At 64.8% G+C, this 55,849-nt stretch carries 53 protein-coding genes (1 of these 53 cut by a window edge); 31 read left to right on the forward strand and 22 right to left on the reverse strand.

All coding sequences use genetic code 11. The features are described 5' to 3' along the window. Positions 1–134: 134 nt before the first annotated feature. From OIK40_RS07355 to OIK40_RS07365, 3 genes are read left to right on the forward strand one after another with little or no spacing between them, the layout of a single operon-like run. Positions 135–482, forward strand: coding sequence for a DUF6249 domain-containing protein (locus OIK40_RS07355; protein ID WP_273677870.1), 348 nt, complete (start codon positions 135–137; stop codon positions 480–482). A 44-nt stretch (positions 483–526) separates the two neighbouring features. Further along, positions 527–1,072: an RNA polymerase sigma factor gene (locus tag OIK40_RS07360; RefSeq protein WP_273677439.1), complete on the forward strand. Its 546-nt coding sequence runs from the start codon at positions 527–529 to the stop codon at positions 1,070–1,072. Then, positions 1,069–1,452 (forward strand): hypothetical protein, encoded by a 384-nt coding sequence (locus OIK40_RS07365; RefSeq protein WP_273677440.1) that lies wholly within the window; start codon positions 1,069–1,071, stop codon positions 1,450–1,452. Before OIK40_RS07360 ends, OIK40_RS07365 begins: the two co-directional genes overlap by 4 nt. A 237-nt stretch (positions 1,453–1,689) precedes the next feature. Here OIK40_RS07365 and OIK40_RS07370 read toward each other — a convergent pair whose 3' ends face one another. Beyond that, positions 1,690–2,058 (reverse strand): cytosine permease, encoded by a 369-nt coding sequence (locus OIK40_RS07370; protein WP_273677442.1) that lies wholly within the window; start codon positions 2,056–2,058, stop codon positions 1,690–1,692. A 151-nt stretch (positions 2,059–2,209) separates the two neighbouring features. On the opposite strand from OIK40_RS07370, the gene OIK40_RS07375 reads away from it, so the two are divergent. Next, the gene (locus OIK40_RS07375) at positions 2,210–2,971 is read left to right on the forward strand and encodes an SDR family NAD(P)-dependent oxidoreductase (RefSeq protein ID WP_273677443.1); all 762 of its coding nucleotides are present in this window, start codon (positions 2,210–2,212) and stop codon (positions 2,969–2,971) included. 76 nt (positions 2,972–3,047) lie between these two features. Here OIK40_RS07375 and OIK40_RS07380 read toward each other — a convergent pair whose 3' ends face one another. Further along, positions 3,048–3,626: a hypothetical protein gene (locus OIK40_RS07380; protein ID WP_273677445.1), complete on the reverse strand. Its 579-nt coding sequence runs from the start codon at positions 3,624–3,626 to the stop codon at positions 3,048–3,050. Positions 3,627–3,856: 230 nt separating this feature from the next. Between OIK40_RS07380 and OIK40_RS07385 the strand changes: the two genes are divergently transcribed. After that, complete coding sequence (locus OIK40_RS07385) at positions 3,857–4,987, forward strand: DUF3500 domain-containing protein (protein WP_273677447.1); 1,131 nt, start codon at positions 3,857–3,859, stop codon at positions 4,985–4,987. A 143-nt stretch (positions 4,988–5,130) separates the two neighbouring features. Here OIK40_RS07385 and OIK40_RS07390 read toward each other — a convergent pair whose 3' ends face one another. Next, positions 5,131–6,909, reverse strand: a complete 1,779-nt coding sequence (locus OIK40_RS07390; protein WP_273677449.1) for a DEAD/DEAH box helicase — start codon at positions 6,907–6,909, stop codon at positions 5,131–5,133. A gap of 247 nt (positions 6,910–7,156) precedes the next feature. Between OIK40_RS07390 and OIK40_RS07395 the strand changes: the two genes are divergently transcribed. Beyond that, positions 7,157–9,145 carry a S9 family peptidase gene (locus OIK40_RS07395; protein ID WP_273677451.1) on the forward strand — a complete coding sequence of 663 codons (1,989 nt, stop codon included), beginning with the start codon at positions 7,157–7,159 and terminating at the stop codon, positions 9,143–9,145. An 81-nt stretch (positions 9,146–9,226) separates the two neighbouring features. On the opposite strand, the gene OIK40_RS07400 is transcribed toward OIK40_RS07395, so the two are convergent. The 3 genes from OIK40_RS07400 to OIK40_RS07410 form a co-directional block, all read right to left on the reverse strand. Next, entirely contained in the window at positions 9,227–13,120 is a 3,894-nt protein-coding gene (locus tag OIK40_RS07400) for an autotransporter outer membrane beta-barrel domain-containing protein (protein ID WP_273677452.1), read from the reverse strand. A gap of 258 nt (positions 13,121–13,378) precedes the next feature. Further along, a complete protein-coding gene (locus tag OIK40_RS07405) occupies positions 13,379–13,726 on the reverse strand; it encodes an ArsR/SmtB family transcription factor (protein WP_273677454.1) in 348 nt (115 codons plus the stop codon). Continuing rightward, on the reverse strand, positions 13,723–14,388 hold the full coding sequence (locus OIK40_RS07410) for a peroxiredoxin (protein WP_273677456.1): 666 nt from the start codon (positions 14,386–14,388) through the stop codon (positions 13,723–13,725). The genes OIK40_RS07405 and OIK40_RS07410 overlap by 4 nt, the downstream gene beginning before the upstream one ends. A 73-nt stretch (positions 14,389–14,461) precedes the next feature. On the opposite strand from OIK40_RS07410, the gene OIK40_RS07415 reads away from it, so the two are divergent. The 13 genes from OIK40_RS07415 to OIK40_RS07470 all read left to right on the forward strand — a co-directional run bounded on the left by OIK40_RS07415 (position 14,462) and on the right by OIK40_RS07470 (position 25,392). Further along, entirely contained in the window at positions 14,462–15,394 is a 933-nt protein-coding gene (locus OIK40_RS07415; protein ID WP_273677458.1) for an MBL fold metallo-hydrolase, read from the forward strand. After that, entirely contained in the window at positions 15,391–15,840 is a 450-nt protein-coding gene (locus OIK40_RS07420; RefSeq protein ID WP_273677460.1) for a YeeE/YedE family protein, read from the forward strand. Before OIK40_RS07415 ends, OIK40_RS07420 begins: the two co-directional genes overlap by 4 nt. Next, complete coding sequence (locus tag OIK40_RS07425) at positions 15,837–16,253, forward strand: DUF6691 family protein (RefSeq protein ID WP_273677462.1); 417 nt, start codon at positions 15,837–15,839, stop codon at positions 16,251–16,253. Before OIK40_RS07420 ends, OIK40_RS07425 begins: the two co-directional genes overlap by 4 nt. Further along, positions 16,250–16,675, forward strand: a complete 426-nt coding sequence (locus OIK40_RS15040) for a protein tyrosine phosphatase family protein (RefSeq protein ID WP_309557510.1) — start codon at positions 16,250–16,252, stop codon at positions 16,673–16,675. The genes OIK40_RS07425 and OIK40_RS15040 overlap by 4 nt, the downstream gene beginning before the upstream one ends. A 24-nt stretch (positions 16,676–16,699) precedes the next feature. Beyond that, positions 16,700–17,926 (forward strand): NAD(P)/FAD-dependent oxidoreductase, encoded by a 1,227-nt coding sequence (locus tag OIK40_RS07430; RefSeq protein ID WP_309557511.1) that lies wholly within the window; start codon positions 16,700–16,702, stop codon positions 17,924–17,926. 13 nt (positions 17,927–17,939) lie between these two features. Beyond that, positions 17,940–19,697 (forward strand): SulP family inorganic anion transporter, encoded by a 1,758-nt coding sequence (locus tag OIK40_RS07435; RefSeq protein ID WP_273677464.1) that lies wholly within the window; start codon positions 17,940–17,942, stop codon positions 19,695–19,697. Positions 19,698–19,889: 192 nt separating this feature from the next. After that, a complete protein-coding gene (locus tag OIK40_RS07440; RefSeq protein ID WP_273677466.1) occupies positions 19,890–20,426 on the forward strand; it encodes a ferritin-like domain-containing protein in 537 nt (178 codons plus the stop codon). A 44-nt stretch (positions 20,427–20,470) separates the two neighbouring features. Beyond that, positions 20,471–21,100, forward strand: a complete 630-nt coding sequence (locus OIK40_RS07445; protein ID WP_273677468.1) for a peroxiredoxin — start codon at positions 20,471–20,473, stop codon at positions 21,098–21,100. A gap of 127 nt (positions 21,101–21,227) precedes the next feature. Continuing rightward, positions 21,228–22,682: a cytochrome ubiquinol oxidase subunit I gene (locus OIK40_RS07450; protein WP_273677469.1), complete on the forward strand. Its 1,455-nt coding sequence runs from the start codon at positions 21,228–21,230 to the stop codon at positions 22,680–22,682. Then, positions 22,682–23,677: a cytochrome d ubiquinol oxidase subunit II gene (cydB, locus tag OIK40_RS07455; protein WP_273677470.1), complete on the forward strand. Its 996-nt coding sequence runs from the start codon at positions 22,682–22,684 to the stop codon at positions 23,675–23,677. Before OIK40_RS07450 ends, cydB begins: the two co-directional genes overlap by 1 nt. Continuing rightward, the gene (locus OIK40_RS07460) at positions 23,677–23,811 is read left to right on the forward strand and encodes a DUF2474 domain-containing protein (protein ID WP_273677472.1); all 135 of its coding nucleotides are present in this window, start codon (positions 23,677–23,679) and stop codon (positions 23,809–23,811) included. The genes cydB and OIK40_RS07460 overlap by 1 nt, the downstream gene beginning before the upstream one ends. After that, complete coding sequence (locus tag OIK40_RS07465; RefSeq protein ID WP_273677473.1) at positions 23,808–24,155, forward strand: thiol-disulfide oxidoreductase DCC family protein; 348 nt, start codon at positions 23,808–23,810, stop codon at positions 24,153–24,155. The genes OIK40_RS07460 and OIK40_RS07465 overlap by 4 nt, the downstream gene beginning before the upstream one ends. 70 nt (positions 24,156–24,225) lie before the next feature. Then, positions 24,226–25,392: an alpha-hydroxy-acid oxidizing protein gene (locus tag OIK40_RS07470; RefSeq protein ID WP_273677474.1), complete on the forward strand. Its 1,167-nt coding sequence runs from the start codon at positions 24,226–24,228 to the stop codon at positions 25,390–25,392. A gap of 275 nt (positions 25,393–25,667) precedes the next feature. On the opposite strand, the gene OIK40_RS07475 is transcribed toward OIK40_RS07470, so the two are convergent. Continuing rightward, positions 25,668–27,119: an NAD-dependent succinate-semialdehyde dehydrogenase gene (locus OIK40_RS07475; protein WP_273677475.1), complete on the reverse strand. Its 1,452-nt coding sequence runs from the start codon at positions 27,117–27,119 to the stop codon at positions 25,668–25,670. Positions 27,120–27,213: 94 nt separating this feature from the next. On the opposite strand from OIK40_RS07475, the gene ald reads away from it, so the two are divergent. Beyond that, the gene (gene ald / locus OIK40_RS07480; RefSeq protein ID WP_273677477.1) at positions 27,214–28,302 is read left to right on the forward strand and encodes an alanine dehydrogenase; all 1,089 of its coding nucleotides are present in this window, start codon (positions 27,214–27,216) and stop codon (positions 28,300–28,302) included. A 95-nt stretch (positions 28,303–28,397) separates the two neighbouring features. On the opposite strand, the gene OIK40_RS07485 is transcribed toward ald, so the two are convergent. The 9 genes from OIK40_RS07485 to tsaD form a co-directional block, all read right to left on the reverse strand. Then, positions 28,398–29,408 (reverse strand): fumarylacetoacetate hydrolase family protein, encoded by a 1,011-nt coding sequence (locus OIK40_RS07485; protein WP_273677479.1) that lies wholly within the window; start codon positions 29,406–29,408, stop codon positions 28,398–28,400. A gap of 25 nt (positions 29,409–29,433) precedes the next feature. Beyond that, positions 29,434–30,069 carry a maleylacetoacetate isomerase gene (gene maiA, locus OIK40_RS07490; protein WP_273677481.1) on the reverse strand — a complete coding sequence of 212 codons (636 nt, stop codon included), beginning with the start codon at positions 30,067–30,069 and terminating at the stop codon, positions 29,434–29,436. Beyond that, positions 30,069–31,274: an acyl-CoA dehydrogenase gene (locus OIK40_RS07495; RefSeq protein ID WP_273677483.1), complete on the reverse strand. Its 1,206-nt coding sequence runs from the start codon at positions 31,272–31,274 to the stop codon at positions 30,069–30,071. The genes maiA and OIK40_RS07495 overlap by 1 nt, the downstream gene beginning before the upstream one ends. 97 nt (positions 31,275–31,371) lie before the next feature. Further along, positions 31,372–31,728 (reverse strand): response regulator, encoded by a 357-nt coding sequence (locus OIK40_RS07500; protein WP_273677485.1) that lies wholly within the window; start codon positions 31,726–31,728, stop codon positions 31,372–31,374. A 76-nt stretch (positions 31,729–31,804) separates the two neighbouring features. After that, positions 31,805–32,386 carry a helix-hairpin-helix domain-containing protein gene (locus OIK40_RS07505; RefSeq protein ID WP_273677486.1) on the reverse strand — a complete coding sequence of 194 codons (582 nt, stop codon included), beginning with the start codon at positions 32,384–32,386 and terminating at the stop codon, positions 31,805–31,807. Positions 32,387–32,468: 82 nt separating this feature from the next. Continuing rightward, positions 32,469–34,085: a vWA domain-containing protein gene (locus OIK40_RS07510; protein WP_273677488.1), complete on the reverse strand. Its 1,617-nt coding sequence runs from the start codon at positions 34,083–34,085 to the stop codon at positions 32,469–32,471. Positions 34,086–34,154: 69 nt separating this feature from the next. After that, positions 34,155–35,699, reverse strand: a complete 1,545-nt coding sequence (locus OIK40_RS07515; protein ID WP_374211799.1) for a lipopolysaccharide biosynthesis protein — start codon at positions 35,697–35,699, stop codon at positions 34,155–34,157. Further along, positions 35,696–36,712, reverse strand: coding sequence for an NAD(P)H-dependent glycerol-3-phosphate dehydrogenase (locus tag OIK40_RS07520; protein ID WP_273677490.1), 1,017 nt, complete (start codon positions 36,710–36,712; stop codon positions 35,696–35,698). The genes OIK40_RS07515 and OIK40_RS07520 overlap by 4 nt, the downstream gene beginning before the upstream one ends. Next, entirely contained in the window at positions 36,709–37,782 is a 1,074-nt protein-coding gene (gene tsaD / locus OIK40_RS07525; RefSeq protein WP_273677492.1) for a tRNA (adenosine(37)-N6)-threonylcarbamoyltransferase complex transferase subunit TsaD, read from the reverse strand. The genes OIK40_RS07520 and tsaD overlap by 4 nt, the downstream gene beginning before the upstream one ends. A gap of 44 nt (positions 37,783–37,826) precedes the next feature. Here tsaD and hemC point away from each other — a divergent pair, with 44 nt between their 5' ends. From hemC to OIK40_RS07540, 3 genes are read left to right on the forward strand one after another with little or no spacing between them, the layout of a single operon-like run. After that, positions 37,827–38,768 carry a hydroxymethylbilane synthase gene (gene hemC, locus OIK40_RS07530; protein ID WP_273677493.1) on the forward strand — a complete coding sequence of 314 codons (942 nt, stop codon included), beginning with the start codon at positions 37,827–37,829 and terminating at the stop codon, positions 38,766–38,768. Further along, positions 38,765–39,475, forward strand: coding sequence for a uroporphyrinogen-III synthase (locus OIK40_RS07535; RefSeq protein ID WP_273677494.1), 711 nt, complete (start codon positions 38,765–38,767; stop codon positions 39,473–39,475). Before hemC ends, OIK40_RS07535 begins: the two co-directional genes overlap by 4 nt. Positions 39,476–39,500: 25 nt before the next feature. After that, the gene (locus OIK40_RS07540) at positions 39,501–40,430 is read left to right on the forward strand and encodes an MICOS complex subunit MIC60 (protein ID WP_273677495.1); all 930 of its coding nucleotides are present in this window, start codon (positions 39,501–39,503) and stop codon (positions 40,428–40,430) included. Positions 40,431–40,464: 34 nt separating this feature from the next. Here the strand turns inward: OIK40_RS07540 and OIK40_RS07545 are convergent, their stop codons facing one another. After that, positions 40,465–41,691, reverse strand: coding sequence for a UbiH/UbiF/VisC/COQ6 family ubiquinone biosynthesis hydroxylase (locus OIK40_RS07545; RefSeq protein ID WP_273677496.1), 1,227 nt, complete (start codon positions 41,689–41,691; stop codon positions 40,465–40,467). A gap of 50 nt (positions 41,692–41,741) precedes the next feature. Here OIK40_RS07545 and OIK40_RS07550 point away from each other — a divergent pair, with 50 nt between their 5' ends. Further along, complete coding sequence (locus OIK40_RS07550; RefSeq protein ID WP_273677497.1) at positions 41,742–43,862, forward strand: protein-disulfide reductase DsbD family protein; 2,121 nt, start codon at positions 41,742–41,744, stop codon at positions 43,860–43,862. On the opposite strand, the gene OIK40_RS07555 is transcribed toward OIK40_RS07550, so the two are convergent. The 3 genes from OIK40_RS07555 to uvrB are packed head-to-tail and all read right to left on the reverse strand — an operon-like array spanning position 43,780 to position 48,088. Continuing rightward, on the reverse strand, positions 43,780–44,346 hold the full coding sequence (locus OIK40_RS07555; RefSeq protein WP_273677498.1) for a hypothetical protein: 567 nt from the start codon (positions 44,344–44,346) through the stop codon (positions 43,780–43,782). The genes OIK40_RS07550 and OIK40_RS07555 overlap by 83 nt on opposite strands. Further along, entirely contained in the window at positions 44,346–45,845 is a 1,500-nt protein-coding gene (locus OIK40_RS07560) for a S10 family peptidase (RefSeq protein ID WP_273677499.1), read from the reverse strand. The genes OIK40_RS07555 and OIK40_RS07560 overlap by 1 nt, the downstream gene beginning before the upstream one ends. Positions 45,846–45,892: 47 nt before the next feature. Next, positions 45,893–48,088, reverse strand: a complete 2,196-nt coding sequence (gene uvrB, locus OIK40_RS07565; RefSeq protein ID WP_273677500.1) for an excinuclease ABC subunit UvrB — start codon at positions 48,086–48,088, stop codon at positions 45,893–45,895. Between the two features lie 134 nt (positions 48,089–48,222). On the opposite strand from uvrB, the gene OIK40_RS07570 reads away from it, so the two are divergent. From OIK40_RS07570 to OIK40_RS07600, 7 genes are all read left to right on the forward strand, one after another. Further along, the gene (locus tag OIK40_RS07570; RefSeq protein ID WP_273677501.1) at positions 48,223–48,753 is read left to right on the forward strand and encodes a DUF3617 domain-containing protein; all 531 of its coding nucleotides are present in this window, start codon (positions 48,223–48,225) and stop codon (positions 48,751–48,753) included. A 76-nt stretch (positions 48,754–48,829) separates the two neighbouring features. Further along, a complete protein-coding gene (locus tag OIK40_RS07575; RefSeq protein ID WP_273677502.1) occupies positions 48,830–49,666 on the forward strand; it encodes an esterase/lipase family protein in 837 nt (278 codons plus the stop codon). 105 nt (positions 49,667–49,771) lie between these two features. Beyond that, on the forward strand, positions 49,772–51,202 hold the full coding sequence (locus OIK40_RS07580; protein WP_273677503.1) for a circularly permuted type 2 ATP-grasp protein: 1,431 nt from the start codon (positions 49,772–49,774) through the stop codon (positions 51,200–51,202). 18 nt (positions 51,203–51,220) lie between these two features. Continuing rightward, positions 51,221–52,165: an alpha-E domain-containing protein gene (locus OIK40_RS07585; protein WP_273677504.1), complete on the forward strand. Its 945-nt coding sequence runs from the start codon at positions 51,221–51,223 to the stop codon at positions 52,163–52,165. Positions 52,166–52,184: 19 nt separating this feature from the next. Next, entirely contained in the window at positions 52,185–53,042 is an 858-nt protein-coding gene (locus OIK40_RS07590) for a transglutaminase family protein (protein WP_273677874.1), read from the forward strand. 93 nt (positions 53,043–53,135) lie between these two features. Continuing rightward, the gene (locus OIK40_RS07595; protein WP_273677506.1) at positions 53,136–53,882 is read left to right on the forward strand and encodes a proteasome-type protease; all 747 of its coding nucleotides are present in this window, start codon (positions 53,136–53,138) and stop codon (positions 53,880–53,882) included. Positions 53,883–54,024: 142 nt separating this feature from the next. Next, positions 54,025–54,645, forward strand: coding sequence for a response regulator transcription factor (locus tag OIK40_RS07600; RefSeq protein ID WP_273677507.1), 621 nt, complete (start codon positions 54,025–54,027; stop codon positions 54,643–54,645). Between the two features lie 90 nt (positions 54,646–54,735). Here OIK40_RS07600 and OIK40_RS07605 read toward each other — a convergent pair whose 3' ends face one another. After that, positions 54,736–55,464, reverse strand: coding sequence for an extensin family protein (locus tag OIK40_RS07605; protein WP_273677509.1), 729 nt, complete (start codon positions 55,462–55,464; stop codon positions 54,736–54,738). Positions 55,465–55,558: 94 nt separating this feature from the next. After that, positions 55,559–55,849, reverse strand: the 3' portion of a protein-coding gene (locus OIK40_RS07610) for a VOC family protein (protein WP_273677511.1). It continues 120 nt past the right edge of the window; the window shows 291 of its 411 coding nt (coding positions 121–411); its start codon lies off the right edge, out of view; the stop codon is at positions 55,559–55,561.

Genomic DNA, 55,849 nt, shown 5'->3' on the forward strand with positions numbered 1-55,849 from the left:
AACGGCGACGCCGCCATGGCTGCCCTCCGGTTCCGCTACGCTCCACCTCCGGACAGCCATGGCGCCGGAGACAATCTTGAACTAACAATCAATACGGACCACTCAGTGGGGGCCGGTCATTTGTATGCATCACGATCTGTTTCTGCACATATTTCATCCTGTTGTTCCGCGAGCGGCAGCAACAGCAGGAGACCATAAGGCAGGCTCTCAATCTCGAACAACCGCTCGACAAGGACAGTCTTTCCCTGCTGACGAGCGGCCTTCCAAGCCGGGAAAGCGACTTGCGCCGGGCATACTCCAACGTCGGTTTGGGCGTCGGGGTTCTGGGTGCAAGTCTGGTCCTCTATTCCGGCGGTTTCGGGAGAGATTCCGTGATTCCCATCGCCGCGGTCAGCATGGTGGTGATCGGTCAGGGCCTTGGACGGCTGCTTGCCGTGCGCTTGTCGGCTGCCAAGCGCGGCTTGCCTGATCACGAGGAATGAATGGCAAGCGGTCGTCGTCTGAAGAGCGGAGCGGAATCCGGAATTTGCCCGAAGGACCGCTGCTCCGGGCAGCCCGGGACGGCAGTCTCCCGGCATATGGCGAACTGGTCCGGCGCCATCAGACGGCCTTGCGACAACTGTTGCGCAGGCTTTGCGGCAATGCCGCGGATGCCGACGACATCGCGCAGGACGCGTTCCTGCGCGGATGGTCGCGAATTGACCAAATCCGTCAATTCGAGGCCTTCAAGCCGTGGCTGTTCAAGATCGCCCTGCGCACGATGGCGGACGTGCAGAAAAGCGGCCGCCGGTCTCGGATGCGCGACACGTCGTGGTTCGCGGATCAGGAGCAACAAGGCGATGATCGGGAGACGGGGCTTGCAAGAATGGACGTCGAACAGGCGCTGGCGCAGCTGCCGGATCGGGAGCGCCTTGTCGCGTCACTGGTATTCGGGGCCGGATTTTCCCATTCCGAGGTCAGCGATATGACCGGCATACCACTGGGTTCCGTCAAGACATGCGCGCGGCGCGCGCGGGATATGCTAACACAGGCACTTGCCAAGTGGGGCGAAGGCCGGGAGGTGCAGTCATGATGCCGGAACCACCACGCCCCGACAGCGAGGCGGAACTGGATCGGCTGCTTTTGTCCGAATTTGCCGCGAGCGATGATCGGCTTGCCGATCTGGCGCAGGACGATTTCGTCGAGCGGCTGATCTTGACGATCGAACGGCGCAGGAAACGAAAGGCTGCCTTGCAGGATGTCGCCATGGTTGCCGCCTGTCTTGCTTCCGCGACCATCGCGCTTCTGCTTCTGCCTCGGGCCCTGCGCGGCCTTGAAGGCGCGAAGGAAGGGTTCCTCAATGCTGCAAGACAGGACCTGTCCTTGATCGCGGGGCCCGATGGCGTTTACGCGACCGTCCTTGTCATCGTCGCGCTGCTTATTGTGGCGACCCGGTCGGCGTTGGCCAGATAGGCAAGCACTGCGATGCGCAAGGCCCGCCTGCAACCGGGTGAAAGCAATAGCCAGCATCTGCGAACAGCAACCCGACGCACACCGCGATCGCAAGGGGCAGGAAGCCGCTGCAGCGCCATTGGAGCGGGCCCATCATGGTGCACCTCTCATTCGGCGGGTTCCGCGTCCCCGCGAACGGTCCTTGCACTCGCGGGAACCGGATATTCGCCGCGGCCCGAAGGGGATCGTCAGGAGCCGCTAACACAGCAGATGGACGAAAAATCCCGCCGCGATGGCCGGCAGGCTCGCCGAAGTGTAGCGAAACAGCGCGGCAGACGTCTGGCTGACGGGTTCGAGCAATGCGATATAGGTCGCAAACTCGGCGACAAGCGCGATCAGTGCGGCCGGATTGATGCCAGACCAGAAGGCATAGCCCCCCGAGGTATCGTGAAGGGCTGCCGGATTTGCCTTGGAACGGCGCAGCACCAGCCGATCTGCCAAAAGGACTCCGATGCAGGCAGCGAAGACCGCTCCGAATGACGCAGTGATCGAATAGAATTTCGCATGTAAGGCATCTGTGGCGAACCAGATGATCCACGAGGCAATCACGCACAGAATGCTGGTCATCCCTGCAAACCCCAGACGGCGGATCGGCTATGGATCGACCTTGTGCCCGCTTGCGCTTACCAGTTTTCCTGGCGTAGCGCCGGCTTAAGGCGCTGGACTGTTTCCCCGCGTCGCTTCACTGTCGGTGTATGTGGGTACAAGGGGGAACATCATGAATCTTGATCTCAACGGCAAGGTCGCGCTTGTGACCGGGGCGAGCCGCGGCATCGGCCTTGCCATTGCCAAGGGTTTGGCCGCCGAAGGCGCAAGACTTTGCATCGCAGCACGCGGGCGGGATGCGCTCGAAAAGGCGGCGGCTCAAATCGAGGCAGCAGGAGGCGAGGTGCTCGCGGTCGCGTGCGACGTGGCCGATGATGCTTCCGTCGGCAGGCTGGTAGACGCCGCGCTGGAGCACTTCGGCCGGATCGATATTCTGATCAGCAACGCGTCGGCCCTTTCTGTCGGCGGCGAGCGTCAGGATTGGGACAGGAGCCTTTCGGTCGATCTGATGGGAGCGGTTCGGCTGGTCGAAGCCGTGTTACCGAGCATGCGGGAACAGGGGAGCGGCTCCATCCTCCTCATATCGTCGGTATCGGGGGTGGAGGCATCCCCGATGAACGACTTCGGATATACGTCGGCCAAGGCCGCGCTTAACGCCTACGCTAAGAAGCTTGCCATCGTGGAAGGAGCGAACGGCATCCGGGCGAATGCCTTGCTGCCCGGATCGGTTGAATTCCCGGGGGGAGGATGGGAAGTCATGCGCTCCGAAAATCCGCCGATCTACGAAATGGTGCGTTCGAGCATTCCTTTCGGTCGTTTGGGCAGACCCGAAGAAATCGCAGATGCGGCCGTATGGCTCGTTTCCGCGCGGGCCGGGTGGGTAACCGGCGCGGCGCTCAGCGTTGATGGCGGGCAAGGTAAAGGCATTCGCTAGGCCGGGGGGCGGTTCTTGCCGGTGGTTCGACGAGGGATAGCGTGTAGCCTTTGATGGGTTTCCTCGGCTGACAGGGTCACGGCCCGAGATAGACGAGTGCCGACAGGCCGAGCCACGCGGTGAACATCACCAGATAGGGCCAGCGGCGCGGCCATAGCCGGGCGACCAGAAGGGTCGCCGCCGCAGTTCCGGCAAGCGCGAGAAGGGCCCAGTTTGCCGCGTGGGTGCCGGTGTCCGTCAGCGCCGACTGGATCGCCATGCTGGCCCATTGCGCCGGCAGCAGGGCCAACAACCATTCCGGCAGCGCGTCCGGTCGCGCAGAGGCGGTTGCCAGAATGCCGGCTTCACCCGCGACGACGAGCACGGCAATCAACCAGCCTTTGCCCGCGGCGCTTCGAGCGAATAGAGCGCCCCTTGCGGCGAAACTGATGCAGGCGGCTGCGACGGCCAGCCCGATCAAGAGCGGATCCTGCAAGGGCGGCAAACCCAGCCCCTTCGCAAGAAGCAGAAGGCCCGCACCTACAACAAGGGCCAGCAGGATACCGATCAGGAAGCGGCCGTCAGCGGCGGCTCCGATCATGCCGCTCCCCATCAGGCCAACTGCCAGAATCGGTGCGGCAGCCGGAAACGGCGGCGCATGAGCCAGCAGCAGCATGGCCCCGACTGGCGCCACGATCCCGGCAAGCACACACGAAGACCAGGCCAGTGCGGGCGAAGTCGGGGGCTGGGCTTGAGGCAGGAGCATCATGGGATCGACATTGGGCAAAGCGCTCGGGATTGTCGAGCTATCGGGCTCCGCCTTCGCGACCAGAATCAATTAAGAAATTGTCGTTGGCGCCCACCTGTCATACCTTCCTCGCCGGGGTTGCTGGGGGGAGATCTAAAGTGAACGCTTTCACGCAGTCCGTGGTCTATGCATTTGCCGTCATCGCGGCGGTGGTTCCGGTGACGCAAGCAAGGGCGCACGATTCCGTCGATCACGCGCTGGAAGCATTGCGGGTCGAAAGCATGCAGGAGGCTACCTCGGCCTTCCTCGATACTCTGACCGATCAGCAGCGCGAAACGGTGATGAGTGCCCTCGACGATAATGCTGCCAGGACGCGTTGGTCGAATCTGCCAGTCAGTATGGCGCCCAGATCGGGCCTGGCCGTTGCCGACATGTCTTCGAGGCAGCGCCGCGCATTGCATGCCATGATGTCTTCAGCACTTTCCAGCCAAGGCTATCTCAAGTCGGCGACGATAATGTGGCACGAAGATGTGCTGCGCGATATGTTCGACGCGATGGTGGCCGCCATGCCGGACAGCAATCCGCGCAAGAACCAAGCGCTTGCCTTCGCTGACAATTACGACACCGAAAAGTTCTTCGTTACAATATTCGGGAGTCCTGAAGGCGCGGATTGGGGCTGGCTGGTCACGGGGCATCATTTTGCCGCCAACTTCACCGTTTCCGGCGGCAAGGTCGCATTTACGCCGATGTTTCTCGGAGCCAGCCCGCAGGTCGTCCAGGAAGGACGGTACGCGGGCTGGCAATTGCTCCAGCACGAAGCGGACAAGGCGTTGGCCCTGCTCGGATCGCTCAGCGAAGACCAGCTTCAGCAAGCCGTGGTTTCGGCAGAAGTTGATGGCAGCATTTTTGCCGGGCCCGGTAATCAGGAAAGCCACAAGACCGCTCTTGGTATCAAGGCTTCCGACCTTGTTCCGGTGCAGCGCCGCTTGTTGGATGCGCTTCTCGACGAATATCTGGCAGATGCGTCGGACGAGGCGGCTGCAAGGCAGCGTGCAGCGATCGAGGCAGACGGCCCGGAGAGTTTGAGATTTGCCTGGTGGGGGCCGATTGACGAGCCGAAAGGCCGCTACATGTTCAGGGTCCAGGGCCCCTCGGTGCTCATAGATTACGTTCGCGAAGGCTCCGGCGATGGCGAATTTAATCACGTCCACTCGATCATTCGTGATCCCTCGAATGATTATGGCGCCGATTGGCTTCAGCGCCACTATGACGAAGCGCATCAGGAATAGCTAACCGGCTCTGCGCGGCAGGGTATTCGCAACGCGCCGGGCAGAGGGTTTCCAAGAGGTAGGACGGCCCCCGTCAGCGAGATCGGGGGCATGCCGTTTCCAGTTGGTCGAAGCCGCGCTGCCGCTCGTCTTCGGGCAGGCAGCTAGGGCCGCTTATGCTTGTGCGCGCCCTTGAACGGTTTGCCCGGTTTGCCGTTCTTGTTGCCCTTGGCCTTGTCGAATGTCTTGAACGCAGGCTTCGCTTTTACCCGCGGCGTATCGGCATTGTCGCGCCCGCGATGTTGCCGGCGGTTGTCCCTCGCCGCCTCGCGCGGGCCGCTTTCGGATACTTCGATGGCAACGGGTTCGTCGTCGCTGCCGTCGCGGGCCGATCGATCGGCGGCGGCGGCAAACCTGTTGGCGATCTGGCGCGGGATCTGGAAATAGGTTTCGTCCGGACCGATACGGATCGCGCCGATTTCATTGCGCGTGACATGGCCGCGGCGGCAAATCAGCGGGAGAACCCAGCGCGGGTCGGCATTCTGTCGCCGGCCAAGCGCCATGCGGAACCACACGGTGTCCTCGAAGCCGGGGCGGTGGCGTTCGTTCTGCGCATCGCGCCGGGCGTCGGGCGTGTTGGCGATCAGGTCTTCCGGTTCGGGCAGGCTTGCGCGGTGCGCCTGAACCAGCATGGCGGCAATTTGTGCCGGAGTGCGCTGCGCCAGCAGCTGTTCGGCCAGTTCTGCATCGCCTGCGTCAGCTTCGACCGGTTGCAGGAGCTTTTCGAGCAGGCGCGCACGGTCGCGTTCCTTGATCGCCGCGCGATCGGGCGCGTCAGTCCAGTTTGCGGGGATCTTTGCATGGCGCAGCATCGATTCCACTCGCTTGCGCCGCGAGAACGGCACGATGAGCACAGCGGTGCCTTTCTTGCCCGCGCGGCCGGTCCGGCCGGAACGGTGCTGCAGCGTTTCGGCATCGCGCGGGATTTCGACATGGATGACGAGGCTCAGCGTCGGTAGATCGATCCCGCGGGCAGCCACGTCCGTGGCGACGCAGACCCGCGCGCGCCGGTCGCGCAGCGCCTGCAGCGCCTGGTTGCGTTCGGACTGCGAATGCTCGCCCGACAGCGCGACCACGCCGAAACCGCGCTCCTGCAAGGTGGCATGCAGATGGCGCACCTTTTCGCGCGTGGCGCAGAACAGGATCGCGGTTTCCGCTTCGTGATAGCGCAACAGATTGACCACCGCGTTCTCGACTTCGGGCGGTGATACCGTCACCGCCTGATAGTCGATGTCCCCATGCCCGCGTCCTTCGGAGATCGTCGCAATGCGCAGCGCGTCGCGCTGGTAACGTTGGGCGAGAGCCTCGATCGGGCGGGGCATGGTGGCGGAAAACAGCAATGTGCGGCGGCCTTCCGGCGTCGCGTCGAGAATTTCTTCGAGCTCCTCGCGAAAGCCCATGTCGAGCATTTCGTCCGCTTCATCCAGCACCGCGACCCGCAGGCCGGACAGGTCGAGCGCGCCGCGTTCCAGATGGTCGCGCAGCCGGCCCGGCGTGCCGACCACGATGGTCGCGCCGGAACGCAGGACCTTGCGTTCCTGCTGCGGGTTCATGCCGCCGACACAGGTGGCAATCCGCGCCCCGGCCTTGGCATAGAGCCATTCCAGTTCGCGGCTGACCTGCAAGGCCAGCTCGCGCGTGGGCGCAATGATCAGCGCGAGCGGGCTTTCGGTGAAGCCGATCTTTTCATCGTCACCCAGGATTTCCCGGGCCATGGCAAGCCCGAAGGCGATGGTCTTTCCCGAACCTGTCTGGGCGGAAACAATCAGGTCGCGGCCGATTGCGTCGGGCTGCATGACTTCGGCCTGCACCGGGGTCGGCGCGGCGTAGCCGCGCTCGGCAAGGGCAGCCTCGAGGCTGGCGGGGAGAGAGGAAAATTTCATGGCAAAGGCCTAGGATAGGAGAAGAACGCCAGTTCGCTCTGAACGGCAAAACGCTCTCGTGGTGATGAGCAATGACACAAGCCACGGCGGCGTGTCCGTGGGCCCCATAGAGCAGGAAATCGATTCTGGCTTGCGAAAAAGGGCGATCCGTTCGGATCGATCCCTGCAAGCCCGGCATGCAGCGCATTGCCTATGCGCCCGGCGGCGCTAGGTTGCGCGGGAGTATGTTCCAGCCAGTGAGGTGCCCGTGATCCGTTCCGTTCTGCTTGCCAGTGCTGCCGTCGTGCTGGCCTTGCCCGGTGTTTCGTTTGCACAGGATGCTGCGGAAAGCTTCGGCGGTGCCAAGGGCGCCGATCTTTCGATTGAAGCGATCGAGCCGGACGGGGGCCCTGTCACCATCGGGCGCGCGGGGGATTATCCGGCTGATATCGCGCGCTACCTTCTCGCCAGCGGCGCGGGCGCGGCGAACCTTTCGCCCGACGGCAAGACCATTGCTTTTGCCTGGGACATTACCGGTGAAAGCGAGCTGTGGGTGATGCCCGCGGCCGGCGGTCAGCCGGAGCAGGTGACCTTCAAGACCGGCGTGTTCGCGCCGCGCTGGACGCCCGGCGGCAAAAGCCTGTTCTATTCCGCCGACCGCGACGGCAATGAACAGCCCGGCTATTTCGCGATCACCCCCGACGGCAGCGCAGAAACCGAGGTGCTGCCCGCAGCGCGCGGCGATTTTCGCGTATTCGGCGATTTCGCCGCCGACGGCAGCTACGTCTATGCTTCGACGGCGCGCGGGGCAGGGGTGTTCGATATCTATCGCGGCACGATGGACGGCAAGAGCGAGCTGATCGTCCAGTCCGAACTTGGTCTGGTGCCGCAATCGATATCGCCCGACGGCAAATACGCGCTGGTGACCGAGACCGTGGGCGAGGATGCCGATAATCTCTACCTGCTCGACCTTGCGACGAAGGCGATGAAGACGATCTCCAAACCGCCGGTCGAACAGCGCGCCAGCCACACCCTTGGCGGGTTCGAATGGTGGCCCAATTCGCAAGGGTTCTATTTCTCGACCAATGTCGGCCGGGAATTCGGCGCGCTGTCCTATTACGATGTCGCCAGCGGATCCTTCTCGACGATATTCGAGCCCGACGCCGATGTCGAAAACCTTGAGCTGTGCGGCACCGGACCGGCGGGTTCGTATCTCTACTTCACGCAGAACCGCGATGGTTTTGACGAGCTGCGCGGCTGGCACACCACCGAGAAATATCCGATCACCATGCCTGACCTGCCCGAAGGCAAGTACCAGCTCGATTGCGAAGGCGACGGGCAGCTGATGGTCCGCGTCAGCGGCTGGCAGACGCCGGGCGAGATCTGGATGACCAACCCCGTCGCGGGCACGGCAGAGAAGGTGTTCGCCGCCAATCTCGCCGGGCTTGATCCCGCGCGGCTCGTCCGGCCAAAGGTGGTGCGCTACAAGGCGCGCGACGGGGTGGAATTGCAGGGGCTGCTTTATCTGCCAGACGGGGCAGGCACCGGCGCCGATGCGCCGCCGGTACTGTTCGACGTGCATGGCGGCCCTTCCGGCCAGAGCGTCGCGACCTTCGAACCGGTGGCGCAATATCACGTTGCGCGCGGGCTGGCGGTGTTCCAGCCCAATGTGCGCGGCTCCACCGGGCTGGGGCGCACCTATTCGACGCTCGACGACCGGGAGAACCGGCTCGATTCGATCAGCGATCTGGTCGATCTGAAGATGGCGCTTGCCGCCGACGGGCTGATCGACGGCAGCCGTGCGGCGGTGATGGGCGGTTCCTATGGCGGTTATGCCGTGAATGCGGTGCTGGCCGAATATCCGGGCGAATTCGCTGCCGGGGTCGCGCTGTTCGGCGTGGCCGACTGGGTCACCGCGCTGGAAATCGCCTCGCCCGCGCTCAAGGCGGCGGACAAGATCGAATATGGCGACATCTCCGAGGAAAAGTGGCGCGCGTTCTACAAGGTCAACTCGCCAATCCGGAAAGCTGATCGCATCACTGTGCCGGTGCTCTATTCGCATGGGGTGATGGACCCGCGGATCGACATTTCGGAAACCGAGACGATGGTGAAGACGCTGCGCGCGAACGGTGTGCCTGCGCCCTTCATCCGCATTCCCGACGAAGGCCACGGCTGGCGCAAGCTGGCCAACCAGCTGTTCTATTACCGCCAGCAGGCCGAATTCATCGAGCAGCAGTTGGGCCTGACCAAGCCTTAGGCAAAGAAGGCTCCGGAGCGATGCTCCGGAGCCTTCTCCTGTGCCCGGCCCGTCATGGGCAGGCCGGGGCGGGGCAGCCCGTTATTTTCCGCCGAAGGTAATCACCAGGCTGCCGAACACGGCATTGTCCCTCAGCCCCGAGGCGAAGCGGCCCTGATAGCCGATCCGGCCCGTCACCCTGTCGTTGAACAGCGCGGAAAGGCTGACACCTGCCATCACCGAATCCTTGTCGGTCTGCGGCGAGGTGGTGAGGAACAGCGCGTTGCCCGGTGCATCGGCGAAACGTTGCATGGTGCCGAACACACCGTCGCCATCGTGGCGATAGGCGACCTTTGCCTCCGGCACGACGATCCCCAGCTTGCCCGCCCATTTGATTCCGGCGAGGAACGAGGTTTCGTCCTGGCTCTGTTTCGCAAAGGCGAGGTTTGCTCCGCCGACACCTGTTTCGGTGAAGCCTTGCATCTTCACATCGGTATATTCGAGCCCGACGAACGGGGTCACCCACGTCTGCCCAAGGGCAAAGCGACCGCCTGCCTCGGCATAGAGCGAGGTGACACGGAAATCCGGTTCACCGGAAATCGTGCCTGCGGTGGACAGAACGCCGACCGTGCGGGTGCTGTCGCCGTTCAGCTTCGAATAGCTGCCATTGGCGCGCAGGTAGAAATCGCCGCTGTCGTAACCGGCCAGCAAGCCGATCTGGAAGCCGTCGCTGTTCACTTGCCCGCCGTAGAGATCGGCATCGGAGTCGACCTGACGATAGCCCCCGAAGGCACCGATGGTGAAGTTGCTGGTGGTGTAATCCACTCCCAGCAGCGCATGGGCACCGTCGCTGCGCATCCCGATGCCATTACCGTCGGTGCGGACACGGGCATCGTGGATGCCACCCGCCGCCCACAGACGCAGGCCGCCATCCTGATCGCGGCACGGCTCGATCCCGCCCTTGTTGAGGGCGCAATCGGTCTGGTCTGCCACCATCGTGCTGACCTGCAGGGCATTGTTGCGCAGCGCCTGCATGTGGCCGGCATATTGCCCGCCGCTCAGCTGGTTCATCGCCTCGCCATAGGTGCCGGCATCATCGATCAGGAACAGGTTGGCGAGCAGCGTGCCGTAGTCGCCGCCCTGCATCGGATCATAGGCGGCCTCGATCGCGTCGGCTGCGGCAGCTTCGTTGGCTGTCAGCCCCGCAACACCATCGAACGCCACGCGTGCGATCCGCAGATCGACATTGCTTTCGGTGTCATAGCTCGCCGTCGGCGTCAGGAGGACCGATCCCGTGTCGGTTACCACTGAAGCGAACTGCCCCGTCAGCGTACCGGCATCGATGATATCGTTGAACACGTAGAGATCATCGTAAAGGCCGTTGGGCGTGTTCATCACCAGTCGCAGGTTGGCCCCCGTGATGCTCGCCGTGTTGGCGTTGACATAGGGATAGGCCGCCTCCGCATCGGCTTCCATCGTGCTGCTGGGCAGCTGCAATTGCAGCGTCCCGCCGCCCGCGATGGTAAAGCTGTCGACATTGACCGCAGCCGGGCCGTCATAGGACGGGTTGTCGTTCGGCTGATCGACCAGATACAGCGTCGCGCCGTTGGCGACGGTCAGACTGCCCACCAGCGGACCCACCGGACCTGCCGACAGCAGGGCAATCCCGTCCATCACCGGGCCGACCGGATTGATGATTCCGTCGAAAGTGGTCGTCCCGTTGGCGATGGTGACGGTATCGGAGCCGCCCAGCACGATATTGCCGTAAACATTGCTGTCGCCGGTGAAACTGATGTCCACCGGATTGGGTGCGAAACCGGTGTCGATCGCGGTTCCGTGCTGGAAGGTGGCACCGCCATCGCTGCTGACGCGGGCGATGATTGTGCCTCCGGCGTTGACGATCGTCATCCGGTCAGTCTCGCCCGGCAGTACGGGCGAAGTCGAGAAATCGCTCACCAGAATGCCGACGGCCTCGGACAGACCGCCATTGGTGATGGAGGTCGCGCGGATGGTGCCGGAATTGGTGAAGGTCGCGGTGTTGACTGCGGAAGCGAAATGCACGCCCAGTGCGTCGGCAAAAGCGAGCGGGCCTTGGACCGGCGTTCCCCCTGTAGCGGTGGCGTTGACGGCGATGGTGCCGGAATTGGTCACCGACCCGGATATGCTGTTGGTCCAGCCATCCCACGGGTCTTCGACCTCTTCCTCGCCACCGCCACCGCCGCCGCCGCCGCCGTGTTCACCACCGCCGCCGCCTTCTTCGGGCGGAAGCGTGGTCGGGTCGATCGTGGCGAAGAACTCCATGCCGGTAGCCGAAGCCTCGGCACCGCCGTTGCTGGTGGCATTGGCGTTGACCGTAAACGTGCCGCTGTTGGTGACGGCAAGCGCCATCGGCTCGCTGATCACCTGATAGCCGACGGCCTCGGCGCTGCCGGTGGCGCCGCTGTCACCATCGGCATTGGCGGCAGCGCTGACTGTGAAATTGCCTGCGTTCGAGAATGCGGCGTTGAACCCGCCGACCGAAATGCCGGCCTGCCGCACACCGCGGGCGAGCGCCGCCGCATTCGCCAGGGCAGCGCTCGAATCCGCCGTCGCGCTCGAACCTGCCGAGAAGGTCCCGGCATTGCTGAAGGCGAGGTTGGAAACGCCGATGATTTCGCCGTTCTGGAGCACTGCGGCACCCAGTTCTGCGCTGGCATTGCTGTCCGCAGCGGCCGAACTGTTGGCCGCAGCCGAAATGGCGATCGTACCGCCCGCGGCATTGGTCAGGGTCGCGGTGCCGACCCGGCCGACGAAGGTTTCCGGCCCGCCCGCCTCGACGATCTGGCGGATCGTGCCGTTCGAGATCGTGACAGCATCGGCCGTTCCATCCTCGCCGGTCGAAGTCGCTTGGGAGGTAAAGGTCGCGGTGATCGTTCCGGCGTTGGTGATGGTCGAATTGGCGGTGCCTTCATCCGCACCGCTGGCCTGCGCCTGCACCAGAATCACTGTGCCCTTGCTATCCTCGGCTGAAGAGAAACCATCGCCGCCGAGCGCCGTGGCACTTGCATTGCCGAGCGCCGTTGCGGTCGCGGTCGAACTGACGGTGATGCTGCCCCCGGCGAGATTGGCGAGAGTGGAGTTACCGACGTCGACGCCCGTGCCGTTGACGGCGGTGCGGATGTGGAACAGGCCGTGTTCGCCGCCGCCCGCGCCTGCGGTAGCCTCGGCGTCAAGCCCGGTCGATGTCGCGCTGGCAGTCGAAGCGGCGATGATCGCGCCGCTATTCGTCAGTGTGGTGGTGCCCGTCACCGAGCCGCTGCCATTGCCCTGCGCACGCATGAACACGGCTTCTTCAAGCTCGGACGAGGCGCTGGCCGAATCCACCGCCGATGCGATCGCCGTTGACGAGAAGTTGAAGGTGCCGCTGTTGGTGTGCGTGACGGTGGTGGTGCCGCTCTTGCTGCCTTCAATCACGGCTTCCTGGTGCACGCCGCCGATCGCGGAGGAATGCGCGCGCGCTCCGAAGGCATCGCCCATCCCCGGCCCGGTCGCGCCGGTAGCGCTGGCGAAGGATGCGACGGTCAGCGTGCCGGTGTTGACGAAGGTGCCGGAAACGGCGGTGTAGGGGCCGGCGATATTCTGAAACACGGCATCGGTGATCGATGCATTGGCGATGGCCTGCGCTTCGGTATTTGTGGCGGTCGCGCTGGCGCGGATGGTGGTGCTGCCGTCATTGGTCAGCGAAGCGGCATCCTCGCTCGCGCCGCCTTCCTCGCCCACCACGCGCTGTTCGATCGTGCCGTTTGCTACGCTGTCGACTGTGGCGGTGGCGGCTGGCGTTCCGGTGCTGGTGACGCCTGTTTCAAGCGGATCTTCGCCTGGAATGGTGGCAACGGCCGGCAGGCTGACGCCCGGAACTGTCGTTGTTGTCATCTGCGCCATTGCCGGCATCGTCAGGCTGATGGCCATAATCGACGTGCCGACGACCAGTGCGCTACGCTTGGATTGAAACCCCATGATTTTCGCTCCCAATAAATGATCCCGCAACTGTCATGCGCAGTTGGCCAAGTTGGTCACCATTGGGAAATGTCCGGAGTTGCGAGTCGCGATGGTTCTGACAAAAGCGAAGGCAATGCGACGTGAGTATTGTGAATGATTATAATGTAAATTGGCGTTCACTACGATTTACATTGACTTGCCTCACTCTGAGGCTGGTTAAACGACTTTAACGGCAAGTTTTTCTGTCGTTAGGCGCGCACATTCGTCCGCAGTGGTTCAGGACATGCGGGCAAAATTGGCGACGCCGGGTGCGGGCGTGCGCGAGGGGGAGGGGGCCTCTGCCGCCACCGCGATGCCCGAACCAAGCGCGGCGATGGATGCCGTGACGGCACCGATCTGTGCGGCGGCGATTGCGTAGAACACCAGCTTGGCTTCCTTGCGGGTATCGACAAGTCCGGCCTTGCGCAGCACGCCCAGTTGCTGGGACAGGCCCGGTTGGCCAATGCCGGTCACCTGCTCGATTTCGCCGACATTGCGCTCGCCTTCGGTCAGTGCCGACAGGATCCGGAAGCGCAGCGGATGGGCCAGCGCCTTGAGCGCCTCGATCAGCTCGTCCTCAGTCACCGGCGCTTGCCTTTCCCGCCCTCGGGGGCGTCGCGCAGGAACCAGCCGGTGATGTCGTCGGTGCCGTAGACTTCATCAAGATTCTGGGTCGGGGGATTGAGCATGGGCTCGCCCGGCTGCCAGTTGGCAGGTGCCAGCGCGTGCCTTTCATCGATCGCCTGCAGCCCGTCGAGGATGCGCAGCATCTCCGGCACCGATCGGCCGAGATTGGCGGGATAGCAGGTCATCGCACGGATCACGCCTGCAGGATCGATGAAGAAGGTGGTGCGCACCGTCGCGCTGTCATTGTCCTGGGGGGAAACCATGCCGAAGGCGCGGCCAATCACCAGCGTCGGATCCTCGACGATGGGAAAGCGCACTTCCACGCCGAAGCGGTCGCGGATCATGCGCAGCCAGGCGAAGTGGGAGAACAGGCTGTCGACCGACAGCGCCATGAGCGCGCAGTCGCGCGCCTCGAACGCGGACGCCTCACGCGCGAGTGCGACGAATTCGGTGGTGCAGACCGGCGTGAAATCGGCCGGGTGCGAAAACAGCACCAGCCAGCGTCCGCGAAAGGACGACAGGCGGACCGGACCTATGGTGCTGCGTGCCTCGAAATCGGGGGCGGCATCCCCGATACGGAGGCCGGCGCAGGGCGGGGGCAGGTTGCTGGATGCGTTCATGGGGCCTGCATAGCACTTGACACGGATATTGCAATACATATACACAATTTATGTAAACAAATGGAGAAGAGCCATGAGTGGAGTTGATTCGATCCTTGCTGCGGCAACCGCGCAGGTCGAATGCGCGCGGGCTGATGGCGCGCTGCGTCCCGAAATTGCTGCCTTTTTCGATCCTGCCACCTTTACGGTAACCTATGTCGCCCACGATCCGGCGACGATGGAAGCGGCGATTATCGACTCGGTGCTCGACTTCGATCCTGCTTCGGGGCGTACTTCGACCGCCTCTGCTGATGCGGTAATCGATTACGTTACTTCGCATAATCTGAAAGTGACGTGGCTGCTCGAAACCCATGCGCATGCCGATCATCTTTCGGCCGCGCCCTATCTGCAGGACAAGGTCGGCGGGAAGATCGCCATCGGCGAGCACATCACCACGGTGCAGAACGTGTTCGGCAAGCTGTTCAACGCCGGCACCGAGTTCGAGCGTGACGGTTCGCAGTTCGATGCGCTGTTCAAGGACGGCGATACCTTCACCATCGGCACCCTGCCGGTGACCGTGATGCATGTCCCCGGCCACACCCCGGCCTGCATCGCCTATGTCGTGGGCGAGGCGGTGTTTGTGGGCGATACCATGTTTATGCCCGATTACGGCACGGCCCGCGCGGATTTTCCGGGCGGTGATGCGCGCACCTTGTTCCGCTCGCTGCGGCGGATCCTGTCGCTGCCGGGCGAGACGCGGCTGTTCATGTGCCACGACTATCTGCCCAAGGGTCGCTCCACCTATGTCTGGGAGACGACCGTCGCGGCCGAGCGCGAGGGCAATATCCACGCCCATGACGGCATCACCGAGGACGAATTCGTGGCCATGCGCGAGGCGCGCGACGCGACGCTCGACATGCCGCGCCTGATCCTGCCTTCGGTGCAGGTCAACATGCGCGCCGGTCACATGCCGCCCGCCGACGATAACGGCGTGGTTTACCTCAAGCTGCCGGTGAATGCCGTATGACCTTGCCGGGCTTTCCTGATGCGGCCCCGCTGGCCGGGCTTGGCGGCGGGGTGCTGATCGGCTTGGCTGCGGCGCTGATGCTGCTGGGCGCGGGCCGCATTGCCGGCGTGTCCGGCATCGCCGCGCGTGCTTTCGGCATCGCGTCGGGCTCGCTGCCGCGCAGCGCGGCCTTCGCCTTCATCATCGGGCTGCCTCTCGGCGCGCTGATCGTCATGGGCCTTTCGGGAGCTGCTACGCCGGCCTTTGCCGGCCCTTTGCCGCTCGTCGTCGCGGGACTGATCGTCGGGATCGGCACGCGGCTCGGTTCGGGTTGCACCAGCGGGCACGGGGTGTGCGGCATGAGCCGCCTGTCGCAGCGTTCGCTGGTTGCCACGGCGACCTTCATGATCACCGGGTTTGCCACTGTAGCCGCGATGAATGCTCTGGGTATCGAGGTGCTGCCATGATCCGCGACACGCTTGTTCCGCTGGCGTCGGGCACGATCTTCGGCGCGGGGCTGGCGCTTGGCGGGATGACCGATCCGGCCCGGGTGCGCGGCTTTCTCGACCTGTTTGGCGAATGGGACCCGACGCTTGCCTTCGTGATGGGCGGCGCGGTGCTGGTGATGGCGATCGCGTGGCTGGTGCAGCGCCGCATGCAGCGCCCCGTCTTTGCCGAAGGATTTTCGCTCCCCGACCGCAGCGACCTGACCCCGCGCCTTGTCGGCGGATCGGCGCTGTTCGGGATTGGCTGGGGAATTGCCGGATTGTGCCCGGGCCCTGGATTTGCCTCTTTGGCAATCGCGCCCGCTTCGGCTGCGATCTTTGTGGCGGCGATGCTGGCCGGAATGCTGCTGGTGCGGCTGGTGGAAGGAAAATGACGATGGAACTGCGCAATATCGACGCGACTTTGGCAGTCTCTCCGCAGATGCAGCCCGATGAACTGGCGGCGCTGGCGGACAAGGGCTTTGCCGCCGTGATCTGCAACCGCCCCGACGGCGAGGAGCCGGGCCAGCCCCCGCTCGACGAGATGCGCCGCGCCGCGCAGGAAGCGGGGCTTGCCTTCCACCACATTCCTGTTGCCGGCGGGGTGTTCCCGCCTGCCGCGGTCGAGGCTTTCGGTGCTATCCGGCGCGGCACGCAAGGCAAGGTGCTGGCCTATTGCCGCACCGGCACCCGCGCGGCGACGCTCGATGCCCTCGCCAATGTGCGGCGGCTTAGCGTCGCGGACCGGATCGCGAATGCCAAGGCCGCCGGATACGACCTCTCGGCCCTCGCCGAGCGGATGGCCGCAACCGAATAGAACCAGACACGGGAGGGATCGGGCATGAGCACGCAGTCACACAGAGTGGTCGTTATCGGCGGCGGCGCAGCAGGGATCGCCGCGGCCGCCTCGATGCTGCAACGCCGCCCGGGGCTCGACATCGCGATCGTCGAGCCGAGCGATACCCATGCCTATCAGCCCGGCTGGACAATGGTGGGCGGCGGGGTTTTCGACCTTGCCAGCACCATTCGCCCGATGAAGAGCGTGATTCCCAAGGGCACGACATGGATCAAACAGGCCGCGGCGAGTTTTCAGCCGGACGACAACCAGGTGACGCTCGCCGACGGCAGCACCATCATCTACGAAGTCCTGATCGTCGCCCCCGGCATCCGTCTGGCATGGGAAAAGATCGAAGGGCTTCAGGCGACGCTTGGCCAGAACGGGGTTACCTCCAACTATCGCGGTGATCTGGCGCCCTATTCGTGGGAACTGGTGCAGAAGACCCGCGCGGGTCGGGCGATCTTCACCCAGCCGCCGATGCCGATCAAATGCGCCGGCGCGCCGCAGAAGGTGATGTATCTGGCCTGCGACCACTGGCGTCGCTGGGGCGTGCTGAAAGATATCGAAGTCGAATTCCGCAACGCCGGACCGGTGCTCTTCGGCGTTGCCGACTATGTCCCTGCGCTGATGAGCTATGTCGAGAAATACGGCATCAATCTGGAACTCGGCAACAACCTCGTCGCGGTCGACGGCCCGGCGCAGGTTGCAGTTTTCAAGACCGCCAATGGCGAGGTTTCGACCAGCTTCGACATGTTGCACGTCGTGCCCCCGCAGGTCGCGCCGCAATTTCTGGCCGACAGCCCGCTTGCGGCGGAAAGCGGCTTTACCGATGTCGATCTGCAGACGTTGCAGCACGTGCGTTATCCCAATGTCTTCGGGCTTGGGGATGCGGGCTCCATGCCCAACGCCAAGACCGCCGCTGCGGCGCGCAAGCAGGCGCCTGTGGTCGCGGTCAACGCGCTGCGGCAGCTTGACGGGAAGGGGCCGACGGCAGGCTATGACGGCTATGGCTCGTGCCCGCTCACCGTGGAACGGGGCAAGATCGTGCTCGCGGAATTCGCATATGGCGGTAAGCTCGCACCGAGCTTTCCGACCTGGCTGATCGACGGCACCAAACCCACTCGCTTGTCATGGATGCTGAAGGCCGATTTGCTGCCGTGGCTCTACTGGAACGGGATGCTCAAGGGGCGCGAATGGCTTGCCGGCCCTGGCGGGCTGATCGCCCAGTAAAGGCCCGAAGGACATGCTTCAGCGCTATCTGCCCATCCTCGAATGGGGCCGCAGTTACAACCGCGATGTGCTGACCAGCGACCTGATGGCGGCGGTGATCGTCACCATCATGCTGATCCCGCAAAGCCTTGCCTATGCGATGCTGGCCGGATTGCCGCCGGTGGTGGGTCTTTATGCCTCGATCATGCCGCTGATCGCCTATGCGCTGTTCGGCACCAGTCGCACGCTCGCCGTGGGGCCGGTGGCGGTCGTCTCGCTGATGACGGCGAGCGCGGCGGGTGCCGTGGCCGCGCCCGGGACGGCGGCCTATCTCGAAGCCGCGATCACCCTTGCCGCGCTGTCGGGGGTGATGCTGGCGGTGCTGGGGCTGTTGCGGCTGGGGTTCCTCGCCAACCTGCTTTCGCATCCGGTGATCAGCGGCTTCATCTCCGCCTCGGGCGTGTTGATCGCCACCAGCCAGCTCAAACACATCCTCGGCGTGAAGGTCTCGGGCGAGACATGGCCTGAAATGCTGGCCGGTCTTGCGGGCAAGATCGGCGAGACGAACCTCGCGACGCTCGCCATCGGCATCCCTGCGACGATATTCCTTTTCTGGGTGCGCAAGGGGCTGAAACCGCTCCTCGTACGCCTGGGCATGGGCGCGCGCGCTGCCGACATGACGGCCAAGGCAGGGCCGGTGGTTGCGGTGGCAGTGTCGATCCTCGCGGTGATCGCCTTCGGATTGCAGGACAAGGGCGTGTCGATTGTCGGCGCGATTCCGCAAGGCCTGCCGCCCTTTGCCCTGCCTTCCACCGACATGGGGTTGATCCAGTCGCTGTGGGTGCCCGCGCTGCTGATCTCGATCATCGGCTTTGTCGAGAGTGTGTCGGTTGCGCAGACGCTGGCCGCCAAGCGCCGCCAGCGGATCGTGCCGGATCAGGAACTGATCGGGCTGGGGGCGTCGAATATCGCCTCGGCGCTGTCGGGCGGCTATCCGGTGACGGGCGGCTTCGCGCGCTCGGTGGTCAATTTCGACGCGGGCGCGCAGACCCCTGCGGCCGGAGCCTTCACTGCGGTCGGCATCGCGCTTGCCAGCCTGTTCCTCACCCCGCTGCTGTTCAATCTGCCCAACGCAACGCTGGCGGCGACGATCATCGTCGCTGTGCTGAGCCTCGTCGATCTGAAGACCCCGGGGCGGCTTTGGGCCTATTCCAAGGCTGATTTTTCCGCCCATGCCGCGACCATCGCCGTCACCTTGCTCGCGGGCGTGGAGCTGGGCGTGATTGCGGGCGTCGGCGTCGGCCTGCTGCTGTATCTGTGGCGCGCCAGCCGGCCCCATGCCGCGATCGTCGGGCGGGTGCCGGGAACCGAGCATTTCCGTAATGTCGAACGCCACAAGGTGCTCACCCTGCCGCATCTGCTGTCGATCCGTATCGATGAAAGCCTGACCTACCTCAACGCGCGCTGGCTGGAGGAATATGTGCTTGAACAGGTCGCCGACCGGCCTGCCTTGCGCCACGTCGTGCTGATGTGCAGCGCGGTCAATGCGATCGATGCATCCGGTCTCGAAAGCCTGGAAGCGATCAACCACCGCCTGTCCGACGGGGGTGTGAAGCTGCATCTGTCGGAAGTGAAGGGGCCGGTGATGGACCGTCTGAAGCGCGCCCATTTCCTCGACGAGCTATCGGGCCGCGTGTTCCTGTCGCAGGACCGGGCCTTCGGCGAGTTGGCCAACGATACGGGCGAGGAGCCGGACGCTGCCGATCCGATGCTGGCGCGCGGGCTGATCTGACCTTCACGATCAAAGCGCCCTTCGCTTCAATTAATATTAAAATGTAACTAATTGGCCGATTTTGGCCGGAAATACCGTCATTTTGGCCAAATTCGGCGAATTTTGGAATTCCGATTACATTAACTGATAAATTGAAATTGCGCGACTCGGGCGGGGCGCCTAGGGTGATTGGTGAGACGAAAGGAGGCCACTATGACAGGCCGAAAGACCAATCCCTCGCTGCTTGCCGGAGCCCTCGCATTGGCCGCGGCAATTCCCGGCGCGGCAATTTCCGCGCAGTCTTCCGGCGATGCCGAGGCACTTCGCGCAGCACTTGATGACGAATACAAGGCCGAGGCCACCTATGCGGCGGTGATCGCGGCATTCGGCGAAGTGCGCCCCTTCATCAACATCATCGAGGCCGAACGCCGCCATGCGGCCAGCGTCCGGGCCGAGATGGACCGCCTCGGGCTTTCTTACGACGCGGCCAATCCCTATCTCGGCAAACTCGCCGCGCCTGCATCAGTGCTTGAGGCCTGCAAGCAGGGTGTCGCGGCGGAAGTGGAGAACATCGCGCTTTACGACCGGCTACTGCCGACGATCGGCGATCCTCAGGTGCGCGACACGCTCACTCGCCTGCAATGGGCCTCGCGAGAGCGCCATTTGCCCGCCTTCAAACGCTGCGTCGAACGCGGCGGATCGATGGGGCGCGGACCCGGTGGCAGTCGCGGCCGTCAAGGCACCAACTGATCACTCTCGGAAAAGACGAAATAGCAAATAAGAAGGAAACTGCCATGTCTCTGCATATCGGCGATACTGCCCCCGACTTCACCGTTGCCACCACCACCGGCGAGATTTCGCTGCACGACTGGGCGGGTGACAGCTGGGTATTCTTCTTCAGCCATCCGGCCGATTTTACCCCGGTCTGCACGACCGAAATGGGCATGACCGCCCGTCTCGCAGCCGAGTTCGAAAAGCGTAACTGCAAGCCGCTCGGCCTTTCGACCGACACGGTCGAGGAGCACCTCGAATGGGTCAAGGACGTCGACGAAACCCAGGGCGTGAAGCTGACCTTCCCGATCGTTGCCGATCCCGATCTGGAAATAGCCAAGCTCTACGACATGATCCATCCCGACCAGAGCGAAACCGCGGCGGTGCGTTCGGTGTTCATCATCGACCCGGCCAAGAAGATCCGCCTGACCATGACCTACCCAATGAGCGTGGGTCGCAATTTCGACGAGATCCTGCGTGTGATCGACAGCCTCCAGCTGTCGGACAAGGCGCGGATTGCCACTCCCGCCGACTGGCGCCCGGGCGATAAGGTGATCATCCCGCCTTCGATCCCGGACGAGAAGGCGAAGGAGATGTTCCCGCAAGGCTTCACCACCATCAAGCCCTATCTGCGGATGGTCGCGGTCGACTGATCAACCCGACCGACTATGCACCGCCGGACATCCCCCCGTCCGGCGGTGCAACCCTTTCGTCTTCAAACCGTATATCCCGTGCAGCGATTGCAATTGATCGCCGCCGGCAAGGGATTAGCTCACTACCATGTTGGAAAACCTCGACGCCCTGCTGCTCGCGCGGATCCAGTTTGCCTTCACGGTAAGCTTCCACTTCTTCTTCCCGGCCTTTTCGATCGGGCTGGCGAGCTACCTTGCGGTGCTGGAAGGGCTGTGGCTGAAAACGGGCAAGCCCGTTTATCTCGATCTGTTCAAGTACTGGCTGAAGATCTTCGCTATCGCCTTTGCGATGGGCGTCGTTTCCGGCATCGTCATGTCCTACCAGTTCGGCACCAACTGGGCGGTGTTTTCCGACAGGGCGGGGCCCGTCATCGGGCCTTTGATGGCGTACGAGGTGCTGACCGCTTTCTTCCTCGAAGCGGGCTTTCTCGGCGTGATGCTGTTCGGGATGAACAAGGTCGGCAAGAAGCTGCACTTCGCCGCTACGCTGATGGTGGCGCTGGGCACTTTCGTTTCGGCCTTCTGGATCCTTTCGGTCAACAGCTGGATGCAGACGCCTACCGGCTATTTCATCGCCGAAAACGGCCAGTTCATGCCGGGCGAAAGCTGGATCGACATCATCTTCAATCCGAGCTTTCCCTATCGCCTCGTGCACACGGTGATGGCGGCTTATCTCACGACGGCTTTCGTGGTGGGCGCGGTGGGGGCGTGGCACCTGCTCAAGGACCGCGCCAATCCGCACGCGCGCAAAATGTTCTCCATGGCGATGTGGATGGCGGCGATCGTGACGCCGTTGCAGATCTTCGCGGGCGACATGCACGGGCTCAACACGCTGGAGCACCAGCCCGCCAAGGTGATGGCGATGGAGGGGCACTTCCAGTCCCACCCCGAAGGCGCGCCGCTGATCCTGTTCGGAATCCCCGACAGCGAGGCAAAGACGGTGCGCTATGCGATCGAAATTCCCAAGGCTTCCTCGCTGATCCTCAAGCACGATCTCAATGCGCCGCTCGCGGGGCTCGACACCATTCCCGAAGACGAACAGCCGCCGGTGGGCATGGTGTTCTGGAGCTTCCGGGTGATGGTCGGTATCGGCTTTGCCATGCTCGGCATCGGGCTGTGGAGCCTGTGGGGCAGGGTGCGTGGACGGCTTTACGAAATGCGGTGGCTGCACCGTGCGGCGGTGCTGATGGGGCCATCCGGCTTTGCCGCAGTGCTGGCAGGCTGGATCACCACCGAAGTCGGCCGACAGCCTTTCGTGGTCTATGGCCTGCTGCGCACCGCCGATGCGGCAAGCCCGCTTGATGCACCGGCCGTGGCGGCCTCGCTGCTGGCCTTCATCCTAGTCTACTTCACCGTCTTCGGCATCGGTGTCTGGTATATCCTCAAGCTGATGGGCAAGCCGCCCAAGCCGGGCGAACTGGGAGCCAAGCGCGGCGATACCGGCCCGATCCGCACCGCCGGGATTACCCCAGGTCCGATGCAGAACCCGGGCGGCGCGGAAACGCTGCCTGGCGACCGCGCGAACGAGAAGGAGCCGGTGTGATGGATCTGACCGTCATCTGGGCGTTCATTATCGCCTTTGCCGTGTTCGCCTATGTGGTGATGGACGGCTTCGACCTCGGCATCGGCATCCTTTTCCCGACCTTCGCTGCAGGGCGCGAGCGGGACCGGGCGATGAACTCGATCGCGCCGGTGTGGGACGGGAACGAGACCTGGCTGGTTTTGGGCGGAGGCGGGCTGTTCGCTGCTTTCCCGCTGGCCTATGCGGTGATCCTGCCCGCAACCTATCCGCTGATCATCGCCATGCTGCTGGGCCTGGTCTTCCGAGGGGTGGCATTCGAATACCGCTGGCGCGATCCGGCGCATCAGAAGTTCTGGGACATGGCTTTCACCGGCGGCAGCTTCGTCGCCGCGCTGGCGCAGGGCATGACGCTGGGCGCGCTGCTGCAGGGGATCGAGGTGGAAGGCCGCGCCTATGCGGGAAGCTGGTGGGACTGGCTGACGCCTTACACCCTGCTGACCGGCCTCGGCACTGTGGCGGGCTATGCCTTGCTGGGCAGCACCTGGCTGATCTGGAAGCTGGACGGCGAGGAGCAGGCCCATGCCCGCAAGCTCGCGATCCGCTGGGGCGCGGCGACCATCGTGCTGATGGGCGCTGTCAGCCTCTACAACATCTCGCTCAATGCCGACTATGCCGCCCGCTGGCTGACCGCGCCGGAGATCTACTGGGTCGCCCCGGTGCCGATCCTGACGGGCATCGTGGCGATCTCGATGCTGCGCGCGATCCTGAAGGAGCGCAATTCCAAGCCGTTCTGGCTGGGCATCGCGCTGTTCTTCCTCGGCATGAGCGGGCTGGGGGTGACGATCTGGCCCTATGCCGTGCCCGAAGCCCTGACCATCTGGGATGCCGCCGCTCCGGAACGCAGCCAGATTTTCATGCTGGTGGGCGTCGCGCTGACCCTGCCGCTGATCATCGGCTACACCGCCTGGGCATACTGGGTGTTCCGCGGGAAGGTGGCGGATGAAGGTTACCATTGATGCTGGCGCCGCCCGAACGTGAACCCGAAGGCCCGCTGTGGAAGCGCCTCTTATGGATGGCGGGCATCTGGGCGGCTAGCGTCGCGGTGCTTGGGGCGGTGGCCTATGTCATCCGCTTGTGGATCGCGCCGTGAGCCGGGTGAAAGTCTGGTACGATGGTGCCTGCCCGCTTTGTCTGCGCGAGATCGCGGTGATGCGGCGGCTCGACCGGCGCGGGGCGATTACCTTTGTCGATGTCGCAGCCGGAAGCGACCCGTCCTGCCCTGTTGACCGGGCGCAGCTGCTCGCCCGGTTCCATGCCGAACAGGACGGGGTGGTGCATGACGGCGCGGCGGCCTTTGCCGCGATGTGGCGCGCGATCCCGCTGCTGCGCCCGCTGGGGCTGGCGGCGCGCTGGTCGCCCGTGTTGCGCGTGCTGGAAGCCGCCTATGTCCGGTTTCTGAAAGTCCGGCCCCGCCTTCAGCGGCTGTTTGCCTGAAAAAGCACTTGCCCTGCACGGCCTGATGGTCTGAATCCCGTATCGAGAGAGACGGGAGAGACCACAAGCCATGACCAATTTCGGCGGGATGCAGAACGAAATCTACAACGCGGGGCTGAAAGGCATTCTGCCCACTTTCCCCGTCGATTTCGCCACGCTGGAAAAGCGCGCGCACGAGGCGCTGGGCCCGAGCCTCACCAACTATGTCGCGGGCGGTTGCGGGGACGAGCATACGCAGAACAGCAATGCCTCGGCCTTCCACCACTGGGGCATGGTGCCGCGCATGATGGTCGATTGCGCGACCCGCGATCTTTCGATTGATCTCTTCGGCCACAAATATCCTACCCCGCTGTTCATGGCGCCCATCGGCCTGAACGGCGAGGCGACGCAGGACCGCCACGGCGATATGGCCGCCGCCCGCGCATCGGCGATGACGGGCGTTCCGTTCTGCGCGTCGACCCTTGCCAACGATCCGCTGGAGGATGTGAAGGCGGCCTGCGGCGATACGCCCGCGTGGTTCCAGCTCTACACCCCGAAGAATAAAGAGCTGGCGACAAGCTTGATCCGCCGCGCCGAAGATGCCGGCTACAAGGCGCTGGTGGTGACACTGGATACCTGGGTAACGGGCTGGCGGCCGCGCGATCTCAACGCCTCCAATTTCCCGCAGCTGCGCGGCAAGGTCCTGCAGAATTATTTCACCGATCCCGTCTTCCGCTCGCTGCTCGCCAAGCCACCCGAGGAGGACCCGGCGGCGGCGATCTTCACCTGGGCGGCGACCTTTGGACAGGTGCTTACGTGGGAGGACATGGCGTGGTTCAAATCGGTGACGAAGCTGCCGATCGTGCTCAAGGGCATCTGCCACCCCGACGACGCGCGCCGCGCGGTCGATAGCGGGGCCGATGCGGTCTATTGTTCCAACCACGGCGGGCGGCAGGCCAATGGCGGGATTGCCACCATCGATCTGCTCGAAGACGTGGTGAAGGCATCGGGCGATGTGCCGGTGCTGTTCGACAGCGGCATCCGTTCGGGCACCGATGCGGTCAAGGCGCTGGCGATGGGTGCGCGCGCCGTCGGGGTGGGGCGCCCCTATACCTACGGACTCGCACTCGGCGGCGCGGAAGGCGCGGCGTGGGTGTTAAGATCGATCCTCGCCGAAGCCGATCTTCTGATGGCCGTTAACGGTTATCCGACCCTTGCCGATGTGCGTGCTGCCGGAGTGCGCCGCACGGATCGGTGAGTTGTGGCGGACGCAAGGTCGTTAACCATGACTTTCATATTTTCTCCACAGTTTTGCTGTTAACTTGAATCGCACAACAACTGCGAATCGGGAACGCGACAATGGCAAGACCAACTATCTGGTCCAGTGGGCCGGATCCCATGAACCGCACTGTCCGGCTGAACGACGAATTTTCGCGGCGCGCGCAATACGGGCGCATTCAGCCGATGGACAGCAGTCACTCGCTGCTCAAGCGGATTGCCCGGCTGATCGCCTGATCGCCCGGCGGGCGAGGGTCAGCCCCCCGCCTTCGCCATCATCACCAGCTTGGTGTCGGTGAAGGCAAGGTAGCCTTCCTCGCCGCCTTCCGAACCGAAGCCGGAATCGCCCACCCCGCCGAACGGGGTTTCGGGCGAGGCAACGATCAGCTGGTTGATCCCCACCATTCCCGCACGCAAGGCCCGCCCGAGGTAATGCGCCTCGTCCAGATTGCCGCTGAAGGCATAGGCCGCGAGCCCGTAGCGTAAGCTGTTGGCGATCCGCACCGCGTCCTCGATCGTGTCATAGGGAACGATTCCGGCGATGGGTCCGAAGGGTTCCTCGGTCATGAAGCGGCTGTCGGGGGCGGGGTTGGCGATCACGGTGGGCTGGAAGAAGAATCCCTTGCCCGGGATGACTGCACCGCCGGTGACGACTTCACCGCGATTGCCGCCGACATCGGCTACCACCTGTTCCATCGCCGCGATCCGGCGACCATGGGCAAGCGGGCCCATATCGACGCTGTCATCCGCGCCCGGATCGCCGACCTTCAGCTTGCCGGTGCGCTCGGCGAATTCCGCGACGAAGCGGTCGTAGATCGTCTTGTCGACCAGGAAGCGCGTGGGCGAAACGCAGACTTGCCCCGCATTACGGAACTTGGTCGCCGCGCACATCGCCACGGCGCGTTCAAGATCGGCGTGGCGGCTGACGATCACCGGCGCATGGCCGCCCAGTTCCGGGGTGAAGCGCTTCATGTGGCTCGCCGCCAGTGCGCCCAGCTGCTTGCCCACCGCAGTCGATCCGGTGAAGCTCACCTTGCGGGTGACGGGCGAGGCGATCAGGTGTTCGGACACCGGACCGGGATCGCCATAGACGAGGTTCAGCACGCCCTTGGGCACCCCTGCATCGACGAAGCATTCAACCAGCAATTGCGCCGAGGCCGGCGTATTTTCGGCCGGTTTCAGGATCGCGGTGCAGCCCGCCGCCAGCGCCCCTGCGATCTTCTTGGCAGGCAGGTTCACCGGGAAATTCCACGGCGTCAGCAGCACGCTCGGCCCGACGGGTTCGTGGGTCACCATCTGCGCGATCAGTTGCTGCCCGCGCGAGGGAATCAGGCGTCCTCCCTTGCGCTTGGCCTCTTCGCCGAGGAAGTCGATCACGTCGGTCGAGCCGGTGATCTCGCCCACGGCCTGCGCACGGGGCTTGCCCATTTCGGCGGTGATCACGGCGGCAATCGCCGGAGCGCGTTCGCGCAGCAGATCGGCGGCGCGGCGCAGGATCGCGTAGCGTTCGGCACCCGGGGTGCGGCTCCAGCCGGCAAAGGCATCATCCGCCGCCTTCAGCGCGGCATCGAGCTGCGCGGGGCTCGCCTTGGGGCACTGGCCGATTTCCGCCCCCGTTGCCGGGTTCACCACCGCCATGCTTCCCCCATGGCCCGTCGCGATCCATTCGCCGTCGATCAGCATCTTGAGGGTGGGATAGGTGGTCATGGTGGGCTCCGTAGTTTGATTCGACCTTGCGCGAACTTGTAATTTTATTGCGTATACTCTAGCGGCGACTCCGCTGCATCGCGAGGAGAGAATCATGCTGGTCGGCGTCCCCAAGGAAATCAAGCTGAGCGAGTTCCGCGTCGGCCTTACCCCCGAAGCCGTGCGCGAATATGTCGCCGCCGGGCACCGCGTGATCGTCGAAACCGGGGCGGGCCTCGGCATCGACAAGGACGACGATACCTACCGCAAGGCCGGGGCCGAGGTGGTGGACAGCGCCGCCGAAGTCTTTGCCCGCGCTGAAATGGTGGTGAAGGTCAAGGAACCGCAGCCGTCCGAATGGGTGCAACTGCGTGAAGGGCAAATTCTCTTTACTTACCTGCACCTTGCGCCCGATCCCGATCAGGCGCGCGGGCTGATGCAGGCGGGCGTTTCGGCCATCGCCTATGAAACCGTGACGGGCCCCGGCGGCGGCCTGCCGCTGCTTGCGCCGATGAGCGAGGTTGCCGGTCGCCTGTCGATCGAGGCGGGTGCGCAGGCGCTGCGGGCCAGCAATGGCGGGCGCGGGACATTGATGGGCGGGGTGCCCGGCGTGCTTCCGGCGCGGGTCGTGGTGCTGGGCGGCGGCGTGGTCGGCACGCAGGCCGCGCGCATGGCGGTGGGCCTCGGTGCAACGGTAGAAATCTTCGACCGTTCGCTGCCGCGTCTTCGCCAGCTGGACGAGATGTTCCAAGGCCGCGCGATCACCCGTTTCTCGACCGTCGGCACCATCGAACAGGCGGTCGCGCAGGCCGACGTGGTGATCGGCGCCGTGCTGATCCCCGGGGCGAGTGCGCCGCACCTCGTCACCCGCGCGATGCTGGGCGAGATGAAGCACCGTGCGGTGCTGGTCGATGTCGCGATTGATCAGGGTGGCTGCTTCGAAACCTCGCACGCCACTACCCACGAAAACCCGACCTACGAGGTCGACGGGATCATCCATTACTGCGTCGCCAACATGCCCGGCGCGGTGCCGCTGACGAGCAGCTATGCGCTGAACAACGCCACCCTGCCGTTCGGCCTGGCGCTGGCGAACAAGGGGCTGAAGGCCTGCGAGGAAGACCCGCATCTCGCCCCCGGGCTGAACGTCCACAATGGCAAGATCGTCAATGCGGCGGTGGCGGAAAGCCTCGGCTTTTCATCGTGAAGTGTTCCACGTGAAACATCGCGAAAGCGGTCGAAAATCGCCGAGATAACGCGAAAAAGGGGCGAGATCCGCCGAGATCGCCCCTTAATCCGAGCTTAGACTGCCACCACCTGCTGTTCGATGGCACCGAAGATCGAGTGGTTGTGTTCGTCGCGCATCTCGATCCGCACCGTATCACCCGCCTGCATGAAGGGGGTCTTGGGCGCGCCGTCGGCGATGGTTTCGATCATGCGGATTTCGGCGATGCAGGAATAGCCCGCGCCGCCATCGGCCACCGGCTTGCCCGGCCCGCCATCGGCACCCTTGTTCGAAATCGTGCCGGTCCCGATCACCGTGCCCGCGCACAGATTGCGCGTCTTGGCCGCGTGGGCGACCAGCTGCGCCAGGTTGAACGTCGCGTCCACGCCGGCATTGGCGCGGCCGAAGGGCTGGCCGTTGTAATCCACCATCAGCGGCAGATGGATCAGACAGTCGGCCCAGGCCTCGCCCAACTCGTCGGGCGTCACCGCCACGGGCGAGAAGGCGCTGGCGGGCTTGGACTGGAAGAAGCCGAAACCCTTTTCCAGCTCCCCCGGGATCAGCCCGCGCAGGGACACGTCGTTCACCAGCATCAGCAGCTTGATATGCTTTGCCGCATCTTCCGCCGAAACGCCCATCGGCACGTCGTCGGTGATGCAGGCAATCTCGCCCTCCATGTCGCAGCCCCATGCCGGATCGCCGAGGGGTATATCCTGACGAGGGCGTAGGAAAGCATCGGAGCCGCCCTGATACATCAGCGGATCGTGATAGAAGCTGTCGGGCACCTTGGCCCCGCGCGCCTGCCGGACGAGTTCGACATGGTTGATATAGGCGCTGCCATCGGCCCATTGATAGGCGCGCGGCAGGGGCGAGTGCGCCTGGCGTTCGTGGAACCGTTCGCACGGCACGGCCTCATGCTCGACATCGCGGGCGAGGACTTCGAGTTCCGGCGCGATCCGGCTCCAATCGTCGAGCGCGGCTTGCAGCGTGGGGGCGATGTAGCCGGCAGCGCAGCAGCGGGTGAGGTCTTTCGACACCACCACCAGCTTGCCATCGCGCGTGCCGTTATCGAGGGTCGCGAGCTTCATTATTCTGTTCTCTCCTGGCGAAAAATTATTCGGCGTCGATCTGGTTGTCGGGATGGGCCGCGATGAAGGCGGGCAGCGCAAGACAGGCGGCCTCTATCCGGGTCATGTGGGGGGACGCCGAAAGATCGTAGGCAAACCGCCGCGCATTGGCGAGTTGCGGGATCAGCACTACTTCGAACAGGCCGGGCGTATCGCGGTGCAGGAAATCGCCCGTCCCCAGCTGCGCCAGCCGCGCCTCAACCGGATCGAGCGTGCGTTTGAGCCAGTGGCGATACCAGACGTCGATCTCGTCCTGCGAATGGCCGAGCGGGTCTTTGAGATATTTCAGCACCGGCAGGTTGTTGACCGCGTGGATCTCGGTCGCGATGCCGTAGGCAAGTTCACGCACGGTGTAGCGCGCCTCGATATCCTGCGGCAGCAGGCGCGGGGTGGGATAGGCTTCGTCGAGCCATTCGAGCAGCGCCATCGATTGCGCCCGATCGCGCCCGTCCGCCTCCAGCATCGGCAGCGAGCCGAAGGGATTGCGCGCGGTGAAGGCGGCGTCCTTGTTCGCGCCGGTGCGCAGATCGACTGGCACGTTCTCGAACGCCAGCCCTTTCAGGTTCAGCGCGATGCGCAGCCGGTAGGAGGTCGACGAGCGGAAGTAGCCGTAGAGCTTCATCAGAACGCCGCGATCCCCGTGATTGCGCGGCCGAGGATCAGCGCGTGAACGTCATGCGTGCCTTCGTAGGTGTTGACGGTTTCCAGGTTCACCGCGTGGCGGATCACCTGATATTCCTCGGAAATGCCGTTGCCGCCGTGCATGTCGCGCGCTTGCCGGGCGATATCGAGCGCCTTGCCGACATTGTTGCGCTTCACGATCGAGATCATGTCGGGGGCAAAGCGCCCCTCGTCGATCAGGCGCCCGACGCGAAGCGACGCCTGCAGGCCCAGCGCGATGTCGCTCATCATGTCGGCGAGCTTCTTCTGGAACAGCTGCGTGGCGGCAAGCGGTCGGCCGAACTGGTGGCGATCGAGGCCATACTGGCGCGCGGCGGCGAGGCAGAATTCCGCCGCGCCCATCGCGCCCCACGAAATCCCGTAACGCGCGCGGTTGAGGCAGCCGAACGGGCCTTTCAGACCTTCCACGTTCGGCAGCAGCGCGGATGCGGGCACGCGCACCTCGTCCATCATGATCATGCCGGTGGTGGAGGCGCGCAGGGAAATCTTGCCCTTGATCTTGGGCGCTGAAAGCCCGGCCATGCCCTTTTCCAGCACGAATCCGCGGATTGCGCCGCCATGTTCCTCGCTCTTGGCCCAGACCACGAAAACGTCGGCGAAGGGCGAATTGGAAATCCAGGTCTTGCTGCCGGAGATGACGTAATCGTCACCGTCCTTCTTCGCGTAAGTCTTCATGCCCGCCGGATCGGAACCCGCATCAGGCTCGGTCAGGCCGAAGCAGCCGATCAACGTGCCTGCGGCGAGGCCGGGGAGATACTTGCGGCGCTGTTCGTCCGAACCATAGGCGTAGATCGGGTGCATCACGAGGCTGGATTGCACGCTCGCCATCGAACGGTAGCCGCTATCGACCCGCTCGATTTCGCGCGCGATCAACCCATAGGCGACATAGCCTGCGCCCGCGCCGCCGAATTCTTCGGGGATGGTGGCACCCAGCAGGCCCGCCTGACCCATCAGCGGGAAGAGTTCGGGCGCGTCCACCTCCTCGCGGAAGGCGTCGATCACGCGCGGCTGCAATTCGGATTGCGCGAAGCCGTGCGCGGCATCGCGGATCATCCGCTCTTCCTCGGTCAGCTGGCTTTCGAGATCGAAGGGGTCTTCCCAGTTGAACGGGGCGATTCCGCTCTTCGGGGCGGGGGTGCCGTGCATGGCGATGCTCCTGCTTAATCTGTTTGCCATGCCTTCGCAGGCTTGGCGGGACGGAGCAAGGGGGAGCGCGCCCAACAGCGCCGCTGCGCGCGGCTTTTCAGCAGGTCGCCAGCACGCGGCCTACCGCGTCCAGCAGCGCAGCGGGCGGGCAAGGCTTTGCCACCGCCACCGCACGCGGGAACCGGGCAGCGATTTCATCGCGCTCGGCCCGTTCGGAATGGAGGATCACCGGCACGTTGTCGTCGATCAGCGTCTGCGCCAGCTCGTAGGTCAGGCCGTCGACCAGCTCGATATCGAGGATCGCCAGATCGGGCTTTGCCTTCTGGCAGGCGAGCATGGCCGAGGAAATCCCGGCATACGGGCCTTCGACTTCGTAGCCGGCTTCCTCGAAGGTATCACGCAGGTCGAAGGCGGTAATATACTCGTCCTCGGCCACCAATATTCGCAAGGCCATAGGTCTTCTCCCCGTGTCCGCGACTCCGGGACTGCCGGAGTGTAACACGGGTTGGACGTAAACCTTGCTCCGTATTTTACCCGTTGTTGCCGAACTTCGCGGCGAAGCCGGTCTCGTCGCCCGCGGCGAGGTATTTGGCCTGTTCCACCCATTGATCGCGGGTGATGCGGCCCTTGAACCGCCCGAGCTGCGCGTCGATGCGCTCGATATCGGCATCGGACCATGCCGCGATCTGCGCGAAGGACGTGACGCCGAGCTCGCCCAGAAGTGTCACCAGTTTGGGCCCGACACCTTTGATCCGCGACAGGTCGTCCGCAGCCGACGGGGCCGGAGCCGCGGCGGGGGCGGGTGTGGTGGTGGGAACCACCTGCGGCCCGGCCTCGGCATCGGTGCCCAGCGGCGCAGCGGCCACGGCTTGCGCATTGGCCGCGGCTGAGAGCGGTTCGGGCGCGGGCTTTACCGCAGCCGGGGCGGCATCGATCAGCGCCTGATTGCGGCGCGCGCGTTCGGCGCCTTCGTCGAGCACATCCTTCGCGCGGGTGCCGTCGTCGATCACGGAGGTTTTGCGGTTGGCCTTGGCAATGAACCAGACGGCCACAACCAGCACCACCAGCCCGATCAGGATGAAGGGCAGCAAGGCATTCAGATCATTCGTCATCACGATGGTATGCTCCAGCACAGAATCGGTCGCGCCCGCCAATAGACCCTGATCCGCGCCGGTGGAAGCACGGTGCCTTAACTCAGCCGCCCTTCATGCTCCCCGCCAGCGCGTTGAGACGCAGGAATTCCTGCCGCCAGAAATTGTCCTGATCGCCTGCGAGCCTGCCGATCTGATCGAAGCTGTATCCCATCATCATCTCGTCCCCGCGCAGCACCTGCCCGAAAGCGGCGACAGCGGCGGCAAAGGCGAAATCGCCCTTGGGCAGCGCGGCAGCGTAAAGAAGCCCCGACGGCACCGCCTTTTCGATCAGCCGCGACTTTTCGCCATCGGGCAGTTTGTAGCGCAGTTTGATATTGGCGGCCTCGGCCAGCTTTGTGCGGGCGGCTTCGGCGGGGACATCCTCGTAGCGGCGCGGAGCGATCCAGCCCTTCGTGCCCGCCGGCACGATCTCGTAGATTGCGGTCACCTGATGGCCTGCGCCGATATCGCCCGCATCCACGCGGTCATTGTCGAAATCCTCTTCGCGAAGGGCGCGGTTCTCGTAGCCGACAAGGCGATACTGGCTGATGACGGCAGGGTTGAATTCAACCTGGATTTTCACGTCCTTGGCGATGGTGAACAGCGTGCTCGACATCTCCTCGCCCAGCACCTTCGTCGCCTCCAGCGCGCTATCGATATAGGCGTAATTGCCGTTCCCATGGTTGGCGATCTGCTCCATCATCGCTTCGTTGTAATTGCCCGTGCCAAAGCCGAGCGTGGTGAGCGTGATGCCGGAATCGCGCTTGTTCTCGATCAGCTCGATCAGCGCCTTGGTGTCCGACACGCCGACGTTGAAATCGCCGTCGGTGGCAAGGATCACGCGGTTCACGCCGCCCTTGATGAAATTGTCCTCGGCAATGCGATAGGCGAGCTCGATCCCCGCGCCGCCCGCGGTCGATCCGCCCGCCGAAAGACTTTCCAGCGCGCGGCGGATTTTCCCAGTGTCGCTGGTCGGTTCGAGCACCATGCCGGCCGCACCGGCATAGACCACGATCGAAACCTTGTCCTGCGACGACAATTCGCCCGCGAGGCCCGCCAGCGCGGTCTTGACCAGCGGCAACTTGTCGGGGCTGTTCATCGAACCCGATACGTCCATCAGGAACACAAGGTTCGCAGGCGGGCGTTCGGCGCTGTCGATATCGTAACCGCGCAACCCGATGCGCATCAGGTAGGTATTATCGTTCCACGGCGTTTTCGCGACGTCGGTGGTTACCGTGAAGGGCTGGCTGCGATCCTGCGGCCTGGCATAGTCGTAGCGGAAATAATTGATCATCTCCTCGGTGCGAACCGCGTCCTGCGGGGGCATCATGCCTTGCGTCAGGAAACGCCGGGCATTGGCATAGGCGCCGGTATCGACATCGACGCTGAAGGTGCTGACCGGCTCTGCGGCGACCAGCTTGACCGGCGAGACTTCCTTGCCATCATATTTCTCGCGGCCGGGATCGGTGGCGACCACCACCGGCGGGGCGAAATAGGCCATGTCGGCTGCGGATGCCTTGGCCAATCGCGATCCGGTGACGGTGAGGACTTCCTGCGACGCCGGCGCTCTGGCAGGCGGGGGAGGCGGGGCGGCAGCCATATCGCTGCTATCGTTTCCGGCGCAGCCCGCGATCACGGCACACAGCGCCAGGCCGGCGATCAGTCTTGTCCCTCGCATCACTTTTCTCCCCGCTTGTTCCAGCGGATTGAAAAATCGATTCGCAGCCGTGAATAGCGACTGAACGCTCTATGCGGGGGACGAGCTGTCCTCGTCCGGGACGACATTCTTGCGGAACAGCACCTTGTCCTCCTCGCCAAAGCCGCGCCGCCATATCACCAGCGCATAGGTGCCGAGCACGGCGGGGATGCCGACCAGCAGCTCGATCCATTCGGGCAGCAGAGTGAAGGCATATCCCACCACCACCGCCGCAGCCGCTGCATAGACAAGCGGCCAGCGCCAGTTCGAAACGCTCGCGCCGAGCAGGCGCTTCAGCAGCAGCGCCTTGACGAGGCTGGAGGTTGCCAGTGCGATCATCAAGGCGCCCGCGGCGCCTGCGGCCTGATACCCGCCACCCAGGCCTGCATTGCGCACCGCCATAATCAGCGCCACTGTCAGCCCCGCCTGCAACGCAATGATCCCGACCGAAATCGCCAGATTGCGCTTGCGGGCGATGTAGACGAGCACGCTTTCGGACACGACCGCCATCGAGGCGACCACCTCGGCCGCCAGCAGGAAGGCCAGCGCGGCGGTGCCCGCGACATAATCCGGCCCCCACAGGCCCATCACCGCCTCGCCCGGCATGCCCAGCACCAGCGCGATGCCCAGTTGCACGGCGATGATCCAGAAGCCCACCTGCCGCACTTGCGCGGCAATCGCTTCCATGTTGCCGATGCGCAGGTTCTTGGTGATGACGGGCGACAGGATGGGCTCGAAGGACGTCTTCAGCTTCTGCGGCAGCGAGGCGATTTGCTGCGCGGCGTAATAGATGCCGACCGCTTGCGGCGGTGCAAACAACCCGAGGATGAAAATGTCGAGCAGCCGTGTCCCGCGCTCAATCGCGTCCGCGCCAACCAGCGGGAAAGCCCGCGCCGACATGCCCAGCATCGCGCGGGCCTGCGGTGTCCAGTTCTTCGGCAGACCATAGGTGCGCAGGAACGGCCACAGCGCCGTCAGCAGCCCGGCATAGATCGAGGTTATGAACGCCAGCGCCAGCCCCGCATCGCGCGTTTCGGGGATGAAGAAGAACACGCCTGCCCCGATCGATATCGTCCACGGCTCCACCACCGCCCGCGCGCGCACCGTGGTGGCGATATCGAAGCGGTAGGCCTGCGCGGCCAACAGGATTTCGGTGACGGCAAAGGCGGGGATGGTGGCCACCAGCCACATGTCCCACGGGCTGTTCATGCCGTTGGGGAACATCGGTTCGGGGAACACCAGCAGCACCCCGGCGGCAACCGCCGAATAGGCCAGCGCCAGCAGAATGCCGTCATAAACAAGGTTGGTTTCCGCACTGCGGTTTTCGCCCGCGCCTTCGGACAGGCGCTGCGCCAGACCACGCTTTTCGCCCAGCGAACAGATCAGCGCGACAATCTCTATCAGCACCAGCGCCGAGGCGAAGCGCCCCAGCGCCTCGGCCCCGTAAAGGCGGGTGGCGATGACGAGGAAGGGAATGCGCGCGATCAGGCGCACCACGAAACCCATCGTATTGGTGCGCCCGCCCTTGGCCAGCGTGGCGAGATCGTCGCCGCCCTTTTCCGGGGCAGGGGCACTGTCGGCGGGCGGTTGGCTCACGCCGTCAGGTCCTTTGCATCGCTTTCGAGTTCGGCCCGCAGCGGGCGGGACAGCAGTTCGGCCACCACCTTGCCGGCTCCCGCTCCGCCCAGAATGGCGTTGACGGCAGCCACGATCGGCATCGGGATACCGCGCCGTTCCGCCAGATCCGCCAGCACGGGCGCGGTGTGCGCGCCTTCGGCCACGGTGCGGCGGTCAGCCATCAGTTCGGCTGCGGAGGCGCCTTCGCCGAGTGCCTTGCCGAGCGAGAAATTGCGACTTGAGGTGGAGGAGCAGGTAAGCACCAGATCGCCCAGTCCGCACAGGCCGGCCAGTGTCTCGGTCTGCGCGCCCAATGCCTCGCCAAAGCGCAGCATTTCGGCATAGCCGCGCGCGATCAGCGCGGCGCGGGCGTTCTGGCCAAGCGCCAGTCCGTCCACCACCCCGCAGGCGATGGCCAGCACGTTCTTCACCGCGCCGCCGATTTCCGCGCCGCAGACATCGTCGGAATAATAGGGGCGGAACGCGGGGCGCGCGATGGCGGGCGCCAGACGTTCCCACTGCGCCGCGCCGCCCGAACAGGCGAGCGTGACGGCGGTCGGCAGGCCCGCGGCGACTTCATGCGCAAATGTCGGCCCGGAAAGCACCGCGATGGCGCTGTCGGGGCAAGCTTCGCGGGCGACGTCGTTCATCAGGCGTCCGGTGCCTGCCTCGATCCCCTTGGAACACAGCACCAGATCGCGCGGCTGGCGGGATAGGCCCGCCAGCACCTTGCCCAGCACCTGTGCGGGGGTGACGACCAGCACGATGTTGGTCGCCGCCAGATCGGCCAGATCGCCGGTCGCGCAGATCGTCGGCGCGAGGGTGGCGGAGGGCAGGTAGAGCGGGTTTCTGTGTTCGGCATTGATCGCGGCGACCACTTCGGGCTCGTAGGCCCAGAGGATGACCTCGCGCCCGTCGCTGGCAAGCATCTGCGCCAGCGCCGTGCCCCATGCGCCTGCGCCGATGACGCCGATGGTCTGGTGTGCCGTCATGCCTTCACTCCCGCCCCGCGCACCTTGTCCGCATCCGGATCGAGCGCCCAGCGCGGGCGGGCCTGAAAATCTAGGGCATCGCCCGCAAAATCCCTGCCCTCGATCGCCAACCGTTCGCAACCCGCCCAGGCGATCATCGCGGCATTATCGGTGCACAGTGCCAGCGGCGGGGCGGTGAAGCGCATGGCGTGACGCGCCGCGAGGGTTTCCAGTGCGCCGCGCACCACCTTGTTCGCCGCAACCCCGCCGGCCACCACCAACGCGGGGAAAGGCCCCGCAGTATCAAGCGCAAGTTCGAGCCTGTCGGTCAGACATTCGACAGCCGCCTGCTGGAAGCTTGCGGCAATGTCGGCAGGCCGATGCTCGCCGCTTTCGACCGCGCGCAGCACCGCGCTCTTGAGGCCCGCAAAGGAGAAATGCGGTTCGCGCGAACCCTTCAGCGGGCGCGGCAGCGGCACGGCCTTGGGATCGCCTTCCAGCGCCAGCCGCTCCACCGCAGGCCCGCCGGGATAGCCGAGGCCTAACAACTTGGCGGTCTTGTCGAACGCCTCGCCCAGCGCATCGTCGATGGTGGTGGCAAGGCGGCGGTACTGTCCCACACCCTCGACGGCGAGGATTTGGCAATGCCCGCCCGAAACCAGCAGCAGCAGATAGGGAAATTCCAGCCCTGCATCGGCCAGCCGCGGCGAAAGCGCGTGACCTTCGAGGTGGTTTATCGCCAGCAGCGGCTTGTCCGCCGCCATCGCCAGCGCCTTGGCGCTTACCAGACCGACCATCACCCCGCCGATCAGCCCCGGCCCGGCAGTGGCGGCAATCGCATCGACATCGGCAAGACTCAGGCCCGCATCGCCCATCACCTTTTCCAGCATCGGTGCCAGCCGTTCGGCATGGGCACGGGCGGCGATTTCGGGCACCACGCCGCCATAGGGCGCGTGTTCTGCCTCCTGACTGGCAATCGCCTGCGCCAGAATCACGCGGTCGCCGCGCACCAGCGCGACGGCGGTTTCATCGCAGCTCGATTCGATGCCCAACACCAGAGGTGCTTCAGAGGTGTGCGTTGCCGATCCCATCCGGCTTCCATCTAGTCTTTGTGAAGGCTAGGGCAAGCATAGCCATGAACGAAGCATCTCCAAACGCCCCGCGCTTGCGACTGGGCACCCGCAATTCCCCGCTTGCGATGGCGCAGGCAGTTGAAACCCGCGCCCGCCTGTGCGCCGCCCACGGCTGGGCCGAGGACGAGGTCGAACTCGTGCCCGTGCTGGCGAGCGGCGACAAGGTGCTGGACCGCCCGCTGTCCGAAATCGGCGGCAAGGCGCTGTGGACCAAGGAACTCGATCAATGGCTGGGTGAGGGGCGGATCGATCTGTCGGTGCATTCGGCCAAGGACGTCGAGACCATCCGCCCGTCCGAATTCCACTTTCCCGCCTTCCTGCCGCGCGCCGACCGTCGCGATTGCCTCGTCGGTGCGGCCAGCATCGCCGCGATCCCGCAGGGCGCGGTTGTCGGCACCAGCGCCCCGCGCCGCGCCGCGCAGCTTTTGAACCTGCGGCCCGATTGCAAGGTCGTCACCTTCCGCGGCAATGTCGCCACGCGGCTCGCCAAGCTTGAGGCGGGCGAGGCGGACGTGACCTTCCTTGCCGCCGCGGGCCTTGAACGGCTCGGTCAGAGCGCAGTCGGCAGCCCCTTGGGCGAGGGTGAATGGATCCCCGCCGCCGCGCAGGGGGTGATCGCGATCGAATGCCGCGCCGATAATGCGCGCACCACCGCGTTGCTTGCCGCCATCGATCACGCGCCGACCCGCGCCGAGCTGGAGGCCGAACGCGCGCTGCTCGCCGAACTGGGCGGCACCTGCCATTCGCCGGTCGCGGTGCTGTGCACGGGCGGGGGCGATAGCCTGTCGATGCGCGCCGCGCTGTTTAGTCCCGACGGGGCCGAGCGGATCGAGGGCACGGCCAGCTTCGCACCGGGCGATCATGCGCCGGTAAAGGCGCTGGCCGCCGACCTGCTGGCCCGCGCCACCCCCGGCATCGCGCCGCATTTCCGCCAGGGAAAATGAGCGTCCACCTGCTCGCGCTGCGCCCCGAACCGGGGTTGTCCGCGACGCTGGAGAAAGCCCGCGCGCTGGGCCTTTCAATAACCGGACAGGCGCTTTCCGAAATCCGTCCCGTGGCGTGGGACTGCCCCGATCCGGCCGCCTATGACGGGCTGCTGATCGGCAGCGCCAATGCGATCCTGCATGGCGGTGCAAATCTCGCGCCGCTTGCCGACAAACCCGTCTTCGCCGTGGGCGAGGCCACCGCTTCGGCAGCGCGCGAAGCGGGTTTTGCGGTCGAAATGGTCGGCAGCGGTGGCCTGCAAGGCGTGCTCGACACGATTGCACCGCCGCGCCGCCTGCTGCGCATCGCGGGGGAAGAACACGTACCGCTGAAGCCCCCTGCGGGCGTCAGTTTCGACACCGTCATTGCCTATCGCAACGTCATGCTCCCGCTCGATCCGTCGGCGGGGGAACTGGCTGCGGGCGACATCATGGTGCTGCTCCATTCGGCCGCCACCGCGCGCCACTTCGCCGGCGAGTGCGACCGGCTCGGGCTGGAGCGCGAAACCATCACGCTCGCCGCGCTCGGCCCGCGCATCGCGGCTGCTGCTGGGGAGGGCTGGCAGGCCGTCCACATCGCCGCCAGCCCGGACGAGGTTGCCTTGTTGGCAATGGCATCCCACTTGTGCCAGAAGCCAAGCTCCATTCCCGCCGCGCCAGGGCGATAAGAACAAGGTCGCAGAACGGAACCTGATGGAATCGAAATACGGAAGTCGCCGCAAACCTTCCTCGGGACGGGGAATCCTGCTGGCCGTGCTCGCCGCCTTTATCGCCGGGGGGCTGCTGGTGGGCTGGGTCGTGTGGTACAATTTTCAGCCCGACCGTAATGGCGTGGCTTTGAGCGGTCCTGCGGGCGGCACCGAAACGGGCGCAGCACCCGACGCTGATCCAAGCGCCGCGCTGACCCCGTCGCCAAGCCCGCTGGCCGAACCGATCACGCCCGAAAATGCCGAACAGGCGGTGGAAGCCGTTACCCGCGTGGCCGAACAGCAGGGTGGGCTGGACCAGCGCCTTGCCGCTGCCGAACAGCGCCTCGCGCGGCTCGATCTGCAAGCGCAGGCGGCGGCGGGCAATGCGGCGCGGGCGGAAAGCCTGCTGATCGCCTTCGCCACCCGCCGCGCCGTCGAACGCGGAGCGGAGCTTGGCTATCTGGCCGACCAGTTGCGGCTGCGTTTCGGCGACCAGTGGCCCAATGCGGTGAGCACGATCATCACCTTCTCGCGCGATCCTGTCCGGCTTGACGGGCTGGTGGCGCGGCTCGAAGGGCTAGGCCCGCAATTGCGCGAAGGCAGCGAGGGGCCGTCGTGGGGCAGCTTCAAGCGCGAATTGGGCCAATTATTTGTGTTCCGCCGCGAAAGCACCCCTTCGCCGCAGCCGCAGCGGCGGCTTGAACGGGCGCGCTGGGCGCTTGAACAGGGCCGCTATCAGAACGCGATCGACGAAGTGAAGGGCATGCCCGGCGCCGACAAAGCGGAAGGCTGGATCAAGGACGCCGAACGTTATGCAAAGGCGATGGAAGCACTTGAAGTGATCGAGACCGCGGCTGTGCTCGACCAGCGCGGATTGCGCGATGGTGCGGGCAATCCGGTGCGGCAGTTGAGCCCGGTGGTGGTGGGGAATTAGTTTTGTCGCCACTGCAAGGTGGCGCGCAAACAGATTACGCCTTCAGCAGCTCCGGCAAATCGCCCGAAACGCCTCGCGCTTCGTCCATGAAGAAATTCTTGAGCATCGGCGTGCGCTGCACAGCCGCCATGCCGAGCCGCCGCACGGCGCTAGCCGTCTTGCCCGGCGCACCGAAAAGGCGGGTGAGGCCGTCGGTCGCCAGTGCCACCATGAAGCTGTCGAGCCCGCGCCACGTCTCGTAACGCTTGAGCACTTCGGGATCGCCCGGATCGAGGCCCAGCCGCGCACCATCGGCCAGCACTTCCACCAGCGCGCCGACATCGCGCAGGCCGAGATTGAGACCCTGCCCCGCAATCGGGTGAATGCCGTGCGCCGCATCGCCGATCAGCGCGAGGCGTTCGGCGGTGATCTTGGCCGTGTGGTGGAAGCCGAGCGGATAGCTCGACCGCTGGCCGACGCTCAGCACGCGGCCCAGCACGCCGCCCATACGCTTTTCGACTTCGGCGAGGAAAGCGCGGTCGCCCAGCTTCATCACCGCCGCCCCGTCCTTCTCGGACACGGTCCACACCAGCGAGGAACGGTGCGTGCCGTCGGCATCGTCGTTCATCGGCAGCAGCGCGAACGGCCCTGCGGGATAGAAGATTTCCCAAGCGACATTGTCGTGCGGCTTTTCATGGGTCAGCCCGGCGATGATCGCGCGGTGTTCGTAATCCCACTTCGCGATGGTGATGCCGGCGGAATCGCGGGTGGGCGACTGGCGGCCTTCGGCGGCGATCATCAGCCGGCCTTTCAGCTTGGTACCGTCGGCCAGCACCGCAGCGACGCCGTACTGGCTGCGCTGGCGTTCGGTCACGGTCGCTTTCGCGGTCCAGTGGATCAGCGGCTCCTTTGCCGCCGCTTCGAACAGCGCGAGCCGCAACCGGCGGTTGGGAAACATCCGCCCCAGCGTGCCGTCATCGGGGCCGGGAACGAAATCGAGCCGTCCGGGCTTGTTCTGATCGGTGACGGCAATGGCGGAAATGTCGCACGCGAATTCCTCAAGCCCCTCGGCGATGCCGATATTCTCGAACAGGTGCCAGCTGGCGGTGGAGATCGCGGTGGCGCGATCATCGAAGCCTTCGGCCGTCAGCTCGGCCGGATCGGCGCGGTCGATCACGTGGCTGGACATGCCCTTCTTCGCCGCCGCCAGCGCCAATGTCATCCCAACCAGCCCGCCGCCGAGGATCACCAGATCGCGGGTTTCTTCTGTAGGATGTGTCACCGTATCGGCTCCGATTGCGAAGTTGAGCCTGTGTGCCTAGAGGGTTGCCCGTGTCCCGCGCAAGAAACTTCCCGCTCCCGATCCGACAATTCGCTGCATGGGTGCTTGCGCTTGTCGCAAGTGTGCTGCTGGCCGGCGCGGCGCACGCGCAGGATGCGGAGCCGGATGCCGGGTCGCGGGCGCTTTATGGCGACGGCAATATCGCCGTGGCGCTGTTCGCAGACGGCGCGCCAAAGCCGGGCGGGGAGTGGATGCTGGCCCTGCGCTTCACCCCGAAATCCGAGGAATGGCACGGCTACTGGTCGAACCCGGGCGATGCGGGGCAGGGGATGCGGCTGACGCTTGGTCTGCCGGCTGGCTGGGAGGCGGGCGAGCCGCTTTATCCGGTGCCGCAGCGGCTGACGATCAGCGGGCTGATGAACCACGTCTACGAAGGGCAATATGCCGTGCTGGTGCCGGTGAAGGTGCCTGCCGATGCAAGCCTGACAGACGTTCGCCCGATCACAGGCCATGTCGAATACCTTGCCTGCACCGACCAGATCTGTGTGCCGCAGGATGCGGTGCTGAAGGCGACGATGGGCGGTGATTTTGCGCGTTGGCGAGCAAGCATCGCGCCGTTGCTGGATGCGCGGGGAGCCTTTGCGATCGCCGGTCAGACCCTGCGTATCGGTATCCCGCTTCCCGCCGGAGTGGCGTTGGCCGATCCGCATGTATTCATCTCCAACGAACGGCTGGTCGAATATGCCGCGCCGCAGACCTTCCGCCGCGCGGGCGACCTGCTGGTGGCCGAAATCCAGCTGGATGAACGCAGACAAGCGGTTGAAGCGGTGTCCGGCATCCTGTCCTTTGGCGACGGCGCGGGGGTGCGTTTCGCAGCGGCAGCGGGCGATGTCCCGACCAACGGCGAAGTCATCGCCGGAGCGCAAGGCGCAGTCGCCCCGCCGCTGTGGACGCTGATCCTCGGCGCGCTCGCGGGGGGGCTGCTGCTCAACATCATGCCCTGTGTCTTTCCGATCCTCAGCCTCAAGGCGCTGAGCCTCGCCCGCGCGGGCGAGAGCGAGGCGCGCGCGCGGGCCGAGGGGCTGGCCTATACCGCAGGGGTGGTGCTGGCCTGCGTCGCATTGGGAGCCCTGATGCTCGCCCTGCGCGCGGCGGGCGAACAGGTCGGCTGGGCCTTCCAGTTGCAGGAGCCGGGCGTGGTCGTCGCGCTGCTGGTGCTGGCCGCCGCGATCACGGCGAACTTCGCCGGATTGTATGAACTGCCGTCGCTTTCGGTCAGCATGGGGGGCGAGCGCACCGGTGCCTTTGCCACCGGATTGCTTGCCGCCTTCGTCGCCACGCCCTGCACCGGCCCCTTCATGGCGGCGGCGCTGGGTGCGGCGCTGTTGTTGCCGGTGGGCCAAGCGCTGCTCCTGTTCGCGCTGCTGGGGCTGGGGCTGGCGCTGCCGTTCCTGGCTTTGGGCTTCGTGCCGCCGCTGCGACGGATGCTGCCAAAGCCCGGCGCGTGGATGGAGCGTTTCCGCCGGATCATGGTAATCCCGATGGGGCTCACCGCGCTCGCGCTGGTGTGGCTCACCACGCAGCTGGGCGGGCAGGCGTTCGGCGGTATCGCACTGCTGCTGGTGATCGGCGTGCTGATCGCGCTGTGGATCGTCGGGCGGCTCCAGCGTGGCGGCAAGATGGCGTGGCCTGCCTTTGCCCTCGTCGCTGCGCCCTTTATCGCCTTTGCCGCAATCGCGCTCCCCAACGTCTACGAGGCCAAGGGCAGCGAACAGACCGTCAGCATCCACGCGCCCACGCCCTTCAGCCGCGATGCGCTGGCCGAAGCGCGCGCGTCGGGGCAACCGGTGTTCCTATGGTTCACCGCCGACTGGTGCGTGACGTGCAAGGTCAACGAAGCCACCGCAATCGAGCGCGAGAGCGTGCGCGATGCGTTCGAGGCAGCTGGTGTCGTCACGATGATCGGCGACTGGACGGTGCGCGATCCGGAAATCACCGCCTTCCTGACCGAGCAGGGCGCGGCGGGCGTGCCGCTTTACCTGTGGTATGCGCCGGGAGCCTCCGCGCCCGAACAATTGCCCCAGGTGCTTACGACGGATCTGCTGGAAACGCAGGCTCGGGCGAACTCCGGCACGCCTCCACCAGCTGCATCGGCAGCGGGCTCGGATTAAGCTTTACCAGCCCAGCGCCGGGGACCGTGACGGTCGCCTCTCGCAGGCCGCCCAAGGTGTCCCAGTCGCGTGCGCGGGCAGGGATCTCTCCCTCCCACAGCAGCCCGCCACGGCCCTTGGTCGCATCCACCGGGATGCGGGCGATCCGGCGATTGCCGATCAGCGCCAGCAGCGCGCCCGCGCCGGCATCGGCTGCGGCATGACGGGTGATCTTCAGCCGCGCATCGGGGTTGCCCGCACCGATACATTCGAGCGCTACCAGCACCGGTTCGCCGGGAATGCCGTAGACCAGCCGCGTCTCTCCCCCGCTCACCGTCCACACCGCGCCTTCGGTATCGGGCGAGGCGATCGGTTCGGACGGGCCGGCGGGCGCAGGCAGGTTCGCCGCACGCGCCACGGCAGCATCGGTGGGCGGCGGCTTGCAGGCGGGCAAAGCCAGCGCCGCCGCTGCCGTTACGCCTGCAAGGATGCCTCGTGCTGTCATCACCGTGCCTTGATAAATTCGCGGATATCGGCCGAAAGCTTCGCCCGGTCTTCATCGCGGATATACATCATGTGGCCCGCATCGTAATATTTCCAAGTGATCCGGTCCTGCGGGATGCCGGTGCGCTTCAGCGAATATTCCGCGCCGAAGAACGGCGTGGCGAAATCGTACCAGCCTTGCGCGTTGAACACCCGAAGGCCGCTGTTCTGGCGCATCGCCTTGCCGATCAGCGGCGCGATGTTGAGATAGGCGTTGCGTCCCCAGCCGCTGCCGAGCGACCAGTCCCACTGCCCGCCGACAGAGCCGATCGACTGGTATACGCGGTCGGTCTCGTAACCCAGCGTCTCGCGCGCCCACTGGTTGATCGCGGCGGTATAGCCGGCGTCGATCCCGTAAAAGCTCGGGTCGGCATCCGGCGTCTCGCCCGCATTGTCGTAATCAGTGCCGGTGTAACGCGCATCCAGCCGTCCAATGGTCTGCCCGCGATCGCGCAGCAGTTCCTTGTAGAACCGCTGGTCGGTGACGCGCAGATCGGCCTGTTCGAGATATTCTTCCGACAGGCCGGTAAGGCGAGAGAATTCGCGGCGCACGGCCTCCCTTTCAGCCTGCGGCAATTCCTGCCCCTTGAGCAGCGCCGACGCGAATGGCCCGATGGCAAAGCGGCGGGCTTCTTCCACAATCGCTTCCACTGAAGGCGCCTGAACCTTGCCGTGATACCAGGCCGCCGCCGCCATGTTCGGCAGGGTGACGATATAGGCCATTTCGTTGCCCGGCGTCGGCTCGCGTCCGGCGAAGTCGAGGATGGTGGAAATCAGGATCAGCCCGTTGAGGCCGACGTCATTGTATGTCGAGCCTTCCAGCTCATCGACCACCATCGCGGTGCGGCTGGTGCCGTAGCTTTCCCCGCCGAGATATTTGGGGCTGCCCCAGCGGCCGTTGTCGTTGATCCAGCGGCGGATCACCTGCGCCACCGCGCGCCCGTCCTGCCTGAGGCCGTAATACTTCTTCGCGTCGGTGCCCTGCGTCAGATAGCTGAAGCCGGTGCCCGGCGGATCGATGAACACGAGATCGGCGACATCGAGCAGACTGTCGGGATTGTCGAGCAGCGGATAGGGCGGGGCGCCATCGTCGCGCGCGTCGCTGGGGATCGCCACGCGCTTCGGCCCGAAGGCGCCCATCTGGAGCCACACCGAACCCGAACCCGGCCCGCCGTTGTAGATGAAGAACACCGGGCGCGAGGCATCGACAGGGGTCTTCACATAGGAGGTGGTGACGATCACCGCTTCGGCCTTGCCGTCGTCGCTGCTCAGGATCGTATCGGCAATCGTGGCGCGATAGGCGATGCGTTGCCCGCCGAAAGTGCCTGCCAGATCGCGGGTGCGAACCTGCCGTTCGGGCGTGGACGCCTCTGCCTTTGCGGGCGCGTCCTGCGCGATGGTGGGGGCGGTAAGGGCGAGGGTGCTGGCAGCGGCCAGCGCAGCGATGACTCGGATGTTCATGGGACGAGGGGAGTGGCAGGGTTAACGCGCGCGTTCAAGAGGCGCGCCTACGGCTTCCCACCCATCCGTTTGTAGCGTGTCTTGCCATACCGCGTCTTGCGCGTCCCGGGCTTGCCTTCGTTGGAACGGCCGACCATCGGCGCCTTGCGCTCGCCTTCGGGCAGGCCGAGCTCATCCGCCTCCAACCGCCTGATCTCGTCGCGCAGGCGTCCGGCTTCCTCGAATTCGAGGTTCGCTGCGGCCTCGCGCATACGCTTTTCAAGGTCTTCGATGTAGCTGCGCAGGTTGTGCCCGACGAGATTGTTGCGTTCATCATCGCCGGTATCGACCAGCACCGAATCCTGCGCCGCCGAATGCGCGACGATATCGTGGATGTTGCGCTTGATCGTCTGGGGCGTGATGCCGTGTTCCGCGTTGAACGCCTCCTGCTTGGCGCGGCGGCGATCGGTTTCGGCAAGCGCGCGTTCCATGCTTCCCGTTATGCGATCAGCATAGAGGATCACCCGCCCGTCGACATTGCGCGCGGCGCGGCCGATGGTCTGGATCAGCGAGGTTTCCGAACGCAGGAAGCCTTCTTTGTCGGCGTCGAGAATGCACACCAGCCCGCATTCGGGAATGTCCAGCCCCTCGCGCAGCAGGTTGATGCCGACCAGCACGTCATAGACGCCGAGGCGCAGATCGCGGATCAGCTCGATGCGCTCCAATGTCTCGACGTCCGAGTGCATGTAGCGCACCCGAACACCGGCCTCGTGCATGAATTCTGTTAGGTCCTCGGCCATCCGCTTGGTCAGTGTGGTGACGAGCGTGCGGTAACCCTTGGCGGCGGTCGCCTTGCACTCGGTGATGCAGTCCTGCACCTGATCCTCGACCGGGCGGATTTCGACCGGGGGGTCGATCAGGCCGGTGGGGCGGATCACCTGTTCGGCGAAGACGCCGCCGGTCTGCTCCATTTCCCAGCCGCCCGGTGTGGCGCTGACCGCGAAGGTCTGCGGGCGCATCGCGTCCCATTCGTTGAAGCGCAGCGGGCGGTTGTCGATGCAGCTCGGCAGGCGGAAGCCGTATTCGGCCAGCGTCAACTTGCGGCGGTGGTCCCCGCGCGCCATCGCGCCGATCTGCGGCACGGTCTGGTGGCTTTCGTCAACGAACAGCAGCGCGTTTTCGGGCAGGTATTCGAACAGCGTCGGCGGCGGTTCGCCGGGGAGCCGCCCGGTAAGGAAACGCGAGTAGTTCTCGATCCCCGCGCAGGAGCCCGTCGCCGCGATCATTTCGAGATCGAAATTGGTGCGCTGTTCCAGCCGCTGGCGTTCGAGCAGTTTGCCCTCGGCTTCCAGCTCCTTGAGCCGTTCCTCCAGCTCGAACTTGATGGCGGCCGTTGCCTGCTTCATCGTCGGGCCGGGCGTGACGTAGTGCGAATTGGCGTAGACCCGAACCTTCTCCAGCGAAGCGCCCTTGGTGCCGGTGAGCGGATCGAATTCGGAAATTCCCTCGATCTCGTCGCCGAAGAAGCTGACCCGCCAGGCCATGTCCTCATAGTGTGAGGGGAAGATTTCGAGACTGTCCCCGCGCACCCGGAAGCAGCCGCGGGTGAAGGCGGCGTCGTTGCGCTTGTATTGCAGCGCCACGAGCTTGCGGATCAGCTCGCGCTGGTCGACGGTTTCGCCCGCCTTGATGTCGAAGATCATCGCCGAATAGGTTTCGACCGAGCCGATACCATAGAGGCACGAAACCGAAGCGACGATGATCACATCATCCCGTTCGAGCAGCGCGCGGGTGGCCGAGTGGCGCATCCGGTCGATCGCCTCGTTCACGCTCGATTCCTTCTCGATATAGGTATCGGAGCGCGGCACGTAGGCTTCGGGCTGGTAGTAGTCGTAATAGCTGACGAAATATTCGACCGCGTTTTCGGGAAAGAAGCTCTTGAATTCGCCGTAAAGCTGCGCGGCGAGGATCTTGTTGGGGGCAAGGATCAGCGCGGGTCGCTGCAATGTCTCGATCACCTTGGCCATGGTGAAGGTCTTGCCCGATCCGGTGACACCGAGCAGCACCTGCGTCTTCTCGCCTGCGAGCGCGCTCTCTGTCAGCTCCTTGATCGCAGTCGGCTGGTCGCCTGCCGGTTCATAGTCCGACACCAGCTTGAACGGGATCCCGCCCATCGACTTGTCGGGACGCTGGGGGCGGTGCGGGGTGAAGTCGGCGCCCGTTTCGGGCTCGTCCAGTCCGCGGCGGATCACGAGTTCGGCCATGCCCTGCCATATGAGGGCAGCGCCCGCGCTTCTCAAGCGGCTTGCGATTTCCTGCCCTTTCCAATGCATAATTGGTTATGGATAAAGGCAATCGCGGGCGTCGCTTGGGCGGCCGGGCAAGGGAGGACATGCAAATGAAGCGGATTGCACTGGTCGCGGCGCTGGGCGGGCTGATGGCGGGTTGTTCGGGCGGCAACGCCGATGCCGACGGCAACGGCAAGGTGAGCATGGACGAAGCTGCCAGCCAGATCGCCGCCGAAGGGATCAAGCCGCAGCCCGGCCTTTACAAGGCGACCATCACCATGACCGGCATGGAAATCCCCGGCATGCCCGCCGAAATGGCAGGCCATGGCAGCGGCATGACCACCACGTCGGACTATTGCCTGACCGAGGAGGAAGTCGCCGAAGGCTTCGAGGAGATGATGAAGCGCGGCCAGAACGGCGAATGTTCCTATGACAGCTTCAGCTTGAAGGACGGCAAATTCGACGCGGTGATGGTGTGCAAGACCCCCGAAGGCGATGCCCGCATGACCATGAACGGCACGGCCACGCCCACCAGTTCCGATTTCACCGCGACCATGAAGATGAACGTGCCGGAAATGGGCGAGGGCACGATGAGCTTCGCCGCAAAGCACGAACGGGTCGGCGACTGTCCGGCGCAGTAGAATGTGTCGGATTTGTTACGGTGATTACAATTAATTGAACATTCATTCCGGTTCTGGCTTGGTGCGGGCAATGCAAATGCCCCGCCTTGCTCCGGAACGGTCCCGTCTGCCCGCCCCCCTGGTCGCGGCGGCGACGGCGGTCGGCGCGCAGGCGCAACAGGCGCAGCAGGCCTATGCCGCCAGCGAATTCGCCCGCCGCTTGGCGCTGGCGCGCGAGGACTGCCCCGAAGAACACGAGGCGGGCAAACCTGCGCTGGTGCGGATGCTGGGGGAGACGGCAGTGCTGCTCGAACCCTTCCGCCGCCCGCGCCGCAAGATCGAGATTGCCGCCACCGCCAATCCGCAGATGGTGATGATCCTGCCCGGCTTCGCGACCCATCCGGTGCGCATGCGTTATCTTGCGCGCCAGCTGGAGGCGGCGGGACACCATACCAAGCGCTGGGGCCTCGGCTTCAACTGGGGCCCGGACGAGGAACGCTTCGCATTTCTCGAAGCGCGGCTGGCCGATCTGCACGCGCGCCACGGGCGACCGGTGGTGCTGGTGGGCTGGAGCCTTGGCGGGCTGTTCGCGCGGGAAATCGCCAAGCGGCGGCCCGAAGCGGTCGCTAAGGTCATCACCATGGGATCGCCCTTTTCCGGCTCACCGCGCGCCAACAATGTCTGGCGGGCCTATCAGTTCATCACCGGCTATTCGGTCGATGCCCCGCCGGTCGATGCCGATCTTGCCGCCAAGCCGCCGGTCGAGACCGTGGCCTTGTGGAGCCCCAATGACGGTGCGATCGCCCCGCGCTGTGCGGCCGGGCGCGCGGGCGAGCGTGATCGCGCCATTGCGCTGCGCTGCACGCATATGGGCTTCACCTATGATCCGCAGGTGATCCACACCCTGCTCGGCGAACTCGAAGCCACGCGCTGAGGCTGCCGGTCGCAGTCTTGGCTGCGCAAAAGTCAGCAAGTGCTTTCCTTTTACAAAAGCGCGGTTAGATTGCTGCACTGCACCTAAAGGTACAAGCGGGGGTCAATGAGCGCCGAAGGCAGCACATTCGATGAAATGTTCGATGGCAACGGCAACACCCGTCCCGCCTACGGCGAATATTGTCGCTGGTTCGGTGAACAGCCCGGCGAATTCCTCAACCGCAAGAACCGCGAGGCGGATGATACTTTCCGTCGCACCGGCATCACTTTCAACGTCTATGGCGAGAACGAGGCGGAAGAGCGCCTGATCCCGTTCGATATGGTGCCGCGCATCATTACCGCCAATGAATGGCGCCGACTGTCGCGTGGGATCGAACAGCGGGTGCGGGCGCTCAATTCCTTCCTCTATGATCTCTATCACCGGCAGGAAATCGTACGTGCGGGCCGCCTGCCTGAACGGCTACTGCGCGCCAATGACGCCTGGCTTGCCAATATGGTCGGCTTCACCCCGCCGGGCGGGATCTATACCCACATCGTCGGTATCGACCTGGTGCGCACCGGGCCGGACGAATTCTTCGTGCTGGAAGATAACGCGCGCACGCCTTCGGGGGTCTCCTACATGCTGGAGAACCGCGAGACGATGATGGCGATGTTCCCCGATCTGTTCAGCCGGATTGCGGTGGAAAGCGTTTCCAACTACCCGCGCCGGCTTGCGCGCAGCCTCGCGGCCTGCGTCCCGCCCGCCTTCACCGGCGGCAAGCCGACGGTCGCGGTGCTGACGCCGGGCATCTACAATTCCGCCTATTTCGAACACGCCTTCCTTGCCGACCAGATGGGCGCGGAACTTGTCGAGGGCAGCGATCTGCGTGTGGTCGAGGGGCGGGTGCAGATGCGCACCACGCGCGGCTATAAACCGATCGACGTGCTCTATCGCCGGGTCGACGACGAATTCCTCGATCCGCTCACCTTCAATCCCGATAGCGTGCTGGGCGTGCCGGGGATCATGGACGTGTACCGCGCCGGCGGCATCACCATCGCCAATGCGCCGGGCACCGGGGTGGCCGACGACAAGGCGATCTATTCCTTCATGCCCGATATCGTCGAATTCTACACCGGCGAGAAACCGCTGCTGCCCAATGTCCAGACCTGGCGCTGCGCCGACCCGGACAGCCTTGCCTACGTGCTCGACAATCTTGCCGAACTGGTGGTGAAGGAAGTGCACGGATCGGGCGGCTACGGCATGCTGATCGGGCCGACCGCGAGCAAGCGCGAGATTGCCGCCTTCCGCGACAAGCTGAAAGCCAGGCCCGAAAACTACATCGCCCAGCCGACGCTCGCGCTGTCGACCTGCCCGATCTACACCCGCGCCGGGCTCGCGCCGCGCCACGTCGACTTGCGCCCCTTCGTGCTGGTATCGCCCGAAGGCATCGACATCACGCCGGGCGGGCTGACGCGGGTGGCGCTGAAGAAGGGATCGTTGGTGGTCAATTCCTCGCAAGGGGGCGGCACCAAGGATACCTGGGTGCTGAAGGACTAGGATGGGGGATACAAGACCATGCTAGGCCGCACCGCCAACAGCCTGTTCTGGATGTTCCGCTATCTCGAGCGGGCCGAGAATACCGCGCGCCTGCTCGAAGCGGCGCTGCGCATGGCGCTGACCCGCGATCTTGTCGCTGCCGAGGCCGAATGGCGCTCGGTGATCGCGACGCTCGGGCTCCAACAGCCCTACGAGGCCGCGCACGAGAGTTACGACGGGCTGACGGTGTGGAACTTCGTGCTGCGCGGCTCGTCCAATTCCGGCAATGTCCGCGCGATGTTCGGCGCGGTGCGCAGCAATGCGCGGCAAGCCCGGATCAACATCTCTTCCGACGTGTGGGAAGCAGTCAACGATAACTGGATGAAGCTCGACAAGCTGTTGTCGCGACCCGTCGGCCAGACCGCGGTGGGCGAGGTGCTGGGCACGATCCGGCGGGCGGGCACGCAGGTGCACGGCGCGTTCGACGGTTCGATGCTGCGCGACGAGGGATATCACTTCGCCCGCGCGGGCACCTTCATCGAACGTGCCGATAGCACCACGCGTATCCTCGACATGAAGTATTTCCTGCTGCTGCCTTCGCTGTCCTATGTCGGATCAAGCCTCGATACCGGACAGTGGGAGCAGGTGCTGCGCTCGGTCGCGGGGGCGCGGGTCTATTCGTGGCTCAACGCGGGCCAGATCGAGGCGCGCGGGATCGTCGAATTCCTCGTTCTCGACGACCGTTTCCCGCGCAGCCTTGCCTTTTGCCGCAGCGCGCTGCGCGAAAACCTTGCCGCGCTGGCGCGGATGCACGGGGTAGATGGCCAGGCGATTACCCTGATGCGTGATGCCGATACCCGCATCAGCCACCTGAGTGTCGACCAGATCTTCGATCAGGGGCTGCACGAATTCCTCGTCGATTTCCTCGCCCGCAATGCCGCGATCGGTCAGGCGATTGCCGGGGATTACCGGTTCCACGCATGAGGGCACGCGCATGAGCACCATGAGACTGGCGATCCGGCACACCACCCATTACGCCTTTTCCGAGCCGGTGATGCATGCGCTCCAGCGGGTGCGTCTGACGCCGAAGGAGACGCAGGGCCAGCGCATCATCGCCTGGACGATGACCTTCGAGAACGCTCATGCGGAGCTGTCCTACGACGACCAGCATTTCAACCACGTCACGCTGATCGGGATCGATCCGGGCGCGCGTGAGGTGACGGTGACTTGCGAGGGCGTGGTCGAAACCGAGGACAATGCCGGGGTGATCGGTCGCCATTCGGGTCACCTGCCGCTGTGGAGCTTCCTGCGTCAGACCCCGCTGACCCGCCCGGGTCCGAAACTGCGTGCTCTGCTGCGCGAAGTGCCGGGTTCGGCCGATGACGAGCCGCTCGAATTCCTGCACGCGCTGTCCGCCCTGATCCGCGAACGGATCGTCTACGAGGCCGGACGCACCCATGCCTCTACCACTGCCGAGGAAGCCGTCAGCCACGGTTACGGCGTGTGTCAGGACCACGCGCATGTCTTCATCGGCGCGGCGCGGGCGAGCGGAATTCCGGCGCGCTATGTTAGCGGCTATCTGATGATGGACGACCGGATCGAGCAGGAAGCGACCCACGCCTGGGCCGAAGCCCATGTCGAAGGGCTGGGCTGGGTCGGTTTCGACGTGTCCAACGGCATCTGCCCCGATCCGCGCTATGTCCGCGTGGCCACCGGCAGCGATTACAAGGACGCGGCGCCCGTCACCGGCATCAGCTTCGGCGGTACCGAGGAAGTGCTCAAGGTCGGTGTCGCCGTCGCGTCGGAACCACAGGTGCAGTCGCAATCGCAATCGCAGTCGCAGGATCAGACCACACAGTAACGCGATTTCCCGAAGCTTGGTGCTTTGCGCGCGCCGCGGCTTTGGGCTAGGGCTGCGCGCCCGCGTTGGCGGTGCCTGTGGAGATAAACCGACATGACCTATTGCGTTGGCATGGTGCTCGAATCCGGCCTCGTGCTGATGAGCGACACCCGCACCAATTCGGGCGTCGACAATATCTCTACCTTCCGCAAGTTGTTCCACTGGCAGGTGCCGGGCGAACGCATGATCGCGGTGATGACCGCGGGCAATCTTGCCACCACGCAGGCTGTCGTCAGCCAGCTGGAGGAACGCACCAAGGCCCCGTCGGAGCGCGACAACACGCTGTTGAAGGGGCCGACCATGTTCCAGGTCGCGACGGAGATCGGGCGGCTGCTGCGCGCCACGATCGAGGACGTCCAGCGCGCCAACGGCGATACCGGCAAAGGGCGTTTCACCGCGACCATCATCCTTGCCGGACAGATCGCCGGGATGCAGCCGCGGCTGTTCATGATCTACCCCGAAGGCAATTTCATCGAAGCGAGCTGGGACACCCCGTTCTTCCAAATCGGCGAGACCAAATACGGCCGCCCGATCCTGATCCGCGGCTATGACAAGGGCATGAGTTTCGAGGATGCGGTGAAACTGCTGATGGTCAGCTTCGATTCCACGCTCAAGGCGAACCTGTCGGTTGGCCTGCCTCTTGATCTGCTGGTGATCGAAAAGGATGCCTTTGCCGCCACCCACGAACACCGCGTTACCGCCGATGATCCCTATTTTGCAACGATCTCATCGGGTTGGGGCGATGCGCTGCGATCGGCGTTCCATTCGCTTCCGCCGTACAGTTTTGACGGCGAGAGCTGACCGGCGGGCGAAATCAAGGTTCGATATGGAGTAATATATCAAAGCCTTTTCAATGCCTTAATGTAGAGGGGGGATGATAAACCCTCCGGATCGGCGGCGACCTTGCGTGAATTGCGTACAGGGCTGGCGCAGTCATCGTCACATGACACGCAAAACCCCTCTCCACATCGTCGACTCGTGCAGCCGCCAGCGCGCCGAACTGGCCCGGGTGGGATTTGCCCTTGGTCACCATTGCGAAGTCTACGGGGATCTGTCGGAGCTTTCGGCCCATCCGCCGCGCGACGGGCTTATCATTGCCCGCGACACGGCCGAGGATGGCGGGGTGGGGATGATCCTTGAGCGGCTTGCCCGGCTGGGGATATGGCTGCCGCTGATCGCGGTCGAAGTCCAGCCACGCCCGAACCGCATTGTCGAGGCGATCAAGTCGGGCGCGCTCGATTATCTGGCCCTGCCGCTCGATCCCGAACGCTTTACCCGCTGCCTGACCCGGATCGAGAAGGAGGCCGAATTGTTCGGCGCTGCCCGTCGCCGCATGATCGAGGCGCGCGACCGGATATCGACGCTGTCGGCGCGGGAACGCGAGGTGCTCGATTGGCTGGCGGAAGGCAGCAGCAACAAGGCGATCGCGCGCGAGCTCGAAATCAGCCCACGCACGGTTGAAATCCACCGCGCCAACATGATGAACAAGCTTGGTGCGCGTCACGCTGCCGAAGCCGTTAGGCTGCGGCTGGAAGCGAAGCTGGAACCCAGGTTGCGGGCCTAGTCCGCCGACAACGGGAAGGTACCCCCGGGCGGCTCCGGTGCTTCTGGTGGTTCAGTGCGCCGGAGCCGCTGAAAGGTAAGGCTTCCGGATCTAGCGGCAGAACTTCGCGCCGGTTCCTTCGAGATGGAAATGATCTTCGTGCGCGGCATTGTATTCGGGGCCGAGCACCGTGCCGAAGCGCTTGCAGGCGCTCCGGTGCACCACCCGCAGGAATTCGCGCGTCTCCGCATCCCCGCCGTTCCAGTCGCGCCGCAGCACGATCCGGCGGCCATCCTCCAGCACGAAGCCTGAAACATCGATTGCTTCGGCGCGGGCGTGCGCGGAACGGCGTTCCGTCCCGGCGACATTGCGGCAGGCATAGGAGCCCATTGTTTCGATCCGTGCGATCGGGCTGCCGAGGATCTGGCGCGCGGCGCGATCGACCCCGAAACGCGCCCAGTCGCCGAAGGCCTTGGCGGTGCCGCAGCGGACGGGCCCGAGATTGCTGACCCCGAAAATCGAACGGTCGCCCGCCAATGCCGACAGCTGCACGGTGCCCAGTTTGTTGCAGCCCGGTGCGGCGTAGGTGTCCGGCAGCAATTCGAACCGCGCGCCGCTTGCGCCCAGATCGGCAAGGCAGCCGCGATCGGTCTCGCTTGCAGCATAGCTTTGCGGGGCCGACGCGATCCCGGTGGCAGGCCGTGCCGGCGCGCGTGCGGCAGTGCTCGCCGTGCCCGGCGCCGCGCCGCTGCTTCCGCCGGGAACCATCGAACCGCAGCCCGCCAGTGCGAGTGCGCTTGCCAGCAGCGTCGTTCCGCGAATGAATGCCTTTGTTTTCATGGCTAAGAATTATTGCGCAGAAATGGTTAACGAGCCGGAAACAAATGCGCTGAAGCGAGGCTTGCCTGCGGCATAGGGGTGATTGCCGGTGCGATTACGGCAACTCGTCCGCAACCTGTTCCCACAATTCGATCTTTATCCCGTCGGGATCGAGCAGCCATGCAAACTTGCCATAGCCTTCGTCCGCCTGCCCAAGGATCGCAACGCCCTTGGCTTTGAGCCCGGAAACGAACCCGTCTAGGTCATCGACCCTGAAATTGATCATGAAGCCGCCCGTGCCCGGCTTGATATATTCATCGTCGGCGAAATGGCTGACCAACGAATAGGGATTGGCGCGCGGATCGTCGGCCCACGCGAATTGCGGGCCATAGGGGCCGTCGATCCC

This window comes from Erythrobacter fulvus, from assembly GCF_028595285.1.
GTDB classification, from domain to species: domain Bacteria; phylum Pseudomonadota; class Alphaproteobacteria; order Sphingomonadales; family Sphingomonadaceae; genus Erythrobacter; species Erythrobacter fulvus.

What these genes read in the sequence shown, in the direction of transcription:
- OIK40_RS07365 (WP_273677440.1), top strand. Translation starts at nt 1,069, where the DNA reads ATGATGCCGGAACCACCACGCCCCGACAGCGAGGCGGAACTGGATCGG.
- OIK40_RS07370 (WP_273677442.1), bottom strand. Translation starts at nt 2,058, where the DNA reads ATGACCAGCATTCTGTGCGTGATTGCCTCGTGGATCATCTGGTTCGCC.
- OIK40_RS07375 (WP_273677443.1), top strand. Translation starts at nt 2,210, where the DNA reads ATGAATCTTGATCTCAACGGCAAGGTCGCGCTTGTGACCGGGGCGAGC.
- OIK40_RS07380 (WP_273677445.1), bottom strand. Translation starts at nt 3,626, where the DNA reads ATGCTGCTGCTGGCTCATGCGCCGCCGTTTCCGGCTGCCGCACCGATT.
- OIK40_RS07390 (WP_273677449.1), bottom strand. Translation starts at nt 6,909, where the DNA reads ATGAAATTTTCCTCTCTCCCCGCCAGCCTCGAGGCTGCCCTTGCCGAG.
- OIK40_RS07400 (WP_273677452.1), bottom strand. Translation starts at nt 13,120, where the DNA reads ATGGGGTTTCAATCCAAGCGTAGCGCACTGGTCGTCGGCACGTCGATT.
- OIK40_RS07410 (WP_273677456.1), bottom strand. Translation starts at nt 14,388, where the DNA reads ATGAACGCATCCAGCAACCTGCCCCCGCCCTGCGCCGGCCTCCGTATC.
- OIK40_RS07415 (WP_273677458.1), top strand. Translation starts at nt 14,462, where the DNA reads ATGAGTGGAGTTGATTCGATCCTTGCTGCGGCAACCGCGCAGGTCGAA.
- OIK40_RS07420 (WP_273677460.1), top strand. Translation starts at nt 15,391, where the DNA reads ATGACCTTGCCGGGCTTTCCTGATGCGGCCCCGCTGGCCGGGCTTGGC.
- OIK40_RS07425 (WP_273677462.1), top strand. Translation starts at nt 15,837, where the DNA reads ATGATCCGCGACACGCTTGTTCCGCTGGCGTCGGGCACGATCTTCGGC.
- OIK40_RS15040 (WP_309557510.1), top strand. Translation starts at nt 16,250, where the DNA reads ATGACGATGGAACTGCGCAATATCGACGCGACTTTGGCAGTCTCTCCG.
- OIK40_RS07430 (WP_309557511.1), top strand. Translation starts at nt 16,700, where the DNA reads ATGAGCACGCAGTCACACAGAGTGGTCGTTATCGGCGGCGGCGCAGCA.
- OIK40_RS07435 (WP_273677464.1), top strand. Translation starts at nt 17,940, where the DNA reads ATGCTTCAGCGCTATCTGCCCATCCTCGAATGGGGCCGCAGTTACAAC.
- OIK40_RS07440 (WP_273677466.1), top strand. Translation starts at nt 19,890, where the DNA reads ATGACAGGCCGAAAGACCAATCCCTCGCTGCTTGCCGGAGCCCTCGCA.
- OIK40_RS07445 (WP_273677468.1), top strand. Translation starts at nt 20,471, where the DNA reads ATGTCTCTGCATATCGGCGATACTGCCCCCGACTTCACCGTTGCCACC.
- OIK40_RS07450 (WP_273677469.1), top strand. Translation starts at nt 21,228, where the DNA reads ATGTTGGAAAACCTCGACGCCCTGCTGCTCGCGCGGATCCAGTTTGCC.
- cydB (WP_273677470.1), top strand. Translation starts at nt 22,682, where the DNA reads ATGGATCTGACCGTCATCTGGGCGTTCATTATCGCCTTTGCCGTGTTC.
- OIK40_RS07460 (WP_273677472.1), top strand. Translation starts at nt 23,677, where the DNA reads ATGCTGGCGCCGCCCGAACGTGAACCCGAAGGCCCGCTGTGGAAGCGC.
- OIK40_RS07470 (WP_273677474.1), top strand. Translation starts at nt 24,226, where the DNA reads ATGACCAATTTCGGCGGGATGCAGAACGAAATCTACAACGCGGGGCTG.
- OIK40_RS07475 (WP_273677475.1), bottom strand. Translation starts at nt 27,119, where the DNA reads ATGACCACCTATCCCACCCTCAAGATGCTGATCGACGGCGAATGGATC.
- ald (WP_273677477.1), top strand. Translation starts at nt 27,214, where the DNA reads ATGCTGGTCGGCGTCCCCAAGGAAATCAAGCTGAGCGAGTTCCGCGTC.
- OIK40_RS07485 (WP_273677479.1), bottom strand. Translation starts at nt 29,408, where the DNA reads ATGAAGCTCGCGACCCTCGATAACGGCACGCGCGATGGCAAGCTGGTG.
- maiA (WP_273677481.1), bottom strand. Translation starts at nt 30,069, where the DNA reads ATGAAGCTCTACGGCTACTTCCGCTCGTCGACCTCCTACCGGCTGCGC.
- OIK40_RS07495 (WP_273677483.1), bottom strand. Translation starts at nt 31,274, where the DNA reads ATGCACGGCACCCCCGCCCCGAAGAGCGGAATCGCCCCGTTCAACTGG.
- OIK40_RS07500 (WP_273677485.1), bottom strand. Translation starts at nt 31,728, where the DNA reads ATGGCCTTGCGAATATTGGTGGCCGAGGACGAGTATATTACCGCCTTC.
- OIK40_RS07505 (WP_273677486.1), bottom strand. Translation starts at nt 32,386, where the DNA reads ATGACGAATGATCTGAATGCCTTGCTGCCCTTCATCCTGATCGGGCTG.
- OIK40_RS07510 (WP_273677488.1), bottom strand. Translation starts at nt 34,085, where the DNA reads ATGCGAGGGACAAGACTGATCGCCGGCCTGGCGCTGTGTGCCGTGATC.
- OIK40_RS07520 (WP_273677490.1), bottom strand. Translation starts at nt 36,712, where the DNA reads ATGACGGCACACCAGACCATCGGCGTCATCGGCGCAGGCGCATGGGGC.
- tsaD (WP_273677492.1), bottom strand. Translation starts at nt 37,782, where the DNA reads ATGGGATCGGCAACGCACACCTCTGAAGCACCTCTGGTGTTGGGCATC.
- hemC (WP_273677493.1), top strand. Translation starts at nt 37,827, where the DNA reads ATGAACGAAGCATCTCCAAACGCCCCGCGCTTGCGACTGGGCACCCGC.
- OIK40_RS07535 (WP_273677494.1), top strand. Translation starts at nt 38,765, where the DNA reads ATGAGCGTCCACCTGCTCGCGCTGCGCCCCGAACCGGGGTTGTCCGCG.
- OIK40_RS07540 (WP_273677495.1), top strand. Translation starts at nt 39,501, where the DNA reads ATGGAATCGAAATACGGAAGTCGCCGCAAACCTTCCTCGGGACGGGGA.
- OIK40_RS07555 (WP_273677498.1), bottom strand. Translation starts at nt 44,346, where the DNA reads ATGACAGCACGAGGCATCCTTGCAGGCGTAACGGCAGCGGCGGCGCTG.
- OIK40_RS07560 (WP_273677499.1), bottom strand. Translation starts at nt 45,845, where the DNA reads ATGAACATCCGAGTCATCGCTGCGCTGGCCGCTGCCAGCACCCTCGCC.
- uvrB (WP_273677500.1), bottom strand. Translation starts at nt 48,088, where the DNA reads ATGGCCGAACTCGTGATCCGCCGCGGACTGGACGAGCCCGAAACGGGC.
- OIK40_RS07570 (WP_273677501.1), top strand. Translation starts at nt 48,223, where the DNA reads ATGAAGCGGATTGCACTGGTCGCGGCGCTGGGCGGGCTGATGGCGGGT.
- OIK40_RS07575 (WP_273677502.1), top strand. Translation starts at nt 48,830, where the DNA reads ATGCCCCGCCTTGCTCCGGAACGGTCCCGTCTGCCCGCCCCCCTGGTC.
- OIK40_RS07580 (WP_273677503.1), top strand. Translation starts at nt 49,772, where the DNA reads ATGAGCGCCGAAGGCAGCACATTCGATGAAATGTTCGATGGCAACGGC.
- OIK40_RS07585 (WP_273677504.1), top strand. Translation starts at nt 51,221, where the DNA reads ATGCTAGGCCGCACCGCCAACAGCCTGTTCTGGATGTTCCGCTATCTC.
- OIK40_RS07590 (WP_273677874.1), top strand. Translation starts at nt 52,185, where the DNA reads ATGAGACTGGCGATCCGGCACACCACCCATTACGCCTTTTCCGAGCCG.
- OIK40_RS07595 (WP_273677506.1), top strand. Translation starts at nt 53,136, where the DNA reads ATGACCTATTGCGTTGGCATGGTGCTCGAATCCGGCCTCGTGCTGATG.
- OIK40_RS07600 (WP_273677507.1), top strand. Translation starts at nt 54,025, where the DNA reads ATGACACGCAAAACCCCTCTCCACATCGTCGACTCGTGCAGCCGCCAG.
- OIK40_RS07605 (WP_273677509.1), bottom strand. Translation starts at nt 55,464, where the DNA reads ATGAAAACAAAGGCATTCATTCGCGGAACGACGCTGCTGGCAAGCGCA.